We start from the raw sequence: 57,671 nt of genomic DNA, 5'->3' as shown, positions 1-57,671 counted from the left end.
CATGAAATTAGCTGATAACCATTAGTTAACTTCGGGATGCGCTATGTGGCAGCCCTTTAAATTATCGTATTTTTGTTATATGAATTCTGATCTGCAACTACAGCTGAAAACACTTCCTTCTGATCCCGGGGTTTACCGTTATTTTGATCAGCGAGGGCAATTGCTGTATGTGGGAAAGGCCAAAAACTTAAAAAAAAGGGTTCTTTCATACTTTAATAAAAACCAGGCGGGTTACCGGACACGCATTATGGTTTCCAAAATTTTCCGGCTGGAAACTACCGTAGTGGACAGTGAATATGATGCTTTGCTGCTCGAAAATAATCTGATCAAGGAACATCAGCCGTTTTACAACGTGATGCTGAAAGATGATAAATCCTACCCGTGGATTGTCATTAAAAATGAAGCGTTTCCGCGTATATTCTTAACACGGACGAAATACAAGGATGGCTCAGAATATTACGGGCCGTACGCTAAGGTGCGACCTGCAAAAGTGCTGCTGGATACCATTCGTCATATTTATAAAATCCGTACCTGCAATTTAAATCTGGCACCGGAACGCATTGCGGAAGGAAAGTACAAAGTGTGCCTGGAATACCACATAAAAAATTGTGAAGGTCCTTGCGAAATGCTCGAAAGCAAAGACAGCTATGATGAAAAAATTGATGCCATCCGCGGTATTATTAAAGGCGATTTCCGCCTGGCGCGACAATATCTGACGGCCCAAATGCAGCACTGCGCCGAAAACCTTCTGTTTGAAAAAGCACAACTGTTCAAAGAGAAAATTGATATTCTGGAAGATTATCAGCATAAGCATACCGTCGTAAATCCGAGCATTAATGATGTGGATGTTTTCGGGATGACCAGCGATGAAACGGCTGCGTATGTGAATTACTTTAAGATACAGAACGGCAGCATTATTCAGAGTTACACCACTGAAATCCGGAAAATGCTGGAAGAAACTGATGAGGATTTGCTGGAGGAAGCCATGATTGAAATCCGTCGCAAATTTCAGTCAGACTCGAAAGAGATTTTGGTTCCGTTTCACCTGTCGGTAGAAATTCCCAATGTGAAATTGATTGTGCCGAAGGTAGGCGACAAAAAAAGAATTGTGGAACTTTCTGAAAAGAACGCCAAGGAATATCGCATCGAAAAATTAAAACAGGTCCAGATTGTGGACCCCGAGCGTCACACCAACCGAATTATGGCAGAAATGAAACGGCTGCTCAGGATGCCGGTAGAGCCACGCCATATTGAGGGTTTTGATAACTCGAATATTCAGGGTACCAATCCTGTTTCTGCCTGCGTGGTGTTTAAGGACGGAAAACCGAGCAAGGCCGATTACCGAATCTTTCACCCGAAAACGGTCGTAGGTCCGGACGATTATAAAACGATGGAGGAAGTGATTTACCGCCGTTATAAACGTCTCCTGGAAGAGGGCGATGCGCTGCCGCAGCTGATCCTTATCGACGGGGGCAAAGGGCAACTGTCTTCAGCGGTGAAAAGTCTGAAATTATTAGGGCTGTACGGTAAAATAACCATCATCGGGATAGCCAAGCGCCTTGAGGAAATTTATTTCCCGGAAGACTCGGTGCCTTTATATCTTGATAAGAAATCGGAAACACTTAAAATCCTGCAACGCGTCCGAGACGAATCCCACCGCTTTGGGGTTAAGCATCACCGCGCAAGACGAAAGAATTCCACCATTAAATCGGAACTCGAAGAAATTCCGGGCATAGGCGAAAAGACCATTGAACTGCTGCTCCAGAAATTGCGCTCCGTGAAAAGAGTAAAGGAATCCTCGCAGGAAACGTTGGAGGAAATTCTGGGAAAATCAAAAGGGAAGATTGTGTGGGAGTATTTTAATGAAAATGAAAAAGGAGTCTAAGCGACTCCTTTCTTTTTATTTCTTTATAAACTTTTGCGAATAGGCAGTGCCTGTTCCGTCTACTACTTCAATTACATATAAGCCGGAAGAAAGCCTGGAAATATCAATTGCCTTTTGTTGATAACTTCCGTGCAGCAACTGCTTCCCACTTATATCAAATACCCGGTAGCTTTGCGGCTGCATTTTTGCCGAAGACTTGATATTAATAAAGTCACTCGCCGGATTGGGATACAGAACTAATTTCATGTTCCGGGTGGCGCCTGAAATTTCATTTGTAGTGAGGTAGACCGGTAATTCGGTCGCAATCGTATAGAGTTCAATCCCAGACGTCTGGGTTTGCGCGGTAAAAAAAAGCGTGTTATCAAACTCTTTTAGACTTAAAAGTGAGTCATCCGCAGTAATCTGATCTTCATTAGTTACGCTGATCGGTAAAGAAACAATGCTTTCCGCAGTTCCATTGGTGCGCCAGATTTTGTTGCTGTTTTCCTTCAGGAAATAAAGATAATCTTTCACACAGGTGAAAGCCGACAATCCGTTCTCCGAATTGCTGATTATTTCTTTCACTTCATTCGTAACGGCATCAATGCTCCGCAGAGTAGCAACTTTTCCATTCGTACCTGTACCAAAATAAATGGTGTTTCCACAAGTCGAAAGAACAGAATATGGACCCATCATCGCATCCAAAATTTCTGTAGGTGCGGATTGCAAATTATCAAACCTGAAGACTTTACCAGACCCATTTTGAGTAACGAGGTACAGGCTTCCGTTCGCCTCTGCCATACTGGGAGATATATTCCATTCGCCGAAAAACCACGGTTCATCCGATGAAGGAAAAGGAATTTCATTGAGCGTATCGGTATTTCCGTCAAAAGCCCAGAGTCGGGTGTTTTTACTAATCAGCAGTTGGTTATCAAATACTTTTAATAATCTCGGTTGGTTGGCCCGGTTCGGATCGTCTGGTATCGTAACCGCCAAGGTAGTACCGGAACTGGTACCGTCGGTTTTCCAGATTTCCGTTTTGTAATCAGCCGTATACGTCGTGAAATAAACCGCACCATTGTAGGAAATGGCTTGCAATTCACTCATAGTGCTGCCAGCCGGTATTTCTTTCAGCGTTGGGAACAGGTTGCTGTTAATATCATTCCGGATGATGCGGATGCTTCCCTCACCTGAATTTTGAGGGGTAATGATAATGAGTGCTTCATTTCTAAGATTTCCAAACGCACTGTAATCTCTGAGGGTTGCGGAACCTGGTAATCCAAACAATCTGGTGTTCGCAGAAGTTCCGTCACTTTTTGCAATAATCGAAGTGTACTCATCCGGTTTCACATAAGAGTAGTTGCCCACTTGGAAAAGTTTACCTTTTGGTACCAGATTTTGTCCGCTGGTTGCCGCTTGCAGAAGTTCGGGTGCTTTGTTTTTAGATTTAATTACATAAAACTGACGATCATACGGCGAAGTGGAAGCAGTCATTACCAAACCGTTTTCTGTCGCGTTTGGTGCGAGCGTTGCCGAACTGCTGTCTTTGTGATTCCCGTCAGCAAAGAGTGAAACAGCGTTTGTTTGCAGATTATACTGGAAAATTTCACGCCCATACTTTAAATCTTGGTAAGGGAAAATGATTGAATTTCCTGACTCTATGCCCTCCGAAAGCCGTAATTCTCCGAGTGCAGTCAGGTTTTCAGCTGAATTCATCAGCCAGAATTTATTATGGCCACTATTCTCTATGAGAACAAGGTCATTTTCAGAAAAGTGTTTCAAAATATCAGCTCCAAATTCGCCGGGAATAGTTATACTGGTCTGTTTGGTTCCAGCAGCCGTACCATTTGTTTTCCAAAGCGTCGCTGCGCCACCAATGCTGCGAAAGAAGTATACCTGATTGCCTACTTTCTGTAAATGATTTTGATTTGAAAGAGGCGTCACGATATTGGGTTCATTACTCAGGCGTTTCGTGTTTTCTGCGGTGCCATCTGTAGCAAACAGGCTGCCGCCATACGGCTGTTCCCACCCCTTGAAAATAAGTTGATCATTAAGAATCTGGCCAGAAGAAACACCATTTGTCACGTAAATTAAATCAGCTTTTTTGGCGGTTTCGTTATATCGGTACAGACCACTTTGGGTATTATTTGCTCCTGCTCCGTAAAAGAGAAGCGTACCGTTTAAGTTATAACACTCAAGCTTGTCGAAGATTGCAAGGCTGTAATTATCAGAGCTGTTTTTGATTTCAGAAGGTTCATCTGCGCCGTTCGTTATCCAGAGCTTATTGCTAAAGTTTTGATTTTTGGCCGCAAAAATAAAATAGGACCCAAACACAAATGGTTTCTCTTCGGACACCAAATCCGGAAATTCTTTAAGCACACTGCTCCCTTGCGCCGTACCGTCTGATACAAATACTTTGTAATTACTCGTAATAAGTAAACGGTTGTTGTTGGCCGCGACATTCAAAATATAATTATTTCCCAGGTCGAAAATTTTTTGTGTTCCTGAAGTGGTGCCGTCGGTTGACCAAAGTTCCCGGTTGTTGCCCATATCTGCAATGAAGAACACTTTATCTTTAAAAATGGTAAAGTACGGGTTACCGCTGAACGGTGTTGCAGCTAAAGGCCGCAGTTCCTTTATTAGGGTGGTTTTTTTGCTGTTATAATCATAACCCCAAAGTTCATAATTTTGATTGGCAACGCTTTCGAAGATTTCTGCACCGGCAAAAATTAATTTGTTATCATGCTTAATGATGTTCCGGGCATCCAATCCTCCCAAATAATTGATCTCATGGATGTTGGCATCCAATTCCTGTCCTGCACTAAATAAATAGCACAGCGAAAAGAACAAAAGGTAAATTTTTTTCATAAATAATATTTTAAGAGTAAAGGTGTCTGTTAATTCCTGAAATCCCCCATATCCAGTTTTAGCGAGAAAAAGTTAGAGTAAAAATTCGAGCCGCCAATGCCTGAATTGGTAATGGCATAATCCAGCGTGAGGCCTTGATATTTAATGCCGATGCCGCCGCTGGGCTGAAAGGAAACTTTGCGTTTCAGATTTTCAATATCCGTAATGTTCTGAAAACGGTTGATGCCCAGCCGCACAAAAATCATGTCCTGAAAACGCAGTTCTGCACCCGCGTATGGGGTAATGCTGGCGAAATCCGTAGAAAGCACGGCCGCCGTTTTGGCAAAATCCACATGCAGTCCCGCTTCCGGCTGGAGTTCCAGATCACGGTTGAGTTCGATGGTTCGGCTGACTCCGAAATTCAGTTTCGGCATCGTCAGTTCCAGTTTGTCCTTCGGCGCCGGGTTAAAATCCTCGCCGTCCACCACTGCCGAGAGTTCCTTTTGATTGACGGTCCAGAAATTAACCGTCGTCGTCGCATCTTTCAGCACTGCGCCGTACGTCCAGCCGCCATCCGTGCGATACATCGCACCCAAATCAAAACCAAAACCATAGCCGCTGGCAAACTTGCCGACGTTTCGGTACACCAGTTTGGCGTTCACACCCACATTCAGTTTCTGATTCCCGCCCGGATGGAATGCGTAGGAAAGCAAAGCCGCATAATCCGCCTGCGAAAAACTGGTGATTTTATCGTAATCTATATTGCCTTCCGGATCGATGAGCTGCGTCGTATTTAAAATATTATCCACGCCCAGCCGCACCACCGAAACTGCGAAAACACCGCCATTGTAATCCAGTGGTTTTGCATAGGCCAGATAGTCATATTTAGCGATGGACTCAAAATATTCCGCATGCATGGCAGCACCCTGCCAGTCACGGTCGATTCCTAAAAGTCCTGCCGGGTTCCACATCGGCGCGTACACATCATCCTGACTGCTGATGACTGCACCGCCCATGGCTAAGCCACGCGCACCGGCCCCGATGTTGAGAAATTCATTAGAATATTTCCGCACCACCTGTGCCTGCAAGATCGTTGCCCAGGCAAGTGCTGCACCTAATAGGAACTTTCTCATACCTCCTGTATTTTTTTTGCGGCTGCCATTTTCCTGGTTTTTATCACCCCGTTAATTACAATCGCAGAAATCATCACCACCGAACAGGCATAAAAGACCGGACTCATCTGCTCGGATTGGCCGAAGATGAAGAAGGCCAGGATAATCCCGTATATGGGTTCCAGGTTAACCGTCAGAATCAGCGTAAAAGGCGATATGTATTTCATTAGGCTTACGGATTCCAGCATTGGAAAAGCAGTGAACACACTAGCTAATATGAGGATTAACGATAAATCAGGCCAGGTTATTTCACCAAGTGATGAAATTTGTCCTGTGAACAAATAAAACACCGTCAGAATCACGCATCCCGAAAAGATTTCATAAAATATAATATTGCCCGAAGTTGTTTTTCCAAAGATCCGCCCGTTGTAGACACCAAACACAGTCCCGAGCAGTGCCGTCAGGATCCCGAAGAAAATTCCTTCCTTGTACTGGAATTCAGTTTTGAAGATGAGTCCCATGCATAGGACGATCACAATGCCCATAATTACTTCCGAGAGATCGATCTTCCTTTTAAAAACAATGGGTTCCAGAATGGATGCAAACAGGGTGGAAAGCGAAAGGCAGCTCAGCGCAATGGAAACATTGGAAACCTTGATCGAATGAAAAAAGCATAGCCAGTGAAAACCCATAAAGCCGCCAATCGCGGCCAGCTGCAGAAAAAGCTTCTTTGAAATCTGCAGACTTTGTTTCTTAATGACCCTGATAAATATATAAAGAAAAAGCGCTGCGAAAAACATGCGGTAAAATACCAGCGTGTTCGCGCCTGTTTGAATGAGTTTTCCCAGAATTGCAGTAAACCCCCACAGAAAAACAATAAGATGAAGCCGGAAAAGTGCTGATTTTTGTGCCACGTAATTTGACTGTTTTATGAATGCTGCAAAGCTACAAATACGGCTGAAATACAGCGCTATGCCTCCGTAAAATTAAAAACCCTGAAAGTAGTGATACATTCAGGGTCTTCAAATAATAAACTATTAAAAAAATAAAACTAGGAATAGAAATTTGGAGGTGATTTCTACTTGTCTAACGCAAATATAATAAGAATATTTCTAAGTCAAGTGTTAAAGTATGCTAAATAATGAGCTGGCTTTCAATTACTTTCTGTTATGGCTGCACGCAATACATTTCAGCCCAAAAAATCTTACCTTTACGCTAAATTTTACTCAACGTATGGATTTGGACTTCAACAAACGCGAAGATCAGAATAAACTCAAACTGTCTGAAATTAACAGTTTACTCAATAAAATAAAAAAAGGCGGCGGCGAAAAACGTTTGCAGAAGCAGCGCGACGAGGGAAAACTAACCGCCCGCGAACGAATCGAATATTTGCTTGACAAAAATTCCGACTCCATTGAAATCGGTGCTTTCGCCGGTTATGAAATGTACGAAGACCACGGTGGCTGCCCGGGCGGTGGCGTCGTGGTAGTAATGGGCTATGTGTCCGGTCGGCAGTGCTTGGTCGTGGCAAATGACGCCTCGGTCAAAGCCGGTGCCTGGTTTCCTATTACGGGTAAAAAGAATCTTCGTGCCCAGGAAATTGCCATGGAAAATAAACTGCCGATTATTTATCTGGTAGATTCAGCTGGTGTCTATCTACCGATGCAGGACGAAATTTTCCCGGACAAGGAACACTTCGGCCGTATCTTCCGCAATAATGCCAAAATGAGCGCCATGGGAATTATCCAGATTTCCGCCGTGATGGGCAGCTGTGTGGCCGGCGGGGCTTACCTCCCGATTATGAGTGATGAAGCTATGATTGTCGATAAAACCGGTTCCATTTTCCTGGCGGGCAGTTATCTGGTGAAAGCGGCTATCGGCGAGAATATCGATAATGAGACGCTGGGCGGCGCCACAACGCACTGTGAGGTTTCCGGCGTAACCGATTATAAAGCGAAGGATGACAAAGATGCGCTGGATCGCATCAAAAAAATAATGAAATCCATCGGCGATTACGAAAAAGCCGGATTTGATCGTATTGAAAGTATACCGCCGGCCGAGCCCGTTTCCAATATTTTTGGTTATATGCCGGTTTCGCGTGCGGATCAATACGATACTTTTGACATTATTAAATGCCTTGTAGACGGTTCCGAGTACGAAGAGTACAAACCCGATTATGGAAAAACCATTATCTGCGCCACCGCGAGAATTGACGGCTGGAGCGTAGGGATTGTGGCCAACCAGCGTAAACTTGTGAAAAGCGGAAAAGGAGAAATGCAGTTTGGTGGTGTCATCTATTCGGACTCTGCTGATAAAGCCACGCGGTTTATTGCCAACTGCAACCAGCGCAAAATTCCGCTCGTCTTCCTTCAGGACGTGACCGGATTTATGGTGGGTTCCAAATCAGAACACGGCGGCATTATTAAGGACGGCGCCAAAATGGTGAATGCAGTATCCAACTCTGTGGTACCGAAATTTACAGTCATTACCGGGAATTCTTATGGTGCCGGCAATTATGCCATGTGTGGCAAAGCGTATGATCCACGGCTGATCGTCGCCTGGCCCTGGGCAGAACTTGCTGTGATGGGCGGCAGCCAGGCAGCCAAGGTATTGGCGCAGATTCAGACCTCTACTTTGAAAAAACAAGGTAAAGAAATTTCTGCTGAAGAGGAGAATGAAATATTAAAAACAATCTCCGAGCGTTACCAGAAACAAACAGAACCTACCTATGCAGCGGCCCGCCTCTGGACTGATGCTATTATCAATCCCGAAGATACCCGCAAGTGGATTTCTATGGGGATTGAAGCGGCAAACCACGCGGCGATTACCGAAAAATTCAATATGGGCGTTATTCAGGTGTGATGCTCTCGGAATTCTTTTAGAAACGCAAAACAAAGCTCGCCGGTATCGAAGATTCCGGCGAGTTCTTTATATAAAGATAGATACGTTTTTTTTATGCTTGTTTCACAAACTGCAGTTCACCCGCAATTTTCACTTCGTCCGAAACCATTAGACCGCCAGTCTCCAGCGCTGTATTCCAGTTCAGGCCGAAATCTTTTCGGTTGATCTGGCCTTCGAAAGAGAAACCTGCTTTTGTCTGGCCCCACGGATCTACATTTACACCTCCAAAATCTACAGCAAGATGAATCGGTTTTGATACGCCATTCATGGTAAGTGTTCCGGTTACGTCGTTGCTTAACGAGTCGCTTTCAAATTTTATTTCCGGCTGTGCCGCTGCATTGAAGAAATCTGCTGAGCGAAGGTGATTGTCCCGATCCGTATTGTTGGTGCTGATGGATGCTGTTTTGATGGTGGCCGACACTTTCGCGTCTCTAAAATTTTCGTCAGCGCTTTGTAGCTCTGCATCGAAATCTGTAAAGTTTCCTTTCACGTTGGAGATCATCATATGACGCACTTTGAAGGTGATTTCGCTGTGCGTAGGATCCAATTTCCATGTAATTCCCATAATATTTCTTTTATTGGTTTGTAAAATTTCTAATGCAAAAGTACGGCTGCAAATGGCAACCCACATTGATGTAAGTTAAGAATCGCGTATCAAAGAAAAGCGTCAATGCTGGATTTCTTCTGTAAAACCCGTATATGAAAATAAATTACTGAATATCATAATGTTTTGCAAATGTACACTTCATTAAAGGAAAACCGTGGGTACGCGAACGCATTTTGCCTATTCCTCCAACCATACCTATACCGCCTTTGCAGGAGCAACAATTGTCGCCAGGAAACACCGCACTTCGGCAGGCATGGGAACGATGAAAATGGCCAATAGCAAACACTCTGTCAGCGAAGTGCTTTTCAGCTTGGGCTTGGTCATTGTAACTGTCAAAGGGTTCAGCCGGACGCACCCTGGATTACTGGAAACGAAAAACAGAAGGGTAGATCCCTTCACAGAGCTTTTTTTAAACTGACAATAATTAACAGTTCTTTAACATTTACTGATTATTTTCTTATTTTAGCATCTTAAACTAAAAGAATGAAAACATCTCATATAGTTGCCGCGTTGTGCTTTTCGGCCGGGAGCTTATTTGGTCAGAACCAGAAGTTTACCATTGCTGAAGCGGTCAATGGCCTTCGCAGCAATCTAGCCGTTGAAAATATTGCCCAGTTTTCCTGGTCCGCCGATAGTAAAAACTACTACCGTGGCGTGAAAGATGCCTACCTGCAAACCAGCCTGGCCAGCCATAAAAGCGATACCTTAATTTCACTTTCGCGTCTGAACCGCGCACTGGCGGCAGACCTTCAGTTGCGTGCCCTGCCCCGGATTACTTTTCTCTCCGAATCCAAAGGATATTATAATCAGGGCAACCGCTACTATTGGGTAGAGCGCAGTGGTAAAGACTGGAAGGTGACCAACTGGGCCACTATTTCTGACGATGCTGAGAATGTCCAGGTTATGCCGAAAACACAATCAGTCGTTTATACACTAAAAAATAACCTGTATATCTACCGCAATGGTCAGCATACTGCCATTACCGCAGATACAAACGAGGATATTGTCAACGGCCAGGCCGTGCACCAGCGCGAATTTGGCATTGACCGCGGAATCTTCATTGCTCCGGATGAGTCACAAATAGCTTTTTACCGAATGGATCAGTCTATGGTGAAAGACTATCCGATCATCGACTGGAGCGTAACGCCTGCGCAAAACAAGAACATCAAATACCCGATGGCGGGCACACCCTCACACCATGTGACCCTGGGTGTCTATGATATCCGTAGCAAAAGCACTAAGTTTTTGCAAACCACCGGAGATCCCGAACAGTATCTGACGGCGATCACCTGGAATCCGGATTCCAAAACAATTTTCGTGGGCGTGTTGAACCGTGATCAGAATCATTTGAAAATGAATCAGTATCAGGCTGCCTCGGGCAATTTTATTAAAACACTATTTGAGGAGCAGTCCGATAAATATGTTGAGCCGCAGCATCCGCTGCTGTTCCTGCCGAACTCCACTACGGATTTTATCTGGCAGAGCCAGCGCACCGGTTACAATCATTTATTTCATTATAATATCAGTAAAGGATTGGTGGCACAGTTAACCAAAGGTGACTGGGTGGTAACCGATGTCCTGGGTTTCAATGGCAAGCGCAATGAAATATTTTTCACTTCCACCGAGGAATCGCCGATGGAACGCCATCTGTACAAGTTGGATTACCTCAGTCATAAAAAGCAGCGCCTCGACAAAGCACCGGGCATGCACACCGGTATTTTGAGCCAGGACGGAAACTATATCTATGACTTATACAGCAATGCCTCCACACCGCGCGTGGTCAACCTGATAAACACCCAGAATCTAAAAACAACTCCGCTCCTCAAAGCAGAAAATACCCTGGCAAAATATCAGCGTCCCGAAATAAAAGAAGTCACCCTGCATGCTGATGATGGCACACCGCTCTATGGCAAACTGATTATGCCGGCCGATTTCGATGCTACTAAAAAATATCCGGTCATCGTCTATTTGTATAACGGACCACATGCCCAGCTGGTAACAAACAGTTTCCCGGCCTCCGGTAATCTTTGGTACGAATATATGGCCCAGCGCGGGTATGCAGTCTTCACCATGGATGGCCGCGGATCCGCTAACAGAGGACTGAAATTTGAGCAGGCAGTCTTCCGTCATTTGGGAGAAACCGAGATGAAAGACCAGCTGAAAGGAATCGATTACCTGAAGTCTTTATCATTCATTGACGCCGACCGCATGGGCATCCACGGCTGGAGTTTCGGAGGATTCATGACGACCAGTTTCATGCTCAAGCATCCCGAAATTTTCAAAGCGGGCGTAGCCGGCGGGCCAGTGATCGACTGGAATATGTATGAGATTATGTACACCGAGCGCTATATGGACAGTCCGCAGCAGAACCCCGAAGGCTATCGTCAGGCGAATCTGCTCGATAAAGTGCAGAACCTGAAAGGCCACTTACTCATGATTCATGGTGCGCAGGATAATGTGGTGGTATGGCAGCATTCCATGAAGTTCCTGAAGGCAGCCGTAGACCATGGGGTGCAACTGGATTACTTTGTGTATCCGGGGCATGAGCATAATGTAATTGGCAAAGACCGCGTGCACCTGATGCAGAAGGTTACCGATTATTTCGACGAGTATTTGCGGAAAGAATAGCAGTATGATCTGGGCAGCTGGATCCGTGTTCCGCTCCCAATCTTTTGCGGGCTGCCGCCCGCAAAAGGATTTCCGCTCAACCCGGGCTGCAGTGTAGTTCAATTTGGGCGGCAAGTTCTTTAAAATGGAAAAATCCGGATCGTGGTCCGGATTTTTTTGTGTTACGTAAATATAATTACTGTTTACTCACGCAGTACTTTTATTCTGCCATCTGCCCAAATGCGGATGACCGATGAACCACTGTATTCAGAAACGGTGTCGCGGCCTTCCGTTGCCACCGTATCCACTGCCTCAATTACTTCCTGGGAAATATCTGCAAAACTTCGCGGCGACTTTTCACCGCTGAGATTGGCCGAGGTGGACACAATCGGTTTATTGAGTCCCGAAATTAACTTCCTCAGGAAAGGGGTCTTCACCAGCCGGATGCCGATACTGCCGTCGGTGGCCAGCAGTTCCGCCGGCAGCCCGCGTGGATTATCGTACACCAGCGTGACCGGTTTTTCCGAAAGGTCGATGATTTCCCAAGCCATTTCCGGGACTTCCACCAGTTCCTGTAACCGTTTTTCAGATTCCACCAGGATGATAAATGATTTGGATGCATCGCGGCCTTTGATTTCCGCAATCTTCTGTATTGCTTGCACGTTGGTTGCATCGCAGCCCAGACCCCAGATGGTGTCGGTCGGATAAAGGATGGTGCCACCGTCCTTCAGCGTTTGTATCAGCTCGTTCATTAATCTACACTTTGGAAGCAGGTTGCATTTTTTCTACGGCAGCGAAAGCCTGCTCAACATCAGCAATCAGATCTTCCGCATCTTCAATGCCGACACTTAAACGGACCAGGTCATCGGTAATTCCGAGCTCCGCTCTTTTTTCTGCCGGAATAGAGGCGTGGGTCATCAGCGTAGGATGGTTCGCCAGACTTTCCACACCGCCCAGGGATTCTGCGAGCGTAAATACGTTCAGCGATTCCAGGAATGTCAGCGCGTCTTGTTTCTCGCCGGATTTGAAGGTAAAAGAAACCATGCCGCCCATGGCGCGCATCTGCTGTACGGCCAGTTCATGTTGCGGATGCGATTCCAGGCCGGGGTAGAATACTTTGTCCACGGCAGGATGTTGTTCCAAATACTGCGCGATCTGCATACCGTTTTCAGAATGTCTTTGCATCCGCAGCGCCAGCGTTTTGATCCCGCGCAGCACCAGGTATGAATCGTGCGGTCCTAAAATCCCACCGCTGGCAAACTGAATGAAATGCAGTTGTTCGCCCAGCTCCGGCGTTTTGGCAATCAGCGCGCCGGCAATCACATCCGAATGGCCGCCCAGGTATTTGGTGGCAGAGTGCATGACGATATCAGCGCCCAGATCCAGCGGCCGCTGGCTGTATGGCGTCGCAAAGGTATTGTCTACCGCAACCAGGATATTTCGTCCTTTCACGAATTCCGCCACGGCGCGAATATCCACCAGTTTCATCAGCGGATTAGTGGGTGTTTCCAGCCAGATAAGACGGGTTTTGTCTGTAATCAGCTCCGCAATGGAGGGCACGTCTTCAAAAGAAACGAAAGAGAATTTCAGTTGATATTTTTCAAACAGGCGGGTAAACATGCGGTAGGAACCACCATATAAATCATCCACTGCAATGACTTCATCGCCTGGATTCAGCAGTTTTAACACACAGTCGATTGCTGCCAGGCCGGAACCAAAAGCCAGACCGCGCGCACCATTTTCGATGCTGGCCAGACTGTCTTCCAGTGCCTGCCGGGTTGGGTTGGCCGCCCGTGAATATTCATATCCCGAGTGAACCCCGGGTGATTGTTGTGCGAACGTAGAGGTAAGAAAAACAGGAATATTTACCGAGCCGGTCACACGCTCCGGCTGTTGTCCGCCGTGGATTACTTTTGTGTCAAATTTCATAATAGAAGTTTTAAAATAAATCTGGTTCAAAGATACTTTTTTATAACATGAAATTATTGCGGACTAATTTAAACCAGAAAAATTAACTGCTGCCTACTCTGTTTTTAAAACGTAATGTCTTTAACTTCTTTATTGAATATTATTTGGGATGAAAGCTAAATAAATCCTATTTTAGCACCAAATCAATATTAAGTTTATGAAAAAATACTTTACTGTCTTAAGTATTGCTGCTGCCTCTTTAGGTCTGGCGCAAACCCAGCAGGGGAAAATGATGAACCATCTGCCTGCCAACGCTGTTGTGTACAAAGTTCAGAAACCTGCATTTTTAGCTGACTTCCCTGTGAGCAATTGGAAGGATTACGCTGACACGAGCTGGTACAATGCCGCTGACACCAGTTTTGAACTCAGTACCGCGGCTGAACTGGCAGGTCTTGCCAAGTTGGTTGCTGCCGGTAATACCTTCACCGGTAAAAATATAAAACTAATGCAGAATGTGGACATCGGCGCGCACTTGTGGGATCCTATCGGCTACAATAATAACAATCCCTTTTCCGGTAATTTTGAGGGAAATAATAAAGTAGTTTCCAATCTGATGATTAACCGGGAAGGGGGTGACTGGCTCGGCTTATTTGGGCAATTTATCGGTGCGACGGTAAAAAATCTCACCCTGGACGGCGCTAAAATATATGGTACTGATACTTCCGGTGCCTTCATTGCTAATATCACCACGGGCAGTACAGTGGAAAACTGTCACGTGAAAAATGCTGACATTACCTTAACAGAATACAATGGCGGTATATTCACCGGCGCTGTCCTGAGCAATTCTACCGTAATGAACTGTTCAGCACAAGGCAAAATTACAGGTCAGAATCAAATCGGTGGTTTTGCAGGGACATCCTGGAATAATTCACTTATTTCAAAGTCTTTTGTAGAAGGGGAAGTGAACGGACAGTATTTCGTTGGCGGTTTCACAGGCTTTATCACTTTTGCTTTTGGTCCTACCGTTAATAAAATCGAAGACAGCTACAGCCGCGCCAATGTTACCGCTACGGTACAATCAGTCGGTGGTTTTGCCGGTGCAGTTCAGAATACCGGCGATTTTAAAAATGTATATTCAACAGGAACCGTAAGCATAACGCCCGATGTCGGTGCCTTTATTGGAACGGTCGGTAATATAACCATCCAGAATGCCTACTATGATGCAACGGTGAATACGGAAGAACCGGTGGGTACCTTTATGGGTGCTCCCCTAACGCTGGATATCACCGGCAAGCAGACCGCAGAGATGAAAACACCTGCTTTTGCAACCACGCTGAATGCGGGCAGAACCGAAACAATATGGGTGCAGAATCCTGCCGTAAATGACGGCTATCCGTATTTGTCGTCCCAACCTCTGCTGGCTACCGGAGAAAATATAGCACAAGCTAAAAAAATCTCTATAGCACCCACGATGGTTACTGACGGTTTTAAAGTTCAGGGAATAAACGCAGCTGTATCATATCAGATTATGGATATGTCCGGCAAAATAGTAAGCTCCGGTAAAAACGATGGCGATCAAATTTCAGTGGCTAAGCTGGTGAAAGGTGTGTACCTGATCAAAATCTCAGGAAACGGAGAAACTACCACACTTAAATTTATAAAAAAGTAACCTTCTCATATAAACCAATCAAAAAACGCCGGCGGAAGAGCCGGCGTTTTCGCTTACTTACATTCTGATGGCAGAACGCTTCGAAAATTCTTCTGCCATTTCTGCTATCCAGGCCGCAACATCGTCTTCACCGGTGGCCCGTTCGTAGGTCTGGCTCATCGATACCAGAATCTGGTGCAGGAACATTTTCATCTGATCAACCGGCATATCCTTCGTCCAGAGGTCGATTCTGAGCGCTTCCATACGCTGATCATCCCACACGGAAATCATCGCAGCTTTGGTTTCCTGCTTATCGACGCCGCCATCCTCGGCATTCCAGGTCAGTGTTTCGGGAATATGGTTTTCATCGAGTTCTACATCGATGGTAATCTGTGTTTTTCTCATGGGTTTTTAGGTTTGTAATTACTTTCATTAAAAATTTGCCGGGCATCCATCATCAGGAAGTCGGGCAGTTTTGTTTCAGGTTTTTCTTTAAAATAAGTCCGGCAAATCTGCCATCCGCTGTATCGCCCGATTTGTGGCGAAGATTCATTATCAATTTCTGTGTAGAATTTTGAAAATGGCCCGGGACGGATAAAGCGTTCGGCCAGCCTGGCATCATCGCTGAATACCAGGTTGTTTTCCACAAAATAATTCCAGATGTCGGCCTCGTGAAATGCGGCCCATTCATATTGCTCCGGCGTATAATTGATTTTGAGGTAGTCCGGTTCACCGATCAAAAACGCATCCTGCAAAATCAGCAGTTTTCCCTCATGGATGATCTGGTCCAGAAACTTCTGCTGGTTCTGCAGCGGTGGTAAAAAATGCTCACCCAGAATCTGCGACACCTTCGGTACCATATTCTGCGGATTCATCGATTTCTGGAAATACTGCTCCATTCCTTTGTAATTGGCATTGTTTTCTCCCATAAATCCCGTAATATCGATGAAAAGTTTGTCTTCTTCCTTATAATAAAAAACAGGATCCAGTGCACCTTCCAAAACGGACGAATACAAATACACATGCGGCGTTTTAAAGTCCGGAAAATAAACTTGTATCTGCGCGAATAGCTTTCCCAGTTCTTTTTGCAGTTTGGCAACGTCTAGTTTAGAGATCGCTTCCTTATAAATTTTCTGCTCATCGGCATCTTGGCGTCGCAGGGCATAATCTTCATCCGAAACGGTTCCCTGAAACCACGGGTATTTCTGGCTGAATTGCTCCAGTGAAATAGTTGTATCGTAAAACTCTTTCGATAAATCGGTGACCTGCACACTTGGCGCCTCCGCAACTTCCTGTTTCTGCCAGGGATTTTCTCCTTCTTTCTTGCAGGAAATAATAGTGATCAGCGCTAAAAGTAAAAAGAAAGGAATTCTGAAAAACTTCATTATTTTTACGTCATATTAACGCGGCAAAAATAAGCAAATTTTAAGGGAAGGCCTTTTGCATACAAAGCTGTTTTAAAACAAAAAAAATGCAGGTAGAAAAAGTAATTGATAAAATAGTGAGCTGGTTGCGCGAATATGCTCAGCATGCCGGCGTCCGCGGGTACGTGATCGGGGTTTCCGGCGGAATTGACTCAGCTGTGGTTTCCGCCTTGTGCGCCAGGACGGGACTCGATACGTTGTTGTTAGAAATGCCCATTCGTCAGCATCCGGACGAAGTCAGCCGGGCGCAGGAGCATATGACTGATATGAAAAATAAATTCACAAATGTGCGCACGGCAAGCGTGGATCTGACACCTGCGTTTGACCAGTTATATAACAGTTTCATTACAGAAACTGCAATTTCGGAAGTCCAGAAGCTGGCGCTGGCCAATACACGTTCCCGCCTTCGGATGCTGACTTTATATTATTACGGTCAGATCAACAGCCTGCTGGTCTGCGGTACCGGCAACAAGGTGGAGGATTTCGGTGTTGGCTTCTTCACAAAATACGGCGACGGCGGCGTGGATGTGTCACCCATTGCGGACTTGTATAAAACCGAAGTATATGAACTGGCGCGCAGCCTGAATCTCGTGGAATCTGTTCAAAATGCCATTCCGGCAGACGGTCTGTGGGATGAATCCCGTACCGACGAACAGCAGATCGGCGCCTCCTATCCCGAGCTGGAAAAAATCCAGAAGGAGTGGGGAACCAAAACAGCCGACGACTACACAGGTCGTGACCGCGAAGTATTTGAAATCTTCCGTCGCATGAATAAAGCAGCCCAGCATAAAATACAACCGATTCCCGTGTGCATGATCCCGGCCGAATGGCGCGATTAAAATATCAGAATGAACAAAGAACGCCTCAAACTGGTCCTGATTTTCATCATCGGTCTGCTCTCCGCTTTCCTGTTGATGTATCTCTTTACTACCTGGACGGCAGATCGTCCTGATGAAAATACTGCAGCGCCGGACGTAACCGCGTACGAACAGCCGCCGGTACCTGCTTCTGTGGAGCAACTGACCCGCGCCGAAACGGTGATGAGTTATGTGAAAGAACACCACCGGCTCCCGCATTATTATCTGACTAAAAAAGAAGCAAGAGCAAAAGGCTGGATTGCCGGCAAAAAGAATCTTTGTGATGTATTGCCCGGTCGCGCCATCGGTGGTGATGTATTTAAAAACCGTGAACGCAAACTTCCGCTCGCCGCTGTATATTATGAAGCGGATGTGAACTACCGGTGCGGGCATCGCGGAACAGACCGGATTGTATTTACCGACGCCGGCAAGGTCTGGCTCACCACCGATCATTACAAAACATTTACTCCGCAATAAACCTGACCATCAATAGGATTTAAAATTAAAATATGGCAACCGTATATATTGACTTTACCCATCTTGGGGACTACGAAGATTTCTTCGGTGAATTAAAACAAAAACTGACCCTGCCCGAAGGCTTCGGTGACAATCTGGATGCGTTGTACGACGCGCTGACCGGTTTTGTGCCGCTGCCGCTTCATCTGGAACTCGTGAATCTGAATGTGGAACAGCTCGAAGATTTCGAAGACCTGATGTCAACGCTGGACGATGCCGAAGATGAAAACGAAGGGTTTACGTACTCGACGTACCTCACGCAATATGAAGATGAATAAATAAAAAAAACCACCGTCTCGCGGTGGTTCTTCGTATCTCTGTTATTTACTAATTACCCGCCTCGCTGACGTCAAAGCTGCTGTAACCTGACCAGCTTTTGGCCCAATCCGGCAGCGCTGTGCCGTTACCTGCGCCGGTGGCCCCGGTATTCAGAGTGAAAATTTGAGAAAGATCCGGTGCCGGGAAAGCCGTAGTCGCTTTTGCTTTCCAAGGCGTTGTCACATTCACAAAACGGATGTTTGTTATATAATTACCATTTAAAAACCAGTTGAAAGTCCGGTCCGTTTCCAGATCCAGGCCGGTGGAAAAGTTCGCGATGACTACATTATCAAATTTGCCGTTCGAACCCGCGCGGATTTTCATGCCCTGCGATTCGGAACCTTTTGGATTGCCGATCAGGGTTATGTTTTTCAGTTCCGGGTTAGAGGCGCCGTTGCCATTGGTGGTATTGGGATCGGTATCCTGGGTGTCTGCTTCAATGCCGCGGTTGCCGGGTTCAGCCGAATTGATAAATTCCTTGTGCCGTGCTGCATAAATATATTCCGCTTTTCCCTGCCAGCCTTCCGTCCAGTCCACGCTGTCATCCCCCACACCGATGATCACAAGATGGTCTGCATTCACATTTCCGCCGAAAAACTCCACACCGTCATCAGCTCCGTTCAGAATCGATACGTGCGAAATCTTAGTTCCGCTGCCTACGCCAAATAAAGAAAGACCGTTAAACTCCTTCTCCGGATTGTACTTAAATCCGCTGTCTTTGATAACCAGATATTGAATTGAGCCGGAATTATCTGCCGGATTCGTTCCGCCGTACACCATATCTCCGAGCTCCGAGGTCGAGGTGCCGGATGCACTGCGGTTCGTAGGTGCATTTCCCAGAATAACGATGCCTCCCCAGTACCCTTGGGTATGTTTTTCTCCTTCGAAAACCACCGGCTGTGCGGCCGTTCCGCTAATGTTTAATTTGCCGCCGCGGTCCACAATAAGATAATTAGCTCCCTGCGCCGCCACGATTCGGGTACCGGCCGGGATATTCAGCGTGGCTCCTTTTTCCACGAGCAGCCGGCCGGTGAGCTTATAAGTTTTGGCGGGGTCCAGCGTTAAAGTTGTGCCGGCCGCAATTGTTCCTTTGAAATTAGCCGGATCCATTAATTCAGGTGCGATGGCCGTTGTTTCATCTTCTCTTCCGCAGGAAACTGCTGTGCTGAGGGTAGTCATCAGGGTCAGGCATAATGCCGCTTGTAAAATAGTCTTTTTCATTTTTTTTATTTAGATTAAAATAGATACGAAAGTGTGAGGCCCAGCTCCGTGCCGGCCGAATAACTTTTATGAATATGCGTTCGGTTGCTCGTACGCTGCTCAATGGTATGGTCTGGGTTAAGCAGGTTTTTCGCTGACAAACCGAGTCCGATTTGCCGTAAGCGGTACCGCAAATGGGCATCCAGCTGGTGAACCGACGTTTCATAAAAATTGCCCGACCGATTGGTGCCCAGCGCAAATACGCTTTCGCCCGCATAACTGTAGGAAACTACAAAGTCGAAATCCTGTTCATTACCTGCTTTTATTTGATATCCAAGATTAAGGTTTGCCAGCAGGTCGGCCACGCCCTGAATTTTATCGTGAGTCTGACCGCTGAACTGAATCGTTTTGCCGTTGTTTTCTTGAGCGAAAGTCTGCTCGGTTTTCAGTTTTTGGTCAGAATGCATCACGGTCGCATTCAGGAACGTGTAGAGTCTGGAAGAAGAATTTCGAAAGAGGTCTTTCCGGATTTCCACTTCCGCACCGGCAACCATTCCGTAATCAGCGATATTGAAATACGTCATGTCGCTGGAGGCCGCGGTGGAATAAGTGGTACGCGAAATCGGGTTCAACAGATATTTTCCAAACAGAACGGCCGATATTACTTCACCCGGCCCGGAAAACAATTCCCATTTCAGGTCGGCATGATACATATCAGACGGATACAGGCTGGGATTTCCGTAGACGTTGGTCGTCACATCATAATATCCGATCGGAACCAGCTCTTTGGCCTGCGGCAGAATATAGGTTTTTGAAGCCGAAAAACGCAGGTTCTGCCGGCCGCTGATTTCATACTTTAAATTGAAGGCCGGTAAAAACTTATTATATTCCTTTTCTTTCGAGTCCGTGCGGAAAATTGCATCATCCCAGCTGCTTTCCAGCTGAATATAATCGTACCGGCCGCCGAGCTGTGCCGTAACTTTTTCGTTCAGCTTAAAATCTGCATGCAGGAACGCCGACTGGTTATTTTGTTTAAATTCATACCAGAAAGGAAGAAACTGCTCCTGGTCTGTACGGAACGTGTTATACCTGATAAACTCGTTGTTTGCCGCATTAATCACCGCATCCACGTTCTGAGGATCCGCCGTAAACTGCCGGGTGAAATTTAGGCCGATGGTCGTATGGTCGAAATGCCGCTTTTTATAAGTTCCCTGATAGCCGGCCTGAACTTTAAATCTGCCGAGCTGCCGTGCGAGGTGAATAAAACCATTGAAAGAGCGGTCGTTCAGCGCGTCGAAATAACGGTGGTTATTAATGGTACTTGCCGTAATAAACTGTTTGGTGCGTGCGTCGATGGTATTCTGGAGCCGGTCCGGGCGGTCGCTTTGCAGTACATTGTAGGAAATGCCCCAATCGGTTTGCCAGCTGTTTTCCGGTTGGTGGCTGCCGTACAGCTGGTTGATGAAAAGTGAAGTTATTTTATTGTCGCCGCGGTTAATCAGTACCTCAGATCCAATTTCCCGCAGATACCCTTGGAAAAATCTTGCCTCCTGTGCTGAAGAATGTATAAAATTACTGGTGAATGCTATTTTACTGCGCTGGCCCAGCCGGTGTGCCACATTAAGGAGCGACGTGTGATTGGTCCGGTAGCTGTAGCGGTCCACGGTCAGGGCTTTGATCGCATCTCCCGAAGCATCATAAAAGCCTTCCTGACCTTCACTGTAGGAATAATCATTGCTGAAACCCGTATATCCAAAAACTGAAAACTTACCGATATTAGTGCCTCCCTCCAGACTGAGGTTTGAATTGTGCGGCGTGCCGGTGTCCTCAAAATTCCAGCTGCTGCGGAAAGGGTAGACCTTTTCTGGATCCTGTTTAGAAAAAGTAGTTTTATGGTACCCGAAATAGCCCGGTGCGCCATCCTGCATAAAAAATGAGGAACTTCCCCCCGTCTGGAGATTGATACTGCTGCCCAAGCTTACAGACAGAAACGGTTTGCCGATATGTTCCTTTGATGTAATTTCAATTCCTGCCCCACCGAAGTCGCCCTGAAGTTTTGGCTGGTAGACCTTATGTAAGCTGATATACTCAATAATCGAGGTGGTAAATAAAGATAGGTTCAGGTTTTTGTATTCCGGATCATCCGACGGAACCGGCAGTCCGTTAAGCGTCGTGCTGTTGTACCGGTCGCCCAGGCCGCGTACCGACAGTTGTCCGCTGCCTTGCTGTTTTTGCGTGCCGCTGGCTTTTGTCACGGCGGTCGCGGCGTCGCCGACGCCCTGTTTGTGAAGTTGCTCTGCACCCACGCGCTCCGTAACTTCCACCGCTTTTCGCTGCAGGGAAAGCAGGTTGTTCGCAGCACCTTTTTTCGTATTTGCTTTAATTACTACGGTTTCCAGTTCTTGCTCCTTTTTAGCAGTTTCAGGAATCTGCTGGCCGCTGAGCATGGCAGCTGATAATAAAAAGAAGGAAATCGCAGGTTTGCTGTTTTTCATGCTAAGTTTTATTGTTCTGTGTACGGTGCAAAGAAACAGCGCAAAAACCGCGGAAGCGTTACAGGAGTTTTAAGTTTTTGTTACGAAATAATAACAAATGCCCTACCCATATTAATTCAATATGAAGATTTAGAAAACCTCGGGTTCCGCCTTTAAATTTCATTAACTTTGAAAAGTTTAAACCCACAACAATGGACCGCAAAAAAATTCTTTTAATAGATGATGAAGAAGACATTCGTGAACTTCTTACGTATAATCTGGAAAAAGAAGGATACAGCGTCACGACGGCTGACAATGGCAATCAGGGAATTGAGCTGGCCAGGAAGATAATTCCCGATCTCATCCTGCTGGATGTCATGATGCCGGAAAAAGACGGAATCGAAACCTGCACAGAGCTGCGCGCCATCCGCGAACTGGAAAAGACACTCATTGTATTTCTTTCGGCGCGCAGCGAGGAGTTTTCTCAGCTGGCAGGTTATCAGGCCGGCGCCGATGATTACATTGTTAAACTCATCAAGCCACGCGTTTTAGCTTCCAAAATCAATGCTTTATTAAATTTAAGTTCCACCGCCGCGCAGCGGAACGTGGTTCTGCAATTGGGAGACCTCACCATTGATAAAGAAAATATTAAAGTAACCAAAGCCGGCGAATCCCACCTGCTGCCGCGCAAGGAATTCGATCTGCTGAATCTGCTGGCCTCCAACACCGAGAAAGTTTTTAAAAGAGAAGAAATTCTGGAGAAAGTCTGGGGAAATGAAGTGGTGGTCGGCGAGCGGACCATTGATGTGCACATTCGGCGACTGCGTGAGAAACTCGGCATTCACACCATTCAGACCCTGAAAGGCATTGGTTATAAACTGGTCGTTCAGGAAAAAATATAAGACATGAAGTTCCACCGTCTCACCTTTCTGGCGTCTGTGTGCCTGACTGCTTTTATGCTGGTTCTGGTGCTGGTGTTTGATAAGGCAGAGCAGAACTTTTCCGGTACCGATACAGGTTTTTATCTCTTGGTCGCCGGTTCCTTTTTGGCCATGCTGGGGCTAAACTACCTGGCGCTGGAATTTCTTTTTAATTTTTATGGTAAAAAACAGATCCGCAAAATTTCCACTATTCTGCCGGAAGATTTTACCGAGAATGCGGACGACCTGGATTTTGCCAGGCTCGGACAGCGCGTTTCTGACCTGAGCGAAAAAAATACCATGACGCTCGATACGATGCAGGCCATGGAAGCCTACCGCAAGGAATACATTGGCAATATTTCGCACGAGATGAAAACGCCTTTGTTTTCAATTCAGGGCTACGTGGCTACCCTGATGGAAGGCGGCGTGGAAAATCTCGCCATCCGCGATAAATACCTTGAACGTATTGACCGGTCCGTGCAGCGGCTTCTGCATATTGTGAAAGATCTGGACATGATCAATCAATTTGAAAGCGGGCGGATTAATCTATCCGTCAGCACGTTTGATATCAATGCCCTGCTGCGCGAAATTGCAGATCTACTCGACCTGGAGGCGGAGCGCAAGAATACCCAGCTCCAACTGAAAGTTTCGGCAGGTTCGTTGCTCGTTTCCGCAGATAAGCAGAAAATTGCGCAGGTGCTGATCAACCTGGTGTCCAACGCCATCTATTATGCCAACCGGGATTTCGCGACGGTCACCCTGCACACGGAAATTGTGGGCAATAAAGCTTTGATAGAAGTGAAAGACAATGGCATGGGCATGAAACCTGAAACGGTAAGTCGCATCTTCGAAAGGTTTTTCCGGGTGGAAACCAGCCGCAACCGGCATGATGGCGGCTCTGGTCTGGGACTTGCTATCGTTAAACATATTTTGGAAGCGCACCAGGAAAGCATCTTTGTGGAGAGCACTTATCTGGAGGGTTCCCGCTTCTGGTTTATGCTGCCGCTGGCCGCCGTCTAGCGGGCAAAAATGTAAGCAAATCTTTTCATAAAAAAAGCCGCGCATCATTTTTTTGTCAAATTTCAATTGTTCTATATTTGTACCCGAACAACAGTTTTACTAATCAAAAGAAAAAATAAGCAGATACAATGGTTTATAAACTCCGAATTATTCTGGACACAAAAGAGGATATTTTCAGGGATGTAGAAATCAAAGGAAAGCAGACCCTCTGGAACCTGCACCTCGGCATTAAAAGTGCTTTTTCGCTGATGGGTGAGGATCTTTCCGTATTTAATATTCTCGATGAAGACGGGGTGGTGGTGAAATCCGTGCCGCTGGAAGACATGAGCGATGACGGCGATGGTGATATTATGTCCGATGTATATGTGGACGAAGTTTTCCAGGAGAAAGGAGACAAAATTCATTTCCAGTACGGATTTATGGATCTGTGGGAATTCTTCTGTGAACTGGTGGAAACCGCACCGGAAAAACCGGCCGTGAATTATCCGATTACCGTCTTCCGCTTTGGGAAAATGCCGCTGAAAGCGCCGAAGAAAGCCGGCAGCAGCGGAAAGAAAAACGGAGTGATCCCGATGTCCGATGATGATTTTGGCAACTTTGACGAATCGTACCAGGCAGAGGACTACGAGGATGACGATGATTACGATGAAGATGATGGCTACGGAGATGATGCCTATGAAGACGATGATCTGGATTAAAACAATACAAACCGCGACACCTTCGCGGTTTTTTAATTAATATTGTTGCGATGATAGTTAAAGAAGAAGTCCTGCAACGGGTTAGCGCACTGTTGAACGAAAAAGTGGACGCATTTGAAAAACTGATTGCAGAAACCCGCGCGGCCAATAATGAAACCAAATCCTCGATGGGAGATAAGTACGAAACGTCGCGGGAAATGGTGCAACAGGAAATTAATAACCTGCAGAATCAGCTGAAAAGTTGGCAAAAAATGCGTGTGGACATTACGAGGATTCAGCACCAGCCTACACCGCTGATTGGGGAAGGCAGTTTGGTACAAACCGACCGCGGCTGGTTCCTGATTGCCGCGCCGCTGGGTGTCATTAAAACCGCAGATTCACCGGTGTATACCATTTCTTCTGAAAGTCCGCTGGCTGCCGCTTTAACCGGAAAAACGACCGGCGATGTGGTAACGGTAAATAATATGACGCACACCATCCTCAGTCATTCATAGATTTTTGTATATTTTTGTGCTCTTCTTGATTTCTGTCTTATGAAAAACTATCACGACCTACTGCAACACATCCTGGAAAATGGAACCGACAAAAGCGACCGTACCGGTACCGGCACGCGCAGTGTTTTTGGCTATCAGCTGCGGTATGATCTTGCCGATGGTTTTCCTTTGGTTACGACCAAAAAAGTACACCTGAAATCTATTATCTATGAACTGCTCTGGTTTTTAAAAGGAGACACCAATATTAAATATCTCACCGATCATGGTGTCAGCATCTGGAATGAGTGGGCCGACGAGAATGGTGATCTCGGTCCGGTGTATGGAGCGCAGTGGCGCAGCTGGCAGGGGGCTGGCGGCAAAGTCGTCGATCAGATTTCCGAGGTGATTCAGCAGATTAAAACCGACCCCGATTCGCGTCGCCTGATTGTTTCTGCCTGGAACGCTGCCGAAATCCCGAATATGGCCCTGGCACCGTGTCACGCTTTATTTCAGTTTTATGTGGCAGATGGCAAACTATCGCTGCAGTTGTACCAGCGCAGTGCCGATGTCTTCCTGGGAGTGCCTTTTAACATCGCGAGCTATGCTTTGCTGCTGATGATGGTAGCACAGGTTTGTGACCTGGAAGTGGGAGAGTACATCCATACCTTTGGCGATGTGCATATTTATAACAACCATTTTGAACAGGTAAAAACACAGCTTGCCCGCGAACCACGGGCGTTGCCGCAAATGATCCTGAACCCGGCTGTGAAGAATATTTTCGATTTTACATTTGAAGATTTCACGCTGGAAAACTACGATCCGCATCCGGGAATTAAAGCGCCGGTGGCGGTCTGACGATATCAACGAATTTTAAAGGTGCGTTGGAAAGAAAGCGATACAGGCATTGGTTTATCGAGCCACACTGGTTTTAACAATTGCCACGCAGTTTTCTTTATTGTATTTTTAAGCCCATCAAATATATAAAGGCTTTTTTCTTGTTTTAAGAAGAAATCACGCTGCTTCCTCAAATTTTGCCCCTGTCAGTTTCGTCACCAGCATCGCCGCTACCGTGTCACCCGTTGAGTTTAATATGGTGGCCAGCGGATCCACCAGCGTTCCCAAAATCATCACGGCCGGGATGGCTTCCTGCGGCAGGTTGTACACGGAAATCATGAGCATCTCCCCGATATAACCGCCATTGGGGATGCCGCCTGCCACGATACTAACAAACACCGTGATGCCCAGCGCCAGCAGCAAATTTACCGGATCGAAGAAATCGCGCCCAATGATCAGAAAAGCTACGTAAATTTTAATGATGGAAGACATCGAGGAGCCATTCTTATGCAGGGTGCTCCCAATAGGAATTACAATGTTGGCAATGGTCGCCGGCACTCCAATCCGGGCCGCGGCCTGCAGATTCAGCGGCATCGTGGCAAAACTGCTGCAGGTGGAAACAGCGGTGAGGCTGGGATAAATGTTATTCTTCCAGAACAGCCGGATCCCGTTCTTTCCTTTGGCGAGGAAAGCATACAGCGTAAAAAAGATGAAAAAATAAACGATGCCGGCTCCGTAATACAGCCCGAGCGGCTGCGCATAAAACCCAAAAAGCTGCGGCCCTACAGTAGCGACCTGATAGGCGAAGTAGGCACCCAGTCCTATGGGCGCCGCTTTCATCACCGTCAGCAATAACTGTTTCATCACCTCGTAACCCGAGGCTAAAAACAGGCGGAATGTATCACCGGCAGCGCCACTTTTGCGCGTAGCCACCCCCGTCAGGAAAGCAAAAATGAGCAGCGCCAGCATATTTCTTCTTGAAAACAGTTCGGTGAATTCGCCGACCGAAAAGAAACTCACCAGCCGGTCGCTCCAGCTGTTACTGTCAGCCTCGGTCACTGCTTCCTGTGCGGTGGCGGGCAGCGCAGGCGTGGGAAACAGATACACGGCTACCACCGTGAACAGTGCCGAGATGACCACAAAGAGCAGAAAGGTAAATGACATCGCCAGAATAATCCGGCCCACCTTCGAGTGCTGTTCCACGGAAGCAATGGAGTTGGCTACGGCAAAAAATACCAGCGGTACCACACTTACAAACAACAGATTCAGAAAGATGTCACCAACGGGTTTCAGATACGTTACCGTATCCGGCACGAAAATGCCGATGAAACTTCCCGTCATGATGCCCGCCAGCAGCAGCAGGATCCCTGAGTAATTCTGCAGAACTTCACGCATTGTTTTTTTATTAAAGATAAATGAAAATAAAAACCGGACAAATTAAATCGTCCATCGATCATTCACCACGGCGATGAGAAAATAGTTCCCCTTGTATTGTTCAAACACGAGGCGCAGGGCATGCCAGTCCATGCCGCTGTACTCCTCGCTCCCCGGGATATAGTTTTCCGTGAAGTCTGCTGCGGGAAACTGCTTTTGGAGGTTATTGATGGAGTTACCGCTGCCTTTAAAATTGTTAATATGTAAACTGCCGCTTTCAAAATTTCGTACGTATGCCCACTCTTTCAGGTAGGTGCCGATGGACCGGATATACGGTTCGCCCGTGCCGTCGAGTGTCCCCCAGGTAAATTTCACAGGTGTATCTGCGTACTGCACAAATTCATCTTTTGTGAAATGCTTCGCCACCACAGGATCTATAAAGCCGTACATGGAGAAGGTAATCCCTTTTTCCGGATGAATATACTGCACAACCGCCTGCGGATCGCCGCTGCTGAGGGCAGAGAGTACTTCGTTGTTGATCATTCTCAGCTGTTCCATCTTGTCAGGCTTTGCAGCGGTGGCAGTGGTTTCACGCCGGGCAGGTTCCGGTTCTGGTTGTTTGGGTTTCTCGGTACATCCCGCCATCAGGGCGAGCGTGGCAAATAACACAATTTTCATAGCATTGATTTTAAAGTTGGAGTTTCAAAGTAAGCATATAATTACGCGTAGCCGCCGGATTGTAAAAGCGATTGCCAAAGGCATTTAGATCATACCCCAAACTATAGGCCGTATTGTATAGGTTCCGGACACTGAGTTGCAGATCAGCGATAAAAGGAGCCGTGCTAAAACGGTAGCCAACATTCATATTTCCGATGAGCGAAGAACCTGCCGTTACCGTATTGGCATCATTCAGCGACAGTGGCCCGGTATAGAAATGGGCAGCCTTTGTCAGCTAAATAAACTTTACAAGTAAGGGAATTTGTGTTCTGCAGCAAAGAAAAAGCGGAGAAAATCCCTTCTTACAGGCTATCAAACGCCACAAAAAAAAGCCTTTCTAAAAAAATGCTTTATAGTTCTGAGTTCTAACAACGACAACCCCATAGAATGTCGAAAAGCTCCCGGAGCTGTAGTTTACCCTAAGGCTCCCGAAGGGTTCAACGGGCTTTCATTGTTGGTTTTTCAAAGACTACGAAAGCTTAGTTATTAGTGGCGGTTTTTTCTTTTAATCATCGTGTAAAATCCTAAAACTAAAGTCAAGAACATTAAAATTCCGAGAGTTATCTTTAAATTTTTATTTTCAGATTTTATTTCGCTAATTTCTTTCTTTAGTTTATTTATTTTTCTACTTGGAAAAGGGATTTCAACAAGAATGTCAAGATCATCCCATTCGTCGGGCGTTAATTCTTTAGCGTTTTGTATTTTCTGTTTGGCATAAAACTCTTCTTGCAAATTGTCCAACATTTTCAATTCACTTTCAGATATTTCACTCAATTTCTTTGTATAGAAGCAATTGTCAGAATACAAAAACGCTGTATCTTCCTCACAAAAAGCGAAGATCAGATACTTCTCTTTTTCAGTGAATAAAATATCGCAAGAACGTAAAGGTGACCCATATAAAGTTGCATTATTTTGAAAATATCCGTCATAATCATTTGATTTATAGATTTTTTCAATCTTTACGCTACTTAGAATGTTTTTTATAGAATCAAATCCCGACGGAACTTCATTAACACCGTAAATACTTCCAATAAATACATAATCGGCATTTTCAAATGAATGTTTCAAGTTGGGTTCTCCTTTGCATTTGCAGGCTAAAACTTTTATTGAGAAAATTAATGTTAAAAGTAGAAGTTTCGTTTTCATAGACGGATTTTCAATAAAATTTCCGATAACGGCTCGGTATTTCTGTTGGCGGGGATTTTTATAACTGGTCTTTGTAAAAATAACTGAAAAAATAACCCGCGAAAATCTTTATTATGTAAACTTCAACCCCGCTAATAGAAATACAATGTTGAACTAAACCTCCGGTAGCTTTTCCCTTCGCCGTTTTATTAACTTTGGTAAGACAATAAAAAAATCTTTAAAATGGCTACAAAAAAAAATCTCCGGAGGAGTTAAGGGTAAACAAATTCCTGAACCGTGCCTGTAACGAAGTTAACGGTTTTGCTGAACTCTTGCAACGCTTCGAGAGGAATATTTCCATCCTGGGAAGAAGTCCCAAAACGTTCGACAATTATCCCGCCATGTGGCAGCCCTGGCACTCCACTACAAAACTTTGCCCACCGAGTTGGACCCCGAGCAGGTCAAAGATTACCTTTTTGAACTGCAGCAGCGCAGTAACACGCCCTCACAGTCTTACTTTAAACACACCGTTTACGGGCTTCGGTTTTTGCTTAAAACGGAAGGACTGCCTTACAGTTTCCTGCACCTGCCCACCATTGCTAAAGTGAAGAAACTTCCTGTGATCCTGAGTCGCGAAGAGATCTGGCGTATGCTTCAGGCCGCCGAACTTCTAAAACACAAACTGCTGATCGGTTTGATTTACGGGTGTGGCCTCAGGTGCATGGAAGTTCGGAGTATCGAACTCCGGCACTTGGATTTTGACCGAAAGATGCTTCACATTGTACAGGGAAAAGGTGGCAAAGACCGTTATGTGCCTTTATCGGAACATTTGATCCGGGGACTAAAAACCTTTATTTCAATAGAAAATCCAGATCAATATTTATTCAATGGAAATCAAAATAGAAATATTGAAGAGATTGACCAGCCGGGTTCTGGTAGACCGGATTTTGATTCACGCTACAGCCAAAGAGGAGTTCAGTGGATCATCAAAACGGTGAGCAAAAAAGCCGGCATCACCAAAGACGTTCACACCCACACTTTGCGACACAGCTTTGCCACGCATTTATTGGAAGATGGTGTTTCGATCATTATGGTTCAAAAACTTTTGGGTCATGAAAGAATCGAATCGACCATGGAATATCTTCATAGCTTGTCCCGTCCATAGACGGGATCTGCCAGCTCGAACATAAAACCGCTCACAGTCCTTTGGACACAGTATTCACTTTATGCAGCAGGAATGCAGGCCCGAAGTAATGGCGGAAGTGTAGCAGAAGTCATTCGCAAAATCAATTTATCGGCTCAGAATTTTACGGTTCATCAGGAAAAAATGCTTCGCGCTTTATCGTATTGTAGAACTTCTGCATTGGGTGGTCATATTGATGCGTGCGATGGTTGCGGAAACATTTCCATCAGTTACAACTCGTGTAGAAATCGGCATTGTCCGCAATGTCAAGGTCATAAAAAGGAAGAATGGATCCAGAAACGCGAGCAGGAATTATTGCCGTGCAGTTATTACCACGTGGTTTTCACCTTGCCGGAAGAACTCAATGGTTTGGCGATCTCTCAACCGGCATTGTTGTACAAAACCTTATTTGAAGCAGCTTGGGCAACATTAAATCAGTTCGGTAAAACAGAAGAGATGCAACTCGGAATGATTGCGATTTTACACACTTGGGGACAGAACCTCTCGCTTCATCCGCATTTACATTGCATTGTTCCGGGCGGTGGAATTGATCACAATGGAAAATGGAAAAAGAAAGTAAGAACCGATAAATATCTCTTCTGTGTAAAAGCGCTGAGCAAAGTTTTCCGCGCAAAGTTTGTGGCTTCATTAAGAACTTCCGGAATTAAAGACCAGCATTTAATGGATCAACTCTTTACCAAAAACTGGGTCGTTTATGCCAAAAGACCTTTTGGTGGTCCCAAACAGGTCATTGAATATTTAGGAAGATATACCCACAAGGTGGCCATCAGCAATCACCGCATCAAAGAAGTTACGGATCATGAAGTTCGTTTTGGTTACAAAGATTATCGCAAAGACGGAGAGAAAAAGGAAATGACTCTTACAAACAGGGAGTTTATCCGGAGGTTTTCGATGCATATTTTACCGAAAAGATTTGTAAGGATCCGCCATTACGGCATTCTGAGCAGCAGCTGGAAACGTGGAAAACTCCAGGATTTACAAGAAAGTTTAGAAGTGAAAAGAACTGTTTTTTTACCTCAAACTTTGCTCAGGAAATGTCGGTGTTGTAAGGAAGGAAACTTAATCACCATCGCCCTTTTTGGACAGCGTGGTCCGCCACAGGATTTTCTTTTCGTCACCCAAACTTTGTCTGCAAAATAAACTTTGTGGGTAAGGGAAATTATATTCTGCAGCGAAGAAAAAGCGCAGAAAACCCCTCTTACAAGCTACCAAACGCCACAAAAAAAGCAGCCCTTCTAAAAAACTGCTCTATTATCCTAAATTCTAAAAACGATAACTCCATAAGATTACCAACTGGGGAGAAAAAGCCACCGCAGGTTCCGTTCAACAGGCTTTCATTTCTTGTCTTTCAGACAAAACGAAAGCTTAGTTATTATGTGAAGTGCTTATTTAGCAGTTTTGAAATCAATTAAGTATGGAATTAGGTTAATCATATTTTTGGATCTAAATCCATAATTAATTAAAATTTGATATTGTTTGTCTGGTTCAAGATTAGCTTCAAATGTGAAAGATTTATTATCTTCTGAAAAACCAATAATTTTTGCAATTCTTAATAAGTTATTTTCTCCTAAAGGACCTAACTCAAAATTTCGGAAATTTGGATTCATCTCTTCTGAAAATGTAAGAGTAATTGTTTTTATGTTTGGATCTACATTTTGGCTATTATTTTTAATTGGTTGAATTTCTATGACTTTTGGTCTCTTGCTTTCATATTCGGATTTATAAATGGAAAGAGGCTTGTCAAAATAACCTGTTTTTTCGACAAAACTGATTAATGCCTTTTCATTATTATAATCAAGTTCTATCATTTCTTTAACTGCGAGTTTTTTATCCGAAGATTGTTCGTAATACTTTTTGCAAATAGCATAACCTACGAAATAACCTAAATCTCTCATCCCGAATTGATTGTCAGGATTGTTCATAATCCAATTGTAAATATCGGGTGAGAACATTTCTTTTTCATATTCTTGCTTTATTCTTTCTTCATTTTTGTATCCAAATTCTATTTGAGGATTTGGGGATTTTTGTCCTAAAGCAACTTCTGCTAAAAACTCTGCAACGCCTTCCATTATAGTTTGCGATAAAAGTGTGTTTCCAATAGTTTCCTTTTGCTGTGTGTGAATGTATTCGTGAACATTTAAAAATGAAACACTATTAATAGGATTTGTATCAAAATATGCTCTTAAATGTGGATAAAGGTTTTCAAATTCGCTGGTAATTATTGATTTGTCAGTTAAAGCAACCTCGCTTCCAATTAATAACATACCGTCAATTGTTGTTCCTCCTGTTCTCAAAATACCTATTGCAAAATATATATTGACTGGTTTTAACTCCGGATATATTTTCTTTAGTTTTTTTATTCCATTATTTATTTCCTTAGAAAACTGCTTATTCTTAAGCGTGTTATTTCTAACGGAATTCCAAAATTTTGGATAATGATTTATTGCATAAACATATTCTTCCGCTGTATACCGTCTTGCTCTCATAATTCCGTCCAAGCCAGCAGTCCCTTTGTCAATGTATAATGTTTTAATTAAGTTTAATTGCTGTAAAGAGTCTTTTTCGAGAATAATTTTGTCATAAGCATTCCAAAAATTATCAACATCATCGGTTATAATTTTTTGCCCAAAACTTAATAGTGGAACTATTGATAAAAACAAGATTACAATTTTTTTCATTCTTTCAATTTATGGTAAAGACAACTGTAATGTTTAAAATGTTACATTTATGCACAACTTTGGTGAAGCATTTCACATAACGGAGCGCGGATTGGCGAAGTTTCCTCTGAAAGCTTGCTTTCCGGAGGGAATTTTGCCAATCCGCAGATGTGTTGAAGGTTTTTGCGACAGCGAACGCTTTGACACAGCTGCGGATGTAATCCGCGCTTCGATGTGCAAAAGTTGGAGAGGAGCGGAAACTTTTGCACATCTCTCAAATATACGCAATAATCCAACCCACCGTACTTTTTATTGCGAATTTTTCGAAAGCCCTTGTTGGCCGAATAAACGGGTGATGAGACCCGTGGCGTATTTTGTATTGTTTGCTTCCTTTCCGGTAACTTTACCGTACCCAGACAATACAAAATGCGAACAAATGGAAATACCGAAAAACAATCTGTTACGTAAGGAAAATTACCTTTCCGGCCAGGTAGGCATACAAACAAAACAGTGGCAGCATCTCGTTTCCCTTTATTCACTAGCTGGTTGCGCTGCTGCGGGATCACCTGCGACCTTATCAAAATTACGGATGCGGCCTGTGCCCACAGTGCCTTCAAATCCGATGCGCGATTGAGACACTGCCTTTCTGCTGCTGTAATCAAAGTTCACGTGCGTGCGGCGGCCAGATTTTGCTCAAAACGCTTGTCATAATTGGTGATGAAAGGAACCGGTGGTTTCATAACTGCTGGATACAAGCAGCCGGTGCCTGCCGTACGCTTTTTGAATGCACTGCCACCCCTTTATAATGCGCGTAGCTGCCACCACCGAAGTCAATTCTTGTCTGATCGCCATCCGCTGTTTTCAGCAAAGCGGTACCGCCGGTTCAGCACCGAAGTCTGCCCCTTCCGGCTCTTTGTAAAGTTCGATTTTGTTCAGCAGTTCGGGATCGGGGAGGTTTAGATACGAATTGCCGGACGCATCCGTCAGTATAAAATCAGTAAGGCACATGTTCACATTGCAAATGCCGGAAGGAGACCGCAGCGGAATCCTGTGTTTGTGCCTCGGCGACCACACCGGTGATTATGCATGCAACTGCGCAAATTCGCAGATTCATCATGCTTTAAATTTAATTAAAATAAAATGTTCGGTCTGAAGTTTGCCGCGTATTTGTTCCTGAACCATTCTTTTTTCTCATGGCATACATCGATTATTATAAAACGCTTGGCGTCGGCAAGCAGGCAACAGCTGACGAAATTAAAAAAGCCTACCGCAAGCTCGCCCGGAAATACCACCCGGACGTAAATCCCGGCGATAAGGAAGCGGAGCGAAAATTCAAAGAAATAAATGAAGCCAACGAGGTGCTCAGCAATCCCGAGAACCGTGCGAAATACGACAAATACGGTGAAAACTGGAAACACGGCGAGGAATATGAACGCGCCCAGCAGCAGCAGCGGCAATACAGCCAGCAGGGCGGTGGCTTCGGCGGCGGTTTTTCCGGCGCAGATTTTGGCGAAGGCGCAGATTTCTCGGATTTTTTCCAAAGTATGTTTGGCGGTGGCGGCGGTGCTGGTTTTGGCGGCGCGCGCGGCAGTGCTTCGGGCAAGTTCAAAGGGCAGGATGTCGAAGCTACCCTGAACATTCCGTTGCGTGAGGCAGCACATACGCACAAGCAAACCTTTACTATTAATGGTAAAAAAGTACGGATTACCATTCCCGCCGGCATCGCCGACGGACAGAAAATCCGGCTGAAAGGTCACGGAAATCCGGGACACAATGGCGGACCCAATGGCGATCTGTACATTACTTTTATGATTGAGCCCGATGCGCAGTTTACCCGAAACGGCGATAACCTCACCATGGAAATGCCGATTGATTTATATACCGCCATGCTCGGTGGCGAAGTAACCGTTCAGACGCTGAACGGCGCCGTTAATTTAAAAGTGAAACCGGAAACACAAAACGGAACCACGGTAAGACTGAAGGGCAAAGGCTTTCCGGTATATAAAAAGGAAGATCAGCACGGCGATCTGCTGGTGACTTATCAGGTACAGCTTCCCAAAAACCTTACGGAAGAACAGAGAGAATTATTCCGTCAACTTAAAAACACAGCATCATGACCGAAAAAATATCACGAGAAGAACTGGTTCGTATCTATAATGTGGAAATTACTTTTTTCGATTCTCTGGAAGAAGCCGGCCTGCTTTCTCCCGTTACCGAAAATGAACAGAAGTATTTATTATATGAAGATCTGCAGGCGTTTGAGCGGTTCACGAACTGGCATTATGACCTGGAGGTAAATCTTCCAGGCCTGGAAGTCATTCAGCATCTGCTGCAAAAAATGGAAGAGCTGCGGTCGGATAATGTACGGCTGCACCGTCGTTTGGGCTCGCGCGCTGACTGGTAATTACAATTAATACATATCATACAAAGCCGTTCACAAGAGCGGCTTTTTTTGTTCCCTCAAAAAAAATTTAAAAAAAACACTACTTTGTATTGCATAATACTAAAAAATAAATATATCTTTGTCATGTACAAGAGCAGAAGATCTTTCGCACATCTCATTCATCTTAACGCTAACACTTATGAATACAGAAAATACCAAAGCGCAAATGCGCAAAGGAATCCTGGAATTCTGTATCCTGAGCCTCATTAATGAAAAGGAAATGTATGTTTCTGACCTGATTGATGAACTCCGGAACGGAAAACTGGAAGTAGTGGAGGGAACTTTATACCCCCTGCTGACCCGACTGAAAAATGGTGAGTTTCTTTCGTACCGCTGGGAAGAATCCACCGGCGGCCCGCCCAGAAAATATTACCAGATGACCGACAAGGGAAAACTTTTCCTCGCCGAACTGCAAAATACCTGGAACGACCTGACTGACTCTGTAAACCGAATTACCAAAAACCCACGCCCCGGCGGCGACACAAACACCACAACATCATGAACAAGACACTTTCAATAGGACTGGCCGGTTTCTCCTTCACGATCGAGGAACATGCCTACATCAAGCTGGGTGACTACCTCAAAGCTTTGCGCGCTTCCCTGGATCCTGCCGAAGCCGATGAAGTGATGCAGGATATCGAAATCCGCATGGTGGAGATTTTTAAAGATCTGCTCGGGCGCCGCGAGGTGATTAATGATACCGATGTGGAGAAAGTAATTGCCCAGATCGGCACCCCCGAAGCCATTGAAGAACAGGAAGAAGCCTACTATTCCAACGCCCAGGAAAAGAAAGCCTTCACCGGACAGCGGCAGCTCTTCCGTGATCCGGAACGTGCCAAGATTGCCGGCGTTTGTGCCGGGCTCGCGCATTATACCGGCCTGGATATGACGCTGATGCGCGCCATCTGGCTGGCTGTTTTTGTGCTCGGCGTTTTCACCGCTGCCATCTCGTCCACGCTGATCGGCATCATTTATATTATCCTCTGGATTGTTCTGCCGCAGGCTACCACGGCGACCGACTTTCTTAAAATGAAAGGCAAGCCGCTGAACTTCGGTAACCTGAGACAGGAATCCACCAAAATTGTGCAGTTTGCCAATGAAAGCGGCCAGAAACTCGGTGAGATTTATAACGAATCCAAGCCCTATGTCAGCAACGCCAGTACCACACTCTGGAATATTGTGCGCTATGTGCTGGGCACCATTCTGGCACTGATGGGCCTCTCTGCCCTGCTTGGTTCTTTTGCCATCATTGGGATGGGTTTTTCGGGAGCCGGTGATTTTAACTTCTTCACCAATCTCAATTTTTATCTCCAGAATCCTGCCCTGGGCTGGGCTGCTATTTTACTGGGTTTCCTCACCAGCTTTATTCCGGCTTTGCTCTTCCTGTATCTGGCCATGAAACTGTTCTCGCCAAAAACAAAACTGCGCAATACTGGCTATGTGATCGGCGCCCTGATTTTTGTCTGGATCGGACTGGCAGTTACAGCCGGCTTCACGGCCATCCGCTACAACACCGAATACAGCGGACGCAATGATGATACCCAGGATCTGGCGCTCACCACCACCTCAGATTCCGTTTTGCTGGCGGTGAAAAAGATTGAGATTCCGGCCAACTTCCGTGCCTACTGGAACCATGTGTATTCCGACGGAAAAACGGTGTTCAAAAAAGATTATCCCGAAGTGGATATTGTTCGCAAGGATGTGGCCGAACCCTATCTGCAGATCAAGCGCCGCGCCGACGGATACAATATTCCGCTGCGGATGAATGTGCCCGTGGAAATGAAGGGAAATAAAATCTGGCTGCCGAATTACGTTTCCTATCCCTACAGTGACCGCCTGCGCAGCAACCGTGTCAGCTACGAACTGGTGATTCCGCGCACCATGAAAGTAATCCAGGCAGAGAATAAAAACTGGCTGTATCTGAATGATCCCGAAAACAGCGATAGCCACGATAATGATGATGACGAAGATTCCGCTGCTGCCGCAAACTCCGTGGTGATCTCTTCCGATGATACCGATTCCATTATTGTGAATGGGAAGAAAGTAAGCCGTGACGAAGCAGATCTGATGATTAAGAAAATTGACGTGACCAAAGACAACGTTAAAGACATCAATATCTCCGTGCGCAACGGTAAAAAGGAAATCATTATTAAAACGAAGTAAGGCCCCGCAGCGATAAATTATAAATATTTTATAAAACTTCTTTTTCTAATGTGATAATTTATATGTAATTTCGTGCAATTCGTTGCGATACCTCAAAAACAGCAACATAAAAACAACAGCCATGGTACAATTTGTTTTAGAAATCGCCCTGTGGATTATTGAGTTTTTCAGCCGCCTTTTTTAATTGGGCTGATAATTGAATATCTTTGCAAAGTATAGCCGCACCCGGGGTTATACTTTTTTTGTGGATGCTGGCTGCATCTTTTTTTAAAGACAACCTATGAAGAAATTACTGGCAAAACTAATCCTGAAAATCATCGGCTGGAAAGTGGTCCTGGAAGGCGATGCTGATAACCTGAATCGCTGCATTCTCGTTGTGGCACCGCACACGGCCAATGAAGAATACCTGCTCGGAAACCTGGCATACTGGTCGCTGGATAAGCCGCTGAAAGTCATCATTAAAGATGCGCATACCAAAGCCTGGTACGGCGGAATCGTGAAAGCGATAGGCGGCATCGGGATTGACCGCAGCCAGCGGAATGACCTGGTGAAATTCGTGGTGGATCAGTTTAAAAAAGAAGATTTCAGCCTCGTGATCACACCCGAGGGAACCCGGAGCTGGGTGCCGAAGTGGCGCAAAGGCTTCTATCACATGGCGCTTGCGGCCAAAGTTCCGATTGTACTGGCCGCCGGAGATTTCAAAAAGAAAACGATTTACCTGGGCAAAAAGATTTCGGTGGAAGAACTGGAAACGAGGTCCTATGAAGATATTATGGCCGAGCTCGAAGCCTATTATCAAAAGATTACTCCCAAGGTGCCGGAGAACTGGAACCCGAAAATCTACTAAGCGTTCTCATTATAAATTTTAGTTTCTGAAAATGATTTTAATTAAAGAAGATAAAGATAAAATACTCGATACCCTCAACAACTGGGGTGGCGAAACCATGGCGCGCACGCTGGATATCGTGTTTACCGCAGTAGGAGAGGAAACCCTGACTGCCACCATGCCGGTCGCGCCGAAAGTGCACCAGCCGTACGGAATTTTGCATGGCGGTGCCAGTTGTGTGCTGGCCGAAACCCTCGGCTCCTGTCTGTCTGTCCTGCACGTGGATACCGAAAAATTTGCGCCGGTGGGAACCAATATTAACTCCAATCACCTGCGCAGTAAAAAAAGCGGAATGGTCACCGGAATCGCGCGGTTCATCCGCAAAGGAAACACCATGCACGTTTCCGAAATCGAAATCCGCGATGAGCAGGGAACGCTGATCAACCACACCACCATGACCAACAACATTATCCCGCGGTAGCAGACTAAGCAGGCTTTATGATTTATTTCCGTTTTCCGTTTTCCGGCCTTTTTTATACCGTTGATGGAGATACTTCCGGCGCCGGCGTTCAATTCATTTCCTTCAATTCGCGGGAGCAATTGCAGTTTCCCGGGCGTTTGCAAACCGTATCCGCAGCGGAGATAATAACGGAGTCAGCTGCCAAAAAATTGGATGAACTGCCGTCCGTGCTCAGGCTGGAAAGTCAGGCCGAGTACGAGGAAAAACTTCAGCATGTCATCAACTTCATCAAAGAGCACCAGCTGCCCAAGCTGGTGATTTCCCGCCGCAAACTGGCAGACTTTGGTGAGAAAGAAGTAAACCTGGCGGAAACGTTTCTGAACATGTGCGCTGCTTATCCCAATGCTTTCGTTTACATTTTTCAGCATCAGGGCGAATGCTGGACCGGCGCTTTCTCGGAAGTGCTCGGGAAATACACCAAAGCCACCGGTGAATTTTCTACCATGGCGCTGGCTGCCACTTTACCGCTGGCTGATTCCTGGACCAAAAAAGAAATTGAAGAACAGCAGCCGGTTGCGGATTTTATTAAAACGGTGCTGGAACCGTACGACCCCGACGTTCAGCAAGGTGAAACTACTGACCATATCTCCGGCAATATCAAACATCTGCGCACTGATTTTAAGGCCACGCTCAAGCCCGGCCAGTTGGATCAGGTGATTTTGGGTTTACATCCGACGCCGGCCGTCTGCGGCATCCCGAAAGATTTTTGCCAGCGCGCGATCGAAAGTTTTGAATCCCATGACCGCAAATGGTACAGCGGCTATATCCGGGTGGAAACGGAAGACGAAGTTCAGTGTTTTGTCAATCTGCGTTGTGCCGCCCTGTTTGACCATGCGGCACTGATGTATGCCGGCGGTGGCATTACGGCCGACAGCAATCCCGCCGCAGAATGGCGCGAAACCGAGCTGAAAGCCGAAGCTGTATTAAAGAATATCGTTTTTAAATAAAATGAAACTGCACCACATTGCGGTCATCTGTTCAGATTATGCCGTCTCTAAACAATTTTATACCGAAGTTTTAGGGTTTGAAATCCTGCGCGAAGCCTACCGGGCGGAACGGCAATCCTGGAAACTGGACCTCGGCCTGAACGGCGACTATATTTTAGAACTTTTTTCCTTTCCCGAAACACCGCCACGGGCTTCCCGGCCGGAACGCTGCGGCCTGCGCCACCTGGCTTTTGGCGTGGACGATGTGGCTTTGAAACGCGACCGGCTGCTACAGGACGGTTTGATTTGTGAAGAACTCCGTACAGACGAATACACCGGCAAACTGTTTTTCTTTAGCCGGGATCCCGATGACCTGCCGCTGGAATTTTATGAACTTTAATGGGAATACCCCATCAGGAAACTGATCACCATAATCAGAATCACCAGCAGCGATATCACCACATAGGTATAATCTTTCTCCCGGAAATAGCCCACCATCGCGAAGATAATCCGCAGCAGCGGCGTAAAAATCAGCATCAGAATGCCGAGCTGAATAATTGCAATCCCTTCCAGTCTCATCAGTGCGCTGAAAAACGTGGACCAGATTTCATGGTCCGGCACTTCCAGGCGGCTGTAGTCTTTCGGCATTTCAAACCCTTCCGAAAACAGTTTGGCAAAACCCAGCAGGGAAATCACCACCGAAACCATCACGCCGAGGCGCAGCAGATTGCCCACCGACTGGTTTAAATCAATATCTGTAAAATGCTTTTTCATTTATCTGAAGTTTTGCGAAATACCGTTATACATCATATACGCTGATAGTACCGATACCACGACCGCAAAAATAATTTTCAGTTTTTTGGTTTTGGACACCATCAGTGTTTTGGACCCGATATAACTCCCGGCGACCACGCCCACCAGCACCGGTGCCGCAATCACCGGAATAATCTCGCCGCGCTGAAAATAAATCAGCGAACTTGCCACCGCCGTTACACCGATCATAAAATTACTCGTCGTCGTGGAAACCTTAAAAGGAAGTTTCATCATATTGTCCATTGCCAATACTTTCAGCGCACCGGACCCAATGCCCAGCAGGCCGCTCATGACACCCGCCACCGACATCATCAGGAAACCGGAAACCGTATTCCGGGCCGCGTATTTTTTAATCACGCCATTATCCGGGAAAGTGCCGTGCAGCTGAAGTTTGTCTTCCAGGCTGCCGGCAATCAGCGGCTCCTGGTGGTCCGGCTTGTCCCGCAGGTTCAGCAGCACCGTCAGTATAAGAATGGCTGCAAAAATAATCCCGATGGTATTTGCATCCAGCAGGCCGGAAATCAGCGCACCGCCAATCGCACCCGCCGTGGTCGCAATCTCCAGAAACATCCCGATCCTCACGTTCGTAAAGCCTTCTTTCACAAAAGCCGCGGCAGCACCCGACGAGGTTCCGATCACTGAAATCAGCGAGGCGCCAATGGCGTAATGCATCGGTACGCTAAAACCCAGCGTAAGCAATGGAATAATAATAATACCGCCGCCCAGGCCGGTGAGTGAGCCCACCAGTCCCGCCGCAATCGCTCCGAAAAATAGAATTAAAATCTCTGACATATCACAAATCTAAGGTTTTTTAGCCTGAATCAATGAAAAAGCCGCCGCCGCGTCCTGTGCATCTGATCTTAAAAATGTATTTTTGAGGGTATGAAATTAAAACTGTTTTATACCATCATCGGGGCCACGCCGCCGGGGCGGCATGTGGAACAACATGATGTCTTCTTCGGCATTGCCCCCACGGTTCGGGACCTGGTTCCGGCACTGGAACATTTCTGGCCGGAAGCCAAAGGCGAGATGCACCTCGACGGCTATCAGGAAGTACAGTTTGCCGACGGCTATACCGTTGAAGTCGTGGAAAAAACCGACGCGGTGGCCGAACAGCAATTATTTTTTATCAATCTCGGTGGGTACACGCCGGGCGTCTTTCAGGAATTTCATGAGCAGCTGTTGTTAGTGGATACCACCATGGCCAACGTTATCAAACGGGTCAAACAGACAGAATTTTATAAAACCATGGGTTTTCCCGGTGCCACAAGCCATGTGGATGATAAGTACGGCGTGGACATCGATGACATTTATAAAGTGGAAGATCTGCTGCCGGCAGATATGAAAGAGCAATACAGCCTGAAACTGACCCGGACAGACGACGAACCCGTGCAGAATGTCACTAAAATCGGATACCTCAAATTTACCAAACTATAACTATGAAAATCGGAATTCTCGGTGGCGGCCAGCTCGGGCGCATGCTGATTCAGGAAGCGCTGAAATATGATGATGACTTTTTTGTGCTGGATCCATATCCCCATTGTTCCTGTGCGCACATTGCTCATTTCACCCAAGGCAATTTCAACCGCAGGGAAGATGTTTTTGATTTCGGCGAAAAGCTGGACGTTGTCTCCATTGAAATTGAACATGTCAACGCCGATGGGCTCGCCGCACTGGAAGAAGCCGGTGTGGAGGTGATTCCCTCTGCCGCCGTGGTCAGGATGATTCAGCAGAAAATCCTGCAGAAAGAGTTTTATAAGAAACACCGGCTGCCGAGCCCGGACTTTCAGGTAATTTCATCCTTAGCCGATGAGATCACGCTACCTCTGCCTTTTGTGCAGAAACTCAATACCGGTGGCTACGACGGCAAAGGGGTGCAGGTGATCCGCACCGAAAAGAACCTGGCGCAGCTGTGGGACGAACCGTCCGTGCTGGAAGCGCTGGTCGATATTGATAAAGAACTCTCCGTCATCGTTGCGCGGAACCGTTCCGGTGAAGTTTGTACTTTTCCCGTCACCGAAATGGTGGCCGATCCAAAACTGAATCTGCTGGATTTTAATATTTGCCCGGCCGGCATCAGCAGCGACGTTGCCGCACAGATCGAAAAAATAGTACAAACCTTCATTAAAGCCGTGGATTCGCCGGGCTTGTTTGCCATTGAACTCTTTTTGGATACCGCCGGAAAAGTCTGGGTCAATGAAACTGCGCCGCGCCCGCACAACTCCGGACACCAGACCCAGGAAGGCAACCACAATTCCCAGTTTGAGCAGTTCTACCGCATCCTGAAAAACTTCCCGCTGGCAAATGTGGAAGGGACCGGTTATTCCGGTATGCTGAACCTGATTGGCGAACCCGGCGCGCAGGGACCGGTAGTTTATAAAGGGTTGGAAAAAGTCTTGAAAATGCCGGATGCTTATATTCATTTATATGGCAAGGCAGAAACCAAACCCGGCCGCAAAATGGGGCACATCAATGTGCTGGGCACCAACCGCGAGGACCTGATTGCCCGGCTAACGGAAATAAAGTCACTGGTCACCGTCACGGCCGGCAAATAATTACAGTTGAACAACAGCATTATATCAATTAAAAAAAGATAAAAAATGGTCGGAATCATCATGGGCAGCCAGAGCGACTTGCCGGTAATGGAACAGGCAGCAGAGATGCTTAAAAACTTCAGTATTCCGTATGAGCTCACCGTAGTCTCTGCGCACCGTACGCCGGAACGGATGTTTGATTATGCCAGGACCGCCAGAGAGCGCGGCCTGAAAGTCATCATCGCGGGTGCCGGCGGCGCAGCGCATTTGCCGGGCATGGTGGCCAGCTGTACGCCGCTGCCGGTGATTGGCGTACCCATCTTATCCTCTAACTCCATTGACGGCTGGGACTCGGTCCTGTCTATTTTGCAGATGCCTTCGGGTATTCCGGTCGCGACCGTCGCTTTGAACGGTGCCGCCAACGCCGGAATTTTAGCAGCGCGCATCGTAGCCACTGGCGACGAAGACCTGAGCGCGCGCCTCGAAGCGTATCAGGAATCGCTGAAAGCGAAAGTGCTGGGCACGGTGGAAGAGCTGAAGGGGAAGTTTGGGAATGGGTATGATTAAAAGAATAGAGGATGTTTTTTCGAGAGTGAACATTAGACTATAGCTGCTTCCGACGGTTGCTGGTTTTGGTTTACGCGCTTCTCATGGCTGCCATAGCTAACATACAAACCGCTTGCAGTCTACCACGCAATAATTAACATGCAAAGCAGCGATTTTTTCTGAAAGCGCTGTGACCGGTGTTGTGAAATCTCATTGGAAAAAGTAATGGTTAATTTTTCCATATTTAAACACACAATCTGCTGGTCTTAGATGCAGCAGCAAACCCAGCGCGTGTTCCGCATTATATCTCCAAATCCGGATTGCGCGCGGAATGTTAGCGACAGGACCGCTAACAGCGTTTACCTATCTGATACCCATCAGTCCGACTGTCCGCCTCAGACGGATATGATGGTAACCGCCGTCAGTTCGAGTGTTTTTCCGCAGCAACGCGAAGGAAAAATGTATCGAGAACCGCGCTTCTACATCTCATACCCCTCAGTTTGGGTGTTCGCCATAGGCAGATGTATCGGGAACAGATATAGTTCAAAAACAAACTGCTCGTTAAATCTTGCTATATTTATCTTACTGAAAAAAAGCGCCATGCAGTCATCTTTTGTTTATATTTTAGAGTGTGCAGACAGATCCTTTTATACTGGCGTTACTGCAGATCTCTATAAAAGACTCGAAGAGCATCAGGAAGGAAAACATTTCGGCTCCTATACTTTCTCCCGTCGTCCGGTATCATTAGTGTATTACGCCCACTTTATGGATATCGAACAAGCCATTACTTTTGAAAAAAAGATTAAAAAATGGTCACGGGCTAAAAAGCAATCCCTCATCGATGGCAGATTTGAAGACCTGCCCAATCTTGCCAAGAAAAACTTTGGTGATTAACTGCATATTGCGAATGTGGAAATCGTCAGTTCTAGTGTTTTTCCGCAGCAACGCGAAGGAAAAATGTATCGAGAACGCCTACAGTGCAGGCACCTTCTGCAATCACTTCTCGATACGCGCTCCTGACGTCGTGCACTCGAAGTGACGCTAGCGCCAATTCTGCAAAAAACGCATTCGTCAGTTCGAGTGTTTTTCCGTAGCAAAGCGAAGGGAAAATGTATCGAGAACGCCTAAAGTGCAGATACCGTTTACAAGCACTTCTCGATACACGCTCCTGACGTCGCGCACTCGAAGTGACGCTCGCCCCATTCTGCAAAAAAAGGCATCTGTCAGTTCGAGTGTTTTTCCGCAGCAAAGCGGAGGAAAAATGTATCGGGAGCCGCGCTCTGCATCTCGCACCGTCAGTCCGAGTGTTTTTCCGCAGCAAGGCGAAGGGAAAATGTATCGAGAACGCCTACAGCGCAGATACCTTCTGCAATCACTTCTCGATACACGCTCCTGACGTCGCGCACTCGAAGTGACGCAAGCGCCAGCTGCGCAAAGTGTCCTCACTTTGAGCCCGTATTCATCACCATCTTCCACATTTTCATGTTACATCCCTTCCTCGCCGCCACCCAAACCCGGCAGCTGCACTTGTTCCGAATAAAAATACGTTCCATCAATCAGGATTCGCCGCAGGTCTGCATCAATCTCCTGCGGACTTTTACCGCCGGGATTTTTCAGGATGACAAAGCCGAATGTTTTATAATTTTCGGCAATCGCCCGTCAGCCAAGCTGAGTTGTTTTGAAGTGAAATTTTTCCCCAGACGAAAGATGTAGAAATTAAGCATGTCGCCGAAAATAAACAAGGAGTTTTAAAAAGTTTTCGTCTAAATCGCTATCGGCTGCCATAACCCCGTTCAATCCCACTTCACAGCCAGGTCCCTAAATTCCAGCTTCGACTTTGAAAAGTCAGTAGGTCTTCTTTCAGGTTCGTTTCTGGAACCAAAGCGGACAATTTTCATAATTCCGGGCGTGTCGATAATATCCTTAAAAGTCACCCGCACCACCATCGGAGTGTGCAGCGAAAGTTTTGGATTCGTATTCGATGACGCCAGTTGGTCAATTTTATATTCATTGCCCAAAAGATCAACCGCTGAAAAGCCCTGCAAAAAAGAAGTTTTGTTTTCGTTTTTTGTCTCCACCAGCAGGTGCACCGTAATTGTCAGTGCCTTCCTGTTGCCTTTTACTTGGGTGATCCTGTAAACAGAATGGTCGGCCTCTGCCTCCAGCACAGGCTTGTTGATCTGCAGCACGTTCTTTAAGTAGATGTTCTCCGACTGAACAGACTGTAGCTCCGTTTTCAGCGACTTAAGTTCGGTGTTGATCGTTTCAATTTCGCGACTCAGTTCATCAAAACCAGACTGGCCAAACACGGAAGATGAAATGCAGAAAAGGGCAACGAGTAGAGAGTTTTTCATAATTAACTTATTTAAAATGGGGGTATCGAATAAGTAAATATATTAAATGCCGCGATAATATGCGTTATTTATTGCACGAATTAAATAGTTCGATTTCATTATTATTCTCGTACAGGTAGGTTTTTTCTTTTCTGTCATAATCCGATTTAGTGTGTTGATCAATATCCTTCCCGTCAATCACGTAAGTAGTACTTTCGGTATTGAGATTCTCTAAAACGATTGAAGGTTGCTGTTTATAGTTCTTGTAAAACTTATCCCATTTTTTATCATTTAGTACGACCGGAGCGGGCAGGCTGAAGCTTCTGTACTCTAAATCGTTCGTTTCATTTGTTATTCCCGCAACTTCAAAAGTATAATCTCCCTTCTCATCAGTTGCCTTTAAAATTAAACCGGGTAATCCATATAGCTTGTAAGGACCATCATTGATCGGAATTTCGGTGGTGTACCAAACAGTCCATTTTCTGCCTCCGAGTTTGGCAACTGCTTTTTTTGTCTTGTAGCCAAATATTGTTTCCTCTCCTTTTTCCAGCTTCCACTTTAGTTTACACTCGGAAATTACATGGAATGTGGTTATATAAAACTTTTCTTCCTGTATTGTTATATCATTGGCGATATCCTTAATAATCACCTTTTTAAATCGAGCGTCTGCTTTTGGCGATGGAAATCTTAAGTTTCCTTGCTGATTACCCGAAAAGAAATCGGAAACTATTTTGGATTTTAGAGAATCTGCTTTGAACTTGCTATAGTCCGCAAAATATGATTTTTTGCCATTAATTATTAGAGCCGTTAAACCTGTCAAAATTGTGTCATTTTGAAGTGAAGGTTTCCAAGACAGACTGTAAATCACCTTGTAATGCTGAGCATAGGTAAAACAACAAAGCAGCGCGAACAAAAATATATTAACTTTTTTCATTATCATATATTAAAACAGTAAATGGTCATATTCTGCAAGATCATAATAGCTTAGATCCGGTCTTTAGCGGAAGATAAGTAAAACCTCATCTTTTAGAAATAATATCCCACAGTAGCAGCAACGGCTGGATATAATGAATCTGACTTGTAATCCAGATCAGTTCCATATCCAGCCCCTATGTGATATCTGAAAATAAACTGGTTGAATAAAGGTAATTGCTGGCCGAAATGTATGTCGTTCATCCAGGTCTTTCCGATATCGGCATTGTTACCGCTAAAATTTATTTTAGACTGCCATCCTACAAAAGTTCCTGAATTATTTCTTAAGCTGTGATTTCTCGTTTCTCGCCGCTCTCTGCTCACATAATAGCGGCCTTGTACTGCGAAAAAAGGTGTGTAATTCTTTTCATCCGAAAAACTTCCCAATTTATACACGATCGTCCCGTCTTTAAAATCGTTGACCCCACTAATGCCTGCATGCAATGCCAGCAGTACATTTTTACTTACAGGTAAGTCATACCCCAAATTAATTCCCTGAAAACCAACTTCAATTTTAGCCTGTTTTTCGAGTGTATTTTGTGCCGGTATAAGCGCTGATGCTGCAATTGCACAGACTGTGATAGATTTTTTCATAAAGTGATTAATTTTGTTACTCTGAATTTTGAGCCTTCATCTATTATTATAGTGAGCCCTGTCTCATTATCAACATCATAGTTATTTGGAACTTTCCAACTCATAAATATCGATCTGTTTGTCTCACAAGTTTGTATGGCAGTTGAAGTCATAGCCTTTTTTAGGTCTCAAATCATTTTTGATAAAGCTAAAACTAAAATTGTTTTTTTATGCAAGCATAAGCCATCCCATGAGATAAACTTTTTCATAATATTTTGTTTTGAAGTTTATCCCGGCGCCGGGAGATTTTTTCATAGAATTCTTGAGTCAAATATATTTGTAAAGCAGTATTCAGCCAAAATTAGGTGGTCGCAATTAGTCAATTGTCGAATTGTGACGTCCTTATTTCTCAATTAGGACGGGTAAAGCGTTGATTGCTACGCGCATAGCGATGAGTGCAATTTCTGACGAAATTTTTAAATGATCGGTCCGTTTAAATGCTTTTCGTTACTTTTGAAGCTTTACAAGACATCCCGCTAAATGCACCTCAGGAAAATCATTTTATGCCTGCTGCTGATTTCATTCTTTTTCTCTTTCGGAAAACTGAACGGACAGGAAGATTATGATCAACTGCGAACTAAATACGAGAATCTGAAAGAGAATGATATCAATGCGCTGCGTCATATTCGCTTTTATATCCAAAAGGCAAAGCGCGAAAAGAACAAAGCACAGCTTGTGCAGGGCTACAGGGATGCTACTTTTTTTTCACCGGATGCATCAGCGAAAATACAATATGCAGACAGCGCTGTTATTGCCGCAAAAGAAACCGGGGATAACAGTTTAATTTCAACCACCTTTTTGCTCAAAGGCAGTTTGTATTATTTTTATTTTAAAAGTTATCCCAAAGCACTGACTGAATATTTGAATGCATACGAGTACTCAAAAAAAGGAAGTGACAGTTACCTGAAGTTTAAGATACAATATCAGATGGGGCTCGTCAAAAGCTATCTGGGATATTATGAGGAAGCTTTAGAGCATTTCGACGAGTGTATGGCCTATTTCGAATCTAAAATAAAGGAAAAAAATCACCCTAATCAGATTTTTAACAATTCCAAAGGCTATCTGAACAGCATGCACCAGGCAATCGTATGTTACCAGAGGGATGATAAGTACCAAGCAGCAGATTCACTGACTGAGATTGGACTCACCTTTACCGCCAGATCGGCCGACTTCCCGTTGGAACAGGCTTACTTTCTTAAGTCAAAAGGGATTTCCGATTACCACCATAAAAATTATAAAGCAGCGCAGCAAAGCTTCAGCAAAGCCTTGCCGGTGCTGAACCAAAACATGGATGTGTATTGGACGGCAGTTTCTGAATTCTATATCGGAAAAAGTCTTTTAAGCCTCGGTGAAACAGAGGCAGCTATCACGCAGTTCGGGCAGGTGGACGCACTGTTCCGGAAAGAACAATTCATATTTCCCGAATTACAGGAGAATTACGAACTGCTTATTTCAAACGCCCGTAATAATAATAGACACCAGGAGGAACTGGCCTACACAAACAGCCTGCTGAAAGTAGACAGCATTCTGAAGAAAGATTTCCCATACCTGTCTTCCAGAATACACAGAGAATATGACAACCGCATTCTTCAGGAGGCAAAAAGAAAACTGGAAAAAAGAGGGCAGTGGAGTGTAGGGTTGATCTTGTTACTTACCGGCCTTACCGGCGTACTGTTTTATTGGGCCTGGCGCTATTACCGTGATGAAAAACAAACGCGGCGAAAATATATTGAGCTGGAGAAGAAACTGCTGCACCAGAAGAAAAAGGAGCAGCCGCTTCCGCATGAAACCATATCCTTATCAGAGAAATCCCTCATTAGCAAAGATGTTTTTTCTGACTTGCACGCTAAAATGAAAGCTTTTGAGGATAACAAAACCTTTATACAGAAGGGGCTGACCGTTGAGCAGTTGGCCGCTGCGTTAGGGACCAATAAGTCCTACCTCTCGCAGTATATTAATGATACACATGGGGTGAACTTCAGCAGGTACCTCTCTGCGCTCCGCATCAATTACATCACACAGTTAATGTACGATGATCCAAAATATCTCCTCCTCAAGGTACAGGGGCTGGCAGATGAATGCGGAATAAGCTCCCGCCAGAATTTTTCCGACCTGTTTCAGGAGATCAACGGAATACGCCCGACCGATTTTATCAGAAAAAGGAAAAAAGAATTACAGTGGGAGGAGAAGTGACCGGCATTGGCTGATGCCAGGCCCATTGTTGAATGTTCAGTTCTTTCTGCGGTGAAAAATACAGCCGCGCCTTTGTCTTGCGGTGTAACTTGTAGCTTGAATGTCACATTTGATTATGCGGTTCGTAATAAGCTGGGAATTGTAATATTACCGCGATTGCGATTGCCTGCTTTTCTCCTTTCAGGATCGTGCAATTTTTAGTTTCGACTCAAAAGCTGCATTGTAATACAAAGGTATATACTTTAGTCCATATCCGTTGCTTAGAGTGACCATGTGATGCAATTGTGTGGCATCGGGGGTATATAGATGATTCTGTCACAAATATTTACTAAATTTGTGACAAACTTGCTTAAGAAATTACGTGAAAAACGCTAAGAGTCAAATAGAAACGAAGGTTTTAAAATCATCACGGCGCTCATTGTTTTTCGCAGATTATTTTGTAAATACGGTTCGCCTTATAATAGCCGTCAGGTGCTTTCCCGCTTGGTAAAAGAGGAAGTATTGCTGAGGATGCCCATGGCATCTACCTGAAACCCTAAAAAGACCGCGTGATCGGTATTATCTGTCCCAGTATTGAGGAGATTAGCAAAGAGATTGCAGCCCGCGATAGAGCCCGGATTGCACCCACCGGAGTTCTAGCACAATACCCACTTACATAGTAACAATCAATGAAAAAAATATTCAAATTAATATGGCTGGCAATGTTTTTCAGCAATGTAGCAGTTGCTCAAAACCAGCAGCAAAGATTAGACAGTCTGTTTACAGAAATGAACAACAAAAAAGCCTTCAATGGTAATGTTTTAATTGCAGCAGACGGTAAAGTCATTTTTGAAAAAAGCTACGGCCTGGCTGACAACAGGAAAAATATAAAATTAACCGATAAATCAATTTTTAATCTTGCCTCAATAACCAAACAATTCACAGCCGCCGCAATTTTGTTACTGCAGGGAGAAAATAAGTTGTCCTTAGCTGATGACATTACCAGATACTTTCCTGAATTGTTTTTTTACAAAGGGATCACAATAGATCATCTTATTCATCACACATCCGGTTTGCCTGACTATATGGAATTAATGCAGCAAAAAGCAGACAGGAAAAAGGCGGTGACAAACAAGTATGTTATTCAGGTGCTTGCGAAAGAAAAGCCGGCACTGCACTTCAGTCCTAATGATCGGTTTGAATACAGCAATACAGGCTATCTGTTGCTGGCCAGCATCATTGAAAAAATCTCACAAACTTCCTATCGCACTTATCTGAAACAAAACATATTCCTGCCTCTCGACATGCACAGTACAGATGTTTTCTTTTTATATAAAGATAAAATGACTGTTTCAGACGTAGCAATTGGATATATCGAGCCGGATGTCGGCGAAGATTTTACCAGCGATGTGCCTTACGTCAGATATTTCGATGGAGCATACGGGCAGGGCCGGATATATTCTACCGCTCAGGATCTGCTAAAATGGGCGCAGGCTCTTCATGATCATACCTTATTTACTGAAGAAGAAACCCATGTCATTACTGATAATTTCAGGCTCCATAATAACCAGTTTACAAACTATGGTTTTGGGGTGTACCTGAGTGACAGTAAGAAGTATGGAAAAGTAATGAATCATTCTGGCAGTTGGGGTGGCTATACAACTTTTTTGGAACAACATCCTGCAAATGATATAGTCATTATTTTTCTGCAAAATCATTCTCTTATAACAACTAAAATACCCATACAGCAGGTCCGTAAAATACTTTATAATGAACCTTTAGTAGCTGATAAACCTGTTGAATTGAAATCTGCTGAGCTTGATAAATACGTGGGTTATTATACGAATTCCGACATTCATATGAAAGTTTTGATAACAAAAAAAGATGATGTTTTGTATTTACAGGCAAATGACCAAACTGCTATCCCTCTGCAGTATTTTGGAAAGCACGCTTTTAAGTTTGAACCGGACGACATCGCCTTAATTTTTAATCTTGAAAAAGAAACTTTTGAGCTGTCACAGGGCCGGTTACAATTTGTTTTTATCAGAGAATAAATGCGGATATTTGGTAAGTAATCAATCATTATGAAGAACACAATTTTACTTTATTTTATTTTCCTCTCTGGTGTCGCCTGGTCACAAACAGTTAAAGTCACAAATAGTTTTGGCAGTTCCAATCCTGAAATACAGGAACTGATGGACTTCCAGAAGATTTATGTTGAAAAATTTAATTTAGAGAGCACCGATTTAGCCGGTAAAAACTGGGAAATATACGTATCCGAGTATCTGGATGGAAAGCTTACAGACAAAATCCTGCTGGGTGAAACATCCAAAGCAGATTTCCTGAAAATAAAATATTCACCGTTCTCCATTAAGTTTTTCACTCAGATAAAAGCCGGAACGCTTACAATAAATGCAAAGTTTTACAATTTTACGATTAAAACCCTGCATCTTAAATTGTCCGGTAAAAGTAAAGAAGACGATTATGTGCTGAAAGATTTCTTCGGTTCAAAATTAACGATGGAGGTTCCCATGGCGGAAGAAATACCCTTACTGGCTATCATCACACCGACGAGGCACAAAGACGGCTCCGGTTCTTATTGCGAAGTTGTGCAGTCCGATATTAAGCCCGAAGAGCTCGGCAAACATTTTAATATTCCGCACTACTTTTTGGTTACAATGAAGATTAAATAAGCACCGCTTACAAATGATGACCATCGAGGAGTGCGAAATTTTGCCTGTTTTTAATCAAATTTCCGGAAAAAAACATTCATAAAATCAGCGGCACTTTAAGCTGTTGCATCGCCACATCGCTCCCCATAACACAATAAACAGGTCACTGCTGCATAAAGCAGTCATGCGCCTGAGGAAGAGGAAAAGCAGCTTGTCTGAGAGTTTTATCCTGCGTAAATAACGACTGCTGCCGCATCCCAAAGCACTAATCCCACCTCACGGCCAGGTCCCTGAATTCCATCTTCGACTTCGAAAAATTCATCCGGTTTCTTTCAGGTTCGTTTCTGGAACCAAAGCGGACTATTTTCAGAATTCCCGGCTCGTCGATAATATCCTTCAAAGTAACCCGCAGGCCATCGGAGTGTGCAGCGAAAGTTTTGGATTCGTATTCGACGAGGCAAGGTAGTCCATTTTATATTCGTTGCCCAGAGGATCAACCGCTGAAAAGTCTTGCAGAAAAGAAGTTTTGTTTTCATTTTCTGTCTCCACCAGCAGGTGCACCGTAACGGTGTGTGCTTTTCTGTTGCCCTCCACTTGGGTGATCCTGTAAACAGAATGGTCGGCCTCCACCTCCAGCACGGGCTTGTTGATCTGTAGCACGTTCTTGAGGTAATGGTTTTCTGACTGTACAGATTGTATCTCCGCTTTCAGTGTCTTGATTTCAGTTTTAATCGTTTCAATTTCGCGACTCAGTTCATCAAAACCAGACTGGCCAAACACCAGAGATGAAATACAGAAGATAGCAGCGAACAAAGAATTTTTCATAGTTACATTTGTTTAAAACGGTTTGCCGAATAAGTAAATATATAGAAAAGCTGTTATGGAAGCAATTAATCCGCTTGCACGCATGTAGCGGCACTCGAAGAAATTCATTGACCTGCTCAGGAGCGTACAACCTAAAAAAGAACGGCTGTCTGAAATCGCAGTGTGAGAGCATTAATCAGGCTGCCGGGCAAGGCCGCTTCTATCGGGGTTCGAATCCCATCCTCTCTGCAGTGTTGAACTAATAGTAAATACATGTTCCACCTTCAGCGGACTACTGCACGCCGAGATTTGACCCTGACGCGCAGTGTCTTCCTCAGGTAAAAACCTGCTCACCAGCCAGCAACCCAATCACTTCCTCAACCGTCCGCCCACCGGTCACCTCCTCATCCGTCATTTCCACTTTTTCATACTCGTGCCACATCCCTGCATCGCTGCAATCCAAAACCGGCAGCTGCACCTGTTCCGGATAAAAATACGCACCGTCAATCAGACATCGGCGCAGGTCGCCATCAATCTCCTCCGGACTTTTACCGCCGGAATTGCTTAAAACAACAAAACCAAACGTTTTATAATTTCCGGCGTCGCGGAACAGGTAGCTGAGTTTAATATTATTGGATGAATTGTTCTTCACAAATCAAAATTAAAGGAGGATCGTAAATCTACTAATCAATTCAGTTTAACCATAGACGTCACAGTTTAATATGAATATGATTTAGTCAAAAGAATTAATTACTTAGACCAATCCGTTGTGAAGAGGTTGTTTATAAAAAAAGCAGGCCCGGTAGGTGTCATTTTCTATTCCGTTCGGAACTATTCATTTTTTATATGTCCGCACGGTTATTTTGTTTAAATTAAGGCCCCCTTACATCTAATGTTCTGTAATGAAAAAAAATCAACTCCTTCCTCAAAAAGCATTAAACCCCGCTTATCGCAAATTTGAACCTGCTGCCACTGATGTTAGCCACTTCATTGCTAAGTTGCAGGAATGTATTGCGACAATTAAATTGATCGATGCAAAGAATGAAAGTGAAGAACATTTAAAATCACCGATTAGGAGCTTACTGGCCTCCACCTTCTATGGTGAAAACGAAATCAATACGCGCGAAAGAATTGATTTAGCCGTGTATCTGGGAAAAGATGCATCTTCCGATATAGGAATTCTGATAGAAGCGAAAAAGCCAAGCAATAAAGCTGAATTTCCTGCTATTGATAGATTGAACTGCAAGGCACTGCAGGAAGTACTGCTGTATTATCTTCGCGAAAGGATTGACCACAAGAATAATAACATTAAACATCTGATCGTTACCAACGGGTACGAATGGTTCTTTTTCAAAGCAGAGGATTTCTATAACTTATTTTATAAAAATCGCAAGCTTGTTCAGGAGTACGGCCAGTTCAGAGATGGACTGAAGGATAGCGCGCTTAACGAATTATTTTATAAAGAAATTGCATCTAAATATATTAAGGAAGTAGAAGACATACTCCCGTTTGTACACCTGAATTTCCGCGCAGTAGATTTAACCACACTGGGCCACAAACAATCTGCAAATATTTATAAGCTGTTTTCTGACGTACATTTACTCGGCAAAAGTTTCGGCAATGACAGCAATCAACTTAACAAAGCGTTCTACAACGAGTTGCTGCATATTATAGGGCTGGAAGAAGCTAAAGAAGCCGGTAAAAAGATTATTCAGCGTAAAAAAGAGGGTTCACGCGATTACGGTTCGTTGCTGGAGAATACCATTTTCACGTTGGAAGACAAAGATTTTCTTGCTAAAGTCAAAAATGTGCCTCATGATGAGAAAAAAGCCTTTACAGTTGGTCTTGAACTTTGCCTTACTTGGGTAAACCGGATCCTGTTTCTTAAGCTTTTAGAATCACAATTGCTGACCTATAACGAGCGTGCGCCCGAATATAAATTTTTGAATTTTGATTTCCTTGGCGGTTTTGATGCACTCAATGAATTATTCTTTTCCGCATTAGCGAAAGCCAGAGAGGACAGGCACCCACGGTATGCGGAAAAATTTCGTCATATTCCTTATCTCAACAGCAGCTTGTTCGAAAGAAATGAACTCGAAGATATTACCTTTGGGATTACTGCGTTAATGGATGAAGAAATGCACATCTTCAGCGGGACTGTGCTTCGAGATTCTAACGGCAGGAAGCGCAGCGGGAAACTAAATACGCTCGATTACTTATTCAGATTTCTGGACGCCTATGACTTTTCCACCGAATCAGGCATTGATACTGAAGGAAAGCATGAACATAGATCTTTAATCAATGCCTCAGTACTTGGGCTCATTTTTGAAAAGATAAATGGGTACAAAGATGGCTCATTCTATACGCCTGGGGCAATCACCATGTTCATGTCCCGGGAGGTCCTCCGCCGGGCTGTTACGGATAAATTTCGCGCGCAGGTACCGGGAATTGATAGCTATGAGGACGTACGTGATTATTGTCGGGGGCATTTTAAAAAAGCAGACATGCAGCGACTGAACGAGTTGGTAGATACAATCCGCATTTGTGATCCAGCAGTTGGTTCAGGACATTTTCTGGTGAGCGCGCTCAATGAGATGATCGCCATCAAAAGTGATCTCGATATTCTCGCCGATGCAGAGTACGCCAAGCTACCGTGTGAGATACAGATTGAAAATGACGAACTTTTTATTTCCGATACAGAAGGTGAACTTTTTACATACAACCGGAAAAGTCCGCAAAGTTTAAGGATACAGCGTTCCATTTTTCACGCAAAAGAGAACCTGATAGAAAATTGTCTTTTCGGTGTAGACCTTAACGCTAATTCGGTAAATATCTGTCGTCTTCGTTTATGGATCGAATTGCTTAAAAACGCATATTATACGGCAGACGGTGAACTGCAGACCCTGCCCAATATTGACATCAATATAAAATGCGGCAATTCACTGATCAGCCGGTACGACTTATCCGACAGTTTAATCGACGCATTTAAAAATAAAGAGGTTAATTATACGATTGAAGACTATAAACAAGCGGTAAAAGACTACAAGAAAACCAATTCAAAAACTAAGAAAAGGGAAGTAGAGGGTATTATTCATACGATCAAGAACAACTTTAAAAGCAGCTATGATAATAATCTTAAAGACAAGGTTTCCAGGGCGCTGGGGTTGGTGCAGAACGAGGAGCAGCGTCAGCAGAACTTAGCCGCGTTTGGTCAGAGGATCAAGAAATCTGAAAAGGACCAGTTAAAGAAACTGCGGCAAAAAGCGGAAAAGGTCATTAAGGAAAAAGATGAGCGTCTCAATAATCTGATGTACCGCAATGCCTTTGAATGGCGTTTTGAATTTCCGGAAGTGCTGGATGATGAAGGGGTGTTTTTGGGTTTCGACGTCATCATCGGCAATCCTCCCTATATCCAGCTGCAAAAGCTCGGTTCCGACGCGGTGGATTTGCAGAAAATGAATTATGAAACGTTCGCGAAAACAGGGGATATCTATAGCTTGTTTTATGAAAGAGGAAACCAGATTTTAAAAGAAGATGGTTTGCTGATGTATATCACTTCCAACAAATGGATGCGCGCGGCGTATGGTGAAAGTCTGCGAAAATATTTTGCAGAGCAAACCAACCCACTCCGGCTCATTGATTTTGCCGGAAATCAGATCTTTGATACCGCCACCGTGGACACCAACATTTTGCTGTTTGCAAAACAAGAAAATGGCGGTAAAACGGAAGCATGTGTCATCAAAGAAAAGCTGTTAAATAATTTGAGCGTTTTTGTTAGACAGCATTCCGAAACTTGTAGTTTTACTAACAGCGAAAGCTGGGTTATCTTAAATTCAATTGAACAAAGTATAAAGCGTAAAATTGAGGCGGTGGGCGTACCGCTGAAAGATTGGGATATAAATATCTACCGTGGCATCTTAACCGGCTACAATGAAGCGTTCATCATTGACGGAAAGAAAAAAGATGAGTTGATCGCGGAAGATCCAAAATCTGCAGAAATTATTCGACC

The 57,671-nt window shown here is 44.9% G+C and carries 54 protein-coding genes; 33 read left to right on the top strand and 21 right to left on the bottom strand.

Going from position 1 to position 57,671, the window contains the following annotated elements; all coding sequences use genetic code 11:
* The first annotated feature begins 79 nt into the window (after nucleotides 1–79).
* Nucleotides 80–1,885: an excinuclease ABC subunit UvrC gene (uvrC, locus tag MVI27_RS11535; protein ID WP_246962054.1), complete on the top strand. Its 1,806-nt coding sequence runs from the start codon at nucleotides 80–82 to the stop codon at nucleotides 1,883–1,885.
* A 15-nt stretch (nucleotides 1,886–1,900) separates the two neighbouring features.
* Here uvrC and MVI27_RS11530 read toward each other — a convergent pair whose 3' ends face one another.
* Genes MVI27_RS11530 through MVI27_RS11520 form a run of 3 tightly spaced genes read right to left on the bottom strand, consistent with a single transcriptional unit; the run spans nucleotide 1,901 to nucleotide 6,737 of the window.
* The gene (locus MVI27_RS11530; RefSeq protein ID WP_246962051.1) at nucleotides 1,901–4,732 is read right to left on the bottom strand and encodes a T9SS type A sorting domain-containing protein; all 2,832 of its coding nucleotides are present in this window, start codon (nucleotides 4,730–4,732) and stop codon (nucleotides 1,901–1,903) included.
* Nucleotides 4,733–4,761: 29 nt separating this feature from the next.
* Nucleotides 4,762–5,844, bottom strand: a complete 1,083-nt coding sequence (locus MVI27_RS11525; RefSeq protein ID WP_246962048.1) for a putative type IX sorting system protein PorV2 — start codon at nucleotides 5,842–5,844, stop codon at nucleotides 4,762–4,764.
* Nucleotides 5,841–6,737, bottom strand: a complete 897-nt coding sequence (locus tag MVI27_RS11520; protein WP_246962046.1) for a DMT family transporter — start codon at nucleotides 6,735–6,737, stop codon at nucleotides 5,841–5,843. Before MVI27_RS11520 ends, MVI27_RS11525 begins: the two co-directional genes overlap by 4 nt.
* Nucleotides 6,738–7,056: 319 nt before the next feature.
* Here MVI27_RS11520 and MVI27_RS11515 point away from each other — a divergent pair, with 319 nt between their 5' ends.
* Nucleotides 7,057–8,685, top strand: a complete 1,629-nt coding sequence (locus tag MVI27_RS11515; protein ID WP_246962043.1) for an acyl-CoA carboxylase subunit beta — start codon at nucleotides 7,057–7,059, stop codon at nucleotides 8,683–8,685.
* Between the two features lie 91 nt (nucleotides 8,686–8,776).
* Here MVI27_RS11515 and MVI27_RS11510 read toward each other — a convergent pair whose 3' ends face one another.
* On the bottom strand, nucleotides 8,777–9,289 hold the full coding sequence (locus tag MVI27_RS11510; RefSeq protein ID WP_246962040.1) for a YceI family protein: 513 nt from the start codon (nucleotides 9,287–9,289) through the stop codon (nucleotides 8,777–8,779).
* Between the two features lie 196 nt (nucleotides 9,290–9,485).
* On the opposite strand from MVI27_RS11510, the gene MVI27_RS11505 reads away from it, so the two are divergent.
* Both MVI27_RS11505 and MVI27_RS11500 read left to right on the top strand, forming a co-directional pair.
* Nucleotides 9,486–9,749, top strand: coding sequence for a hypothetical protein (locus MVI27_RS11505; protein WP_246962037.1), 264 nt, complete (start codon nucleotides 9,486–9,488; stop codon nucleotides 9,747–9,749).
* A 65-nt stretch (nucleotides 9,750–9,814) separates the two neighbouring features.
* On the top strand, nucleotides 9,815–11,959 hold the full coding sequence (locus MVI27_RS11500; protein WP_246962034.1) for a S9 family peptidase: 2,145 nt from the start codon (nucleotides 9,815–9,817) through the stop codon (nucleotides 11,957–11,959).
* Nucleotides 11,960–12,141: 182 nt separating this feature from the next.
* Here the strand turns inward: MVI27_RS11500 and MVI27_RS11495 are convergent, their stop codons facing one another.
* Nucleotides 12,142–12,690, bottom strand: coding sequence for an L-threonylcarbamoyladenylate synthase (locus MVI27_RS11495; protein ID WP_246962031.1), 549 nt, complete (start codon nucleotides 12,688–12,690; stop codon nucleotides 12,142–12,144).
* Between the two features lie 4 nt (nucleotides 12,691–12,694).
* A complete protein-coding gene (locus MVI27_RS11490; RefSeq protein WP_246962028.1) occupies nucleotides 12,695–13,867 on the bottom strand; it encodes a cystathionine gamma-synthase in 1,173 nt (390 codons plus the stop codon).
* 196 nt (nucleotides 13,868–14,063) lie between these two features.
* Here MVI27_RS11490 and MVI27_RS11485 point away from each other — a divergent pair, with 196 nt between their 5' ends.
* Complete coding sequence (locus MVI27_RS11485; protein WP_246962024.1) at nucleotides 14,064–15,515, top strand: T9SS type A sorting domain-containing protein; 1,452 nt, start codon at nucleotides 14,064–14,066, stop codon at nucleotides 15,513–15,515.
* Between the two features lie 57 nt (nucleotides 15,516–15,572).
* On the opposite strand, the gene gldC is transcribed toward MVI27_RS11485, so the two are convergent.
* Both gldC and gldB read right to left on the bottom strand, forming a co-directional pair.
* A complete protein-coding gene (gene gldC / locus MVI27_RS11480; RefSeq protein WP_246962020.1) occupies nucleotides 15,573–15,899 on the bottom strand; it encodes a gliding motility protein GldC in 327 nt (108 codons plus the stop codon).
* Complete coding sequence (gldB, locus tag MVI27_RS11475) at nucleotides 15,896–16,879, bottom strand: gliding motility lipoprotein GldB (RefSeq protein WP_246962017.1); 984 nt, start codon at nucleotides 16,877–16,879, stop codon at nucleotides 15,896–15,898. The genes gldC and gldB overlap by 4 nt, the downstream gene beginning before the upstream one ends.
* An 86-nt stretch (nucleotides 16,880–16,965) precedes the next feature.
* Here gldB and nadE point away from each other — a divergent pair, with 86 nt between their 5' ends.
* From nadE to MVI27_RS11460, 3 genes are read left to right on the top strand one after another with little or no spacing between them, the layout of a single operon-like run.
* On the top strand, nucleotides 16,966–17,757 hold the full coding sequence (nadE, locus tag MVI27_RS11470; RefSeq protein ID WP_246962014.1) for an NAD(+) synthase: 792 nt from the start codon (nucleotides 16,966–16,968) through the stop codon (nucleotides 17,755–17,757).
* Nucleotides 17,758–17,766: 9 nt separating this feature from the next.
* Nucleotides 17,767–18,252, top strand: coding sequence for a ribonuclease domain-containing protein (locus MVI27_RS11465; RefSeq protein WP_246962011.1), 486 nt, complete (start codon nucleotides 17,767–17,769; stop codon nucleotides 18,250–18,252).
* Between the two features lie 32 nt (nucleotides 18,253–18,284).
* Entirely contained in the window at nucleotides 18,285–18,569 is a 285-nt protein-coding gene (locus MVI27_RS11460) for a barstar family protein (protein ID WP_246962008.1), read from the top strand.
* 49 nt (nucleotides 18,570–18,618) lie between these two features.
* On the opposite strand, the gene MVI27_RS11455 is transcribed toward MVI27_RS11460, so the two are convergent.
* Entirely contained in the window at nucleotides 18,619–19,830 is a 1,212-nt protein-coding gene (locus MVI27_RS11455) for a hypothetical protein (protein WP_246962004.1), read from the bottom strand.
* Between the two features lie 14 nt (nucleotides 19,831–19,844).
* Nucleotides 19,845–22,304: a TonB-dependent receptor gene (locus tag MVI27_RS11450; RefSeq protein ID WP_246962001.1), complete on the bottom strand. Its 2,460-nt coding sequence runs from the start codon at nucleotides 22,302–22,304 to the stop codon at nucleotides 19,845–19,847.
* A 191-nt stretch (nucleotides 22,305–22,495) separates the two neighbouring features.
* Here MVI27_RS11450 and MVI27_RS11445 point away from each other — a divergent pair, with 191 nt between their 5' ends.
* The 5 genes from MVI27_RS11445 to MVI27_RS11425 all read left to right on the top strand — a co-directional run bounded on the left by MVI27_RS11445 (nucleotide 22,496) and on the right by MVI27_RS11425 (nucleotide 26,249).
* Nucleotides 22,496–23,185: a response regulator transcription factor gene (locus MVI27_RS11445; RefSeq protein ID WP_246961998.1), complete on the top strand. Its 690-nt coding sequence runs from the start codon at nucleotides 22,496–22,498 to the stop codon at nucleotides 23,183–23,185.
* Nucleotides 23,186–23,188: 3 nt separating this feature from the next.
* A complete protein-coding gene (locus tag MVI27_RS11440; protein WP_246961995.1) occupies nucleotides 23,189–24,223 on the top strand; it encodes a sensor histidine kinase in 1,035 nt (344 codons plus the stop codon).
* 128 nt (nucleotides 24,224–24,351) lie between these two features.
* Nucleotides 24,352–24,921, top strand: a complete 570-nt coding sequence (locus MVI27_RS11435; RefSeq protein ID WP_246961992.1) for a plasmid pRiA4b ORF-3 family protein — start codon at nucleotides 24,352–24,354, stop codon at nucleotides 24,919–24,921.
* Nucleotides 24,922–24,971: 50 nt separating this feature from the next.
* Complete coding sequence (locus MVI27_RS11430; RefSeq protein WP_246961989.1) at nucleotides 24,972–25,415, top strand: GreA/GreB family elongation factor; 444 nt, start codon at nucleotides 24,972–24,974, stop codon at nucleotides 25,413–25,415.
* 39 nt (nucleotides 25,416–25,454) lie between these two features.
* Nucleotides 25,455–26,249 (top strand): thymidylate synthase, encoded by a 795-nt coding sequence (locus tag MVI27_RS11425; protein ID WP_246961986.1) that lies wholly within the window; start codon nucleotides 25,455–25,457, stop codon nucleotides 26,247–26,249.
* Nucleotides 26,250–26,405: 156 nt separating this feature from the next.
* Here the strand turns inward: MVI27_RS11425 and MVI27_RS11420 are convergent, their stop codons facing one another.
* From MVI27_RS11420 to MVI27_RS11410, 3 genes are all read right to left on the bottom strand, one after another.
* Entirely contained in the window at nucleotides 26,406–27,623 is a 1,218-nt protein-coding gene (locus tag MVI27_RS11420) for a dicarboxylate/amino acid:cation symporter (RefSeq protein WP_246961983.1), read from the bottom strand.
* A 42-nt stretch (nucleotides 27,624–27,665) separates the two neighbouring features.
* Nucleotides 27,666–28,280, bottom strand: a complete 615-nt coding sequence (locus MVI27_RS11415; RefSeq protein WP_246961980.1) for a hypothetical protein — start codon at nucleotides 28,278–28,280, stop codon at nucleotides 27,666–27,668.
* 525 nt (nucleotides 28,281–28,805) lie between these two features.
* Nucleotides 28,806–29,465, bottom strand: coding sequence for a hypothetical protein (locus MVI27_RS11410; protein WP_246961977.1), 660 nt, complete (start codon nucleotides 29,463–29,465; stop codon nucleotides 28,806–28,808).
* A gap of 412 nt (nucleotides 29,466–29,877) precedes the next feature.
* Between MVI27_RS11410 and MVI27_RS11405 the strand changes: the two genes are divergently transcribed.
* A complete protein-coding gene (locus tag MVI27_RS11405) occupies nucleotides 29,878–30,609 on the top strand; it encodes a tyrosine-type recombinase/integrase (protein ID WP_246961975.1) in 732 nt (243 codons plus the stop codon).
* A 72-nt stretch (nucleotides 30,610–30,681) separates the two neighbouring features.
* Nucleotides 30,682–31,788, top strand: coding sequence for an IS91 family transposase (locus MVI27_RS11400; RefSeq protein WP_246961972.1), 1,107 nt, complete (start codon nucleotides 30,682–30,684; stop codon nucleotides 31,786–31,788).
* A 245-nt stretch (nucleotides 31,789–32,033) separates the two neighbouring features.
* Here the strand turns inward: MVI27_RS11400 and MVI27_RS11395 are convergent, their stop codons facing one another.
* Nucleotides 32,034–33,326 carry a gliding motility protein GldB-related protein gene (locus MVI27_RS11395; protein WP_246961969.1) on the bottom strand — a complete coding sequence of 431 codons (1,293 nt, stop codon included), beginning with the start codon at nucleotides 33,324–33,326 and terminating at the stop codon, nucleotides 32,034–32,036.
* Nucleotides 33,327–33,375: 49 nt separating this feature from the next.
* Between MVI27_RS11395 and MVI27_RS11390 the strand changes: the two genes are divergently transcribed.
* The 9 genes from MVI27_RS11390 to gloA2 all read left to right on the top strand — a co-directional run bounded on the left by MVI27_RS11390 (nucleotide 33,376) and on the right by gloA2 (nucleotide 40,583).
* Nucleotides 33,376–33,939, top strand: a complete 564-nt coding sequence (locus tag MVI27_RS11390; RefSeq protein ID WP_246961966.1) for a hypothetical protein — start codon at nucleotides 33,376–33,378, stop codon at nucleotides 33,937–33,939.
* 559 nt (nucleotides 33,940–34,498) lie between these two features.
* Entirely contained in the window at nucleotides 34,499–35,422 is a 924-nt protein-coding gene (locus MVI27_RS11385; protein WP_246961963.1) for a DnaJ C-terminal domain-containing protein, read from the top strand.
* Nucleotides 35,419–35,709 carry a chaperone modulator CbpM gene (locus tag MVI27_RS11380; protein WP_246961960.1) on the top strand — a complete coding sequence of 97 codons (291 nt, stop codon included), beginning with the start codon at nucleotides 35,419–35,421 and terminating at the stop codon, nucleotides 35,707–35,709. Before MVI27_RS11385 ends, MVI27_RS11380 begins: the two co-directional genes overlap by 4 nt.
* A gap of 178 nt (nucleotides 35,710–35,887) precedes the next feature.
* Entirely contained in the window at nucleotides 35,888–36,250 is a 363-nt protein-coding gene (locus tag MVI27_RS11375) for a PadR family transcriptional regulator (RefSeq protein ID WP_246961957.1), read from the top strand.
* Nucleotides 36,247–37,911 (top strand): PspC domain-containing protein, encoded by a 1,665-nt coding sequence (locus tag MVI27_RS11370; RefSeq protein WP_246961954.1) that lies wholly within the window; start codon nucleotides 36,247–36,249, stop codon nucleotides 37,909–37,911. The genes MVI27_RS11375 and MVI27_RS11370 overlap by 4 nt, the downstream gene beginning before the upstream one ends.
* Before the next feature lie 280 nt (nucleotides 37,912–38,191).
* Nucleotides 38,192–38,758: a 1-acyl-sn-glycerol-3-phosphate acyltransferase gene (locus MVI27_RS11365; protein ID WP_246961952.1), complete on the top strand. Its 567-nt coding sequence runs from the start codon at nucleotides 38,192–38,194 to the stop codon at nucleotides 38,756–38,758.
* Between the two features lie 31 nt (nucleotides 38,759–38,789).
* Nucleotides 38,790–39,218: a PaaI family thioesterase gene (locus tag MVI27_RS11360; protein WP_246961949.1), complete on the top strand. Its 429-nt coding sequence runs from the start codon at nucleotides 38,790–38,792 to the stop codon at nucleotides 39,216–39,218.
* Nucleotides 39,219–39,235: 17 nt separating this feature from the next.
* Nucleotides 39,236–40,204: a chorismate-binding protein gene (locus MVI27_RS11355; RefSeq protein ID WP_246961946.1), complete on the top strand. Its 969-nt coding sequence runs from the start codon at nucleotides 39,236–39,238 to the stop codon at nucleotides 40,202–40,204.
* Between the two features lies 1 nt (nucleotide 40,205).
* A complete protein-coding gene (gene gloA2 / locus MVI27_RS11350; RefSeq protein ID WP_246961944.1) occupies nucleotides 40,206–40,583 on the top strand; it encodes an SMU1112c/YaeR family gloxylase I-like metalloprotein in 378 nt (125 codons plus the stop codon).
* Here the strand turns inward: gloA2 and MVI27_RS11345 are convergent.
* Nucleotides 40,580–40,957: a DUF1634 domain-containing protein gene (locus tag MVI27_RS11345; protein ID WP_246961941.1), complete on the bottom strand. Its 378-nt coding sequence runs from the start codon at nucleotides 40,955–40,957 to the stop codon at nucleotides 40,580–40,582. The genes gloA2 and MVI27_RS11345 overlap by 4 nt on opposite strands.
* A complete protein-coding gene (locus MVI27_RS11340; RefSeq protein ID WP_246961938.1) occupies nucleotides 40,958–41,788 on the bottom strand; it encodes a sulfite exporter TauE/SafE family protein in 831 nt (276 codons plus the stop codon).
* A gap of 90 nt (nucleotides 41,789–41,878) precedes the next feature.
* Here MVI27_RS11340 and MVI27_RS11335 point away from each other — a divergent pair, with 90 nt between their 5' ends.
* The 4 genes from MVI27_RS11335 (at nucleotide 41,879) to MVI27_RS11320 (ending at nucleotide 44,970) form a co-directional block, all read left to right on the top strand.
* Nucleotides 41,879–42,433: a DUF1543 domain-containing protein gene (locus tag MVI27_RS11335; RefSeq protein WP_246961935.1), complete on the top strand. Its 555-nt coding sequence runs from the start codon at nucleotides 41,879–41,881 to the stop codon at nucleotides 42,431–42,433.
* A gap of 2 nt (nucleotides 42,434–42,435) precedes the next feature.
* Nucleotides 42,436–43,551 carry a 5-(carboxyamino)imidazole ribonucleotide synthase gene (locus tag MVI27_RS11330; protein WP_246961932.1) on the top strand — a complete coding sequence of 372 codons (1,116 nt, stop codon included), beginning with the start codon at nucleotides 42,436–42,438 and terminating at the stop codon, nucleotides 43,549–43,551.
* 45 nt (nucleotides 43,552–43,596) lie between these two features.
* The gene (gene purE, locus MVI27_RS11325; protein ID WP_246961928.1) at nucleotides 43,597–44,097 is read left to right on the top strand and encodes a 5-(carboxyamino)imidazole ribonucleotide mutase; all 501 of its coding nucleotides are present in this window, start codon (nucleotides 43,597–43,599) and stop codon (nucleotides 44,095–44,097) included.
* Nucleotides 44,098–44,676: 579 nt separating this feature from the next.
* Nucleotides 44,677–44,970 carry a GIY-YIG nuclease family protein gene (locus tag MVI27_RS11320; RefSeq protein ID WP_246961925.1) on the top strand — a complete coding sequence of 98 codons (294 nt, stop codon included), beginning with the start codon at nucleotides 44,677–44,679 and terminating at the stop codon, nucleotides 44,968–44,970.
* Nucleotides 44,971–45,869: 899 nt separating this feature from the next.
* Here MVI27_RS11320 and MVI27_RS11315 read toward each other — a convergent pair.
* The 3 genes from MVI27_RS11315 to MVI27_RS11305 all read right to left on the bottom strand — a co-directional run bounded on the left by MVI27_RS11315 (nucleotide 45,870) and on the right by MVI27_RS11305 (nucleotide 47,975).
* On the bottom strand, nucleotides 45,870–46,430 hold the full coding sequence (locus tag MVI27_RS11315; RefSeq protein WP_246961922.1) for a transposase: 561 nt from the start codon (nucleotides 46,428–46,430) through the stop codon (nucleotides 45,870–45,872).
* A gap of 64 nt (nucleotides 46,431–46,494) precedes the next feature.
* Nucleotides 46,495–47,343, bottom strand: coding sequence for a GLPGLI family protein (locus tag MVI27_RS11310; protein ID WP_246961918.1), 849 nt, complete (start codon nucleotides 47,341–47,343; stop codon nucleotides 46,495–46,497).
* Nucleotides 47,344–47,435: 92 nt separating this feature from the next.
* A complete protein-coding gene (locus tag MVI27_RS11305) occupies nucleotides 47,436–47,975 on the bottom strand; it encodes a hypothetical protein (RefSeq protein ID WP_246961915.1) in 540 nt (179 codons plus the stop codon).
* A gap of 519 nt (nucleotides 47,976–48,494) precedes the next feature.
* Here MVI27_RS11305 and MVI27_RS11300 point away from each other — a divergent pair.
* The 4 genes from MVI27_RS11300 to MVI27_RS11290 all read left to right on the top strand — a co-directional run bounded on the left by MVI27_RS11300 (nucleotide 48,495) and on the right by MVI27_RS11290 (nucleotide 52,879).
* Nucleotides 48,495–50,207, top strand: a complete 1,713-nt coding sequence (locus MVI27_RS11300; protein WP_246961913.1) for a helix-turn-helix domain-containing protein — start codon at nucleotides 48,495–48,497, stop codon at nucleotides 50,205–50,207.
* A gap of 548 nt (nucleotides 50,208–50,755) precedes the next feature.
* Nucleotides 50,756–50,866: a DUF6088 family protein gene (locus MVI27_RS11955; protein ID WP_416346221.1), complete on the top strand. Its 111-nt coding sequence runs from the start codon at nucleotides 50,756–50,758 to the stop codon at nucleotides 50,864–50,866.
* Nucleotides 50,867–50,875: 9 nt separating this feature from the next.
* On the top strand, nucleotides 50,876–52,240 hold the full coding sequence (locus MVI27_RS11295; RefSeq protein WP_246961910.1) for a serine hydrolase domain-containing protein: 1,365 nt from the start codon (nucleotides 50,876–50,878) through the stop codon (nucleotides 52,238–52,240).
* A gap of 30 nt (nucleotides 52,241–52,270) precedes the next feature.
* Nucleotides 52,271–52,879, top strand: coding sequence for a hypothetical protein (locus tag MVI27_RS11290; protein ID WP_246961907.1), 609 nt, complete (start codon nucleotides 52,271–52,273; stop codon nucleotides 52,877–52,879).
* 375 nt (nucleotides 52,880–53,254) lie between these two features.
* On the opposite strand, the gene MVI27_RS11285 is transcribed toward MVI27_RS11290, so the two are convergent.
* A complete protein-coding gene (locus tag MVI27_RS11285) occupies nucleotides 53,255–53,683 on the bottom strand; it encodes a transposase (RefSeq protein WP_246961904.1) in 429 nt (142 codons plus the stop codon).
* A 313-nt stretch (nucleotides 53,684–53,996) separates the two neighbouring features.
* Nucleotides 53,997–54,314: a hypothetical protein gene (locus MVI27_RS11280; RefSeq protein ID WP_246961901.1), complete on the bottom strand. Its 318-nt coding sequence runs from the start codon at nucleotides 54,312–54,314 to the stop codon at nucleotides 53,997–53,999.
* A gap of 250 nt (nucleotides 54,315–54,564) precedes the next feature.
* Here MVI27_RS11280 and MVI27_RS11275 point away from each other — a divergent pair.
* On the top strand, nucleotides 54,565–57,671 hold a 3,107-nt coding region (locus MVI27_RS11275; protein ID WP_246961898.1), incomplete at its 3' end, for a type IIG restriction enzyme/methyltransferase.

Origin of the sequence: Chryseobacterium salipaludis, assembly GCF_022968825.1 — a bacterium.
Lineage (GTDB): Bacteria > Bacteroidota > Bacteroidia > Flavobacteriales > Weeksellaceae > Kaistella > Kaistella salipaludis.
The sequence above is the reverse complement of the archived record's forward strand: the minus strand, read 5'-3'. Positions and strand labels throughout refer to the sequence as shown.

What these genes read in the sequence shown, in the direction of transcription:
- uvrC (WP_246962054.1), top strand. Translation starts at nt 80, where the DNA reads ATGAATTCTGATCTGCAACTACAGCTGAAAACACTTCCTTCTGATCCC.
- MVI27_RS11295 (WP_246961910.1), top strand. Translation starts at nt 50,876, where the DNA reads ATGAAAAAAATATTCAAATTAATATGGCTGGCAATGTTTTTCAGCAAT.
- MVI27_RS11500 (WP_246962034.1), top strand. Translation starts at nt 9,815, where the DNA reads ATGAAAACATCTCATATAGTTGCCGCGTTGTGCTTTTCGGCCGGGAGC.
- MVI27_RS11385 (WP_246961963.1), top strand. Translation starts at nt 34,499, where the DNA reads ATGGCATACATCGATTATTATAAAACGCTTGGCGTCGGCAAGCAGGCA.
- gloA2 (WP_246961944.1), top strand. Translation starts at nt 40,206, where the DNA reads ATGAAACTGCACCACATTGCGGTCATCTGTTCAGATTATGCCGTCTCT.
- MVI27_RS11445 (WP_246961998.1), top strand. Translation starts at nt 22,496, where the DNA reads ATGGACCGCAAAAAAATTCTTTTAATAGATGATGAAGAAGACATTCGT.
- MVI27_RS11330 (WP_246961932.1), top strand. Translation starts at nt 42,436, where the DNA reads ATGAAAATCGGAATTCTCGGTGGCGGCCAGCTCGGGCGCATGCTGATT.
- gldC (WP_246962020.1), bottom strand. Translation starts at nt 15,899, where the DNA reads ATGAGAAAAACACAGATTACCATCGATGTAGAACTCGATGAAAACCAT.
- MVI27_RS11340 (WP_246961938.1), bottom strand. Translation starts at nt 41,788, where the DNA reads ATGTCAGAGATTTTAATTCTATTTTTCGGAGCGATTGCGGCGGGACTG.
- MVI27_RS11490 (WP_246962028.1), bottom strand. Translation starts at nt 13,867, where the DNA reads ATGAAATTTGACACAAAAGTAATCCACGGCGGACAACAGCCGGAGCGT.
- MVI27_RS11465 (WP_246962011.1), top strand. Translation starts at nt 17,767, where the DNA reads ATGAACAAAGAACGCCTCAAACTGGTCCTGATTTTCATCATCGGTCTG.
- gldB (WP_246962017.1), bottom strand. Translation starts at nt 16,879, where the DNA reads ATGAAGTTTTTCAGAATTCCTTTCTTTTTACTTTTAGCGCTGATCACT.
- MVI27_RS11370 (WP_246961954.1), top strand. Translation starts at nt 36,247, where the DNA reads ATGAACAAGACACTTTCAATAGGACTGGCCGGTTTCTCCTTCACGATC.
- MVI27_RS11420 (WP_246961983.1), bottom strand. Translation starts at nt 27,623, where the DNA reads ATGCGTGAAGTTCTGCAGAATTACTCAGGGATCCTGCTGCTGCTGGCG.
- MVI27_RS11515 (WP_246962043.1), top strand. Translation starts at nt 7,057, where the DNA reads ATGGATTTGGACTTCAACAAACGCGAAGATCAGAATAAACTCAAACTG.
- MVI27_RS11440 (WP_246961995.1), top strand. Translation starts at nt 23,189, where the DNA reads ATGAAGTTCCACCGTCTCACCTTTCTGGCGTCTGTGTGCCTGACTGCT.
- purE (WP_246961928.1), top strand. Translation starts at nt 43,597, where the DNA reads ATGGTCGGAATCATCATGGGCAGCCAGAGCGACTTGCCGGTAATGGAA.
- MVI27_RS11320 (WP_246961925.1), top strand. Translation starts at nt 44,677, where the DNA reads ATGCAGTCATCTTTTGTTTATATTTTAGAGTGTGCAGACAGATCCTTT.
- MVI27_RS11395 (WP_246961969.1), bottom strand. Translation starts at nt 33,326, where the DNA reads ATGAAAAAAATTGTAATCTTGTTTTTATCAATAGTTCCACTATTAAGT.
- MVI27_RS11415 (WP_246961980.1), bottom strand. Translation starts at nt 28,280, where the DNA reads ATGAAAATTGTGTTATTTGCCACGCTCGCCCTGATGGCGGGATGTACC.
- MVI27_RS11310 (WP_246961918.1), bottom strand. Translation starts at nt 47,343, where the DNA reads ATGAAAAAAGTTAATATATTTTTGTTCGCGCTGCTTTGTTGTTTTACC.
- MVI27_RS11460 (WP_246962008.1), top strand. Translation starts at nt 18,285, where the DNA reads ATGGCAACCGTATATATTGACTTTACCCATCTTGGGGACTACGAAGAT.
- MVI27_RS11485 (WP_246962024.1), top strand. Translation starts at nt 14,064, where the DNA reads ATGAAAAAATACTTTACTGTCTTAAGTATTGCTGCTGCCTCTTTAGGT.
- MVI27_RS11425 (WP_246961986.1), top strand. Translation starts at nt 25,455, where the DNA reads ATGAAAAACTATCACGACCTACTGCAACACATCCTGGAAAATGGAACC.
- MVI27_RS11345 (WP_246961941.1), bottom strand. Translation starts at nt 40,957, where the DNA reads ATGAAAAAGCATTTTACAGATATTGATTTAAACCAGTCGGTGGGCAAT.
- MVI27_RS11400 (WP_246961972.1), top strand. Translation starts at nt 30,682, where the DNA reads ATGCAGGCCCGAAGTAATGGCGGAAGTGTAGCAGAAGTCATTCGCAAA.
- MVI27_RS11525 (WP_246962048.1), bottom strand. Translation starts at nt 5,844, where the DNA reads ATGAGAAAGTTCCTATTAGGTGCAGCACTTGCCTGGGCAACGATCTTG.
- MVI27_RS11335 (WP_246961935.1), top strand. Translation starts at nt 41,879, where the DNA reads ATGAAATTAAAACTGTTTTATACCATCATCGGGGCCACGCCGCCGGGG.
- MVI27_RS11375 (WP_246961957.1), top strand. Translation starts at nt 35,888, where the DNA reads ATGAATACAGAAAATACCAAAGCGCAAATGCGCAAAGGAATCCTGGAA.
- MVI27_RS11495 (WP_246962031.1), bottom strand. Translation starts at nt 12,690, where the DNA reads ATGAACGAGCTGATACAAACGCTGAAGGACGGTGGCACCATCCTTTAT.
- MVI27_RS11450 (WP_246962001.1), bottom strand. Translation starts at nt 22,304, where the DNA reads ATGAAAAACAGCAAACCTGCGATTTCCTTCTTTTTATTATCAGCTGCC.
- MVI27_RS11435 (WP_246961992.1), top strand. Translation starts at nt 24,352, where the DNA reads ATGGTTTATAAACTCCGAATTATTCTGGACACAAAAGAGGATATTTTC.
- MVI27_RS11510 (WP_246962040.1), bottom strand. Translation starts at nt 9,289, where the DNA reads ATGGGAATTACATGGAAATTGGATCCTACGCACAGCGAAATCACCTTC.
- MVI27_RS11390 (WP_246961966.1), top strand. Translation starts at nt 33,376, where the DNA reads ATGCACAACTTTGGTGAAGCATTTCACATAACGGAGCGCGGATTGGCG.
- MVI27_RS11300 (WP_246961913.1), top strand. Translation starts at nt 48,495, where the DNA reads ATGCACCTCAGGAAAATCATTTTATGCCTGCTGCTGATTTCATTCTTT.
- MVI27_RS11305 (WP_246961915.1), bottom strand. Translation starts at nt 47,975, where the DNA reads ATGAAAAAATCTATCACAGTCTGTGCAATTGCAGCATCAGCGCTTATA.
- MVI27_RS11315 (WP_246961922.1), bottom strand. Translation starts at nt 46,430, where the DNA reads ATGAAAAACTCTCTACTCGTTGCCCTTTTCTGCATTTCATCTTCCGTG.
- MVI27_RS11410 (WP_246961977.1), bottom strand. Translation starts at nt 29,465, where the DNA reads ATGAAAACGAAACTTCTACTTTTAACATTAATTTTCTCAATAAAAGTT.
- MVI27_RS11430 (WP_246961989.1), top strand. Translation starts at nt 24,972, where the DNA reads ATGATAGTTAAAGAAGAAGTCCTGCAACGGGTTAGCGCACTGTTGAAC.
- MVI27_RS11455 (WP_246962004.1), bottom strand. Translation starts at nt 19,830, where the DNA reads ATGAAAAAGACTATTTTACAAGCGGCATTATGCCTGACCCTGATGACT.
- MVI27_RS11380 (WP_246961960.1), top strand. Translation starts at nt 35,419, where the DNA reads ATGACCGAAAAAATATCACGAGAAGAACTGGTTCGTATCTATAATGTG.
- MVI27_RS11360 (WP_246961949.1), top strand. Translation starts at nt 38,790, where the DNA reads ATGATTTTAATTAAAGAAGATAAAGATAAAATACTCGATACCCTCAAC.
- nadE (WP_246962014.1), top strand. Translation starts at nt 16,966, where the DNA reads ATGCAGGTAGAAAAAGTAATTGATAAAATAGTGAGCTGGTTGCGCGAA.
- MVI27_RS11355 (WP_246961946.1), top strand. Translation starts at nt 39,236, where the DNA reads ATGATTTATTTCCGTTTTCCGTTTTCCGGCCTTTTTTATACCGTTGAT.
- MVI27_RS11365 (WP_246961952.1), top strand. Translation starts at nt 38,192, where the DNA reads ATGAAGAAATTACTGGCAAAACTAATCCTGAAAATCATCGGCTGGAAA.
- MVI27_RS11530 (WP_246962051.1), bottom strand. Translation starts at nt 4,732, where the DNA reads ATGAAAAAAATTTACCTTTTGTTCTTTTCGCTGTGCTATTTATTTAGT.
- MVI27_RS11285 (WP_246961904.1), bottom strand. Translation starts at nt 53,683, where the DNA reads ATGAAAAATTCTTTGTTCGCTGCTATCTTCTGTATTTCATCTCTGGTG.
- MVI27_RS11290 (WP_246961907.1), top strand. Translation starts at nt 52,271, where the DNA reads ATGAAGAACACAATTTTACTTTATTTTATTTTCCTCTCTGGTGTCGCC.